The sequence below is a fragment of the Nostoc sp. NMS9 genome (assembly GCF_017114995.1).
Classification (GTDB): domain Bacteria; phylum Cyanobacteriota; class Cyanobacteriia; order Cyanobacteriales; family Nostocaceae; genus Nostoc.
In genome coordinates this window covers 115,343-173,013 of record NZ_JABXKL010000071.1, presented here as the reverse complement: position 1 = coordinate 173,013, position 57,671 = coordinate 115,343, and the positions used below count along the sequence as shown (strand labels likewise).

At 41.6% G+C, this 57,671-nt stretch carries 41 protein-coding genes and 2 pseudogenes (2 of these 43 running past the window's edge); 22 read left to right on the top strand and 21 right to left on the bottom strand.

Features of this window, described 5'->3' with window-relative positions; all coding sequences use genetic code 11:
- On the top strand, positions 1 to 21 hold the final stretch of the coding sequence (locus HWQ40_RS21535) for an AarF/ABC1/UbiB kinase family protein (protein WP_292781557.1). It extends 1,626 nt beyond the left edge of the window; 21 of the gene's 1,647 nt are visible here — the last part of the coding sequence; the start codon falls outside the window, past its left edge; its stop codon occupies positions 19 to 21.
- A 28-nt stretch (positions 22 to 49) separates the two neighbouring features.
- Here the strand turns inward: HWQ40_RS21535 and HWQ40_RS21530 are convergent, their stop codons facing one another.
- The gene (locus tag HWQ40_RS21530; protein ID WP_292781554.1) at positions 50 to 5,710 is read right to left on the bottom strand and encodes a PAS domain S-box protein; all 5,661 of its coding nucleotides are present in this window, start codon (positions 5,708 to 5,710) and stop codon (positions 50 to 52) included.
- A gap of 813 nt (positions 5,711 to 6,523) precedes the next feature.
- Here HWQ40_RS21530 and HWQ40_RS21525 point away from each other — a divergent pair.
- A complete protein-coding gene (locus HWQ40_RS21525) occupies positions 6,524 to 7,027 on the top strand; it encodes an Hsp20/alpha crystallin family protein (protein WP_292781551.1) in 504 nt (167 codons plus the stop codon).
- Positions 7,028 to 7,204: 177 nt separating this feature from the next.
- Here the strand turns inward: HWQ40_RS21525 and HWQ40_RS21520 are convergent, their stop codons facing one another.
- Complete coding sequence (locus HWQ40_RS21520) at positions 7,205 to 7,564, bottom strand: Rieske (2Fe-2S) protein (protein WP_292781548.1); 360 nt, start codon at positions 7,562 to 7,564, stop codon at positions 7,205 to 7,207.
- Between the two features lie 260 nt (positions 7,565 to 7,824).
- On the opposite strand from HWQ40_RS21520, the gene HWQ40_RS21515 reads away from it, so the two are divergent.
- From HWQ40_RS21515 to HWQ40_RS21500, 4 genes are all read left to right on the top strand, one after another.
- Positions 7,825 to 9,693 carry a VWA domain-containing protein gene (locus HWQ40_RS21515; protein WP_292781545.1) on the top strand — a complete coding sequence of 623 codons (1,869 nt, stop codon included), beginning with the start codon at positions 7,825 to 7,827 and terminating at the stop codon, positions 9,691 to 9,693.
- A 213-nt stretch (positions 9,694 to 9,906) separates the two neighbouring features.
- On the top strand, positions 9,907 to 10,950 hold the full coding sequence (gene gap / locus HWQ40_RS21510) for a type I glyceraldehyde-3-phosphate dehydrogenase (RefSeq protein ID WP_292781542.1): 1,044 nt from the start codon (positions 9,907 to 9,909) through the stop codon (positions 10,948 to 10,950).
- 253 nt (positions 10,951 to 11,203) lie between these two features.
- Positions 11,204 to 12,634 (top strand): pyruvate kinase, encoded by a 1,431-nt coding sequence (gene pyk, locus HWQ40_RS21505; protein ID WP_334984417.1) that lies wholly within the window; start codon positions 11,204 to 11,206, stop codon positions 12,632 to 12,634.
- A 149-nt stretch (positions 12,635 to 12,783) separates the two neighbouring features.
- The gene (locus tag HWQ40_RS21500; RefSeq protein ID WP_292781538.1) at positions 12,784 to 13,788 is read left to right on the top strand and encodes a transaldolase; all 1,005 of its coding nucleotides are present in this window, start codon (positions 12,784 to 12,786) and stop codon (positions 13,786 to 13,788) included.
- Between the two features lie 229 nt (positions 13,789 to 14,017).
- Here the strand turns inward: HWQ40_RS21500 and psbN are convergent, their stop codons facing one another.
- Positions 14,018 to 14,149 carry a photosystem II reaction center protein PsbN gene (psbN, locus tag HWQ40_RS21495; RefSeq protein WP_292750901.1) on the bottom strand — a complete coding sequence of 44 codons (132 nt, stop codon included), beginning with the start codon at positions 14,147 to 14,149 and terminating at the stop codon, positions 14,018 to 14,020.
- An 85-nt stretch (positions 14,150 to 14,234) separates the two neighbouring features.
- Here psbN and psbH point away from each other — a divergent pair, with 85 nt between their 5' ends.
- From psbH to pth, 3 genes are all read left to right on the top strand, one after another.
- Complete coding sequence (gene psbH / locus HWQ40_RS21490) at positions 14,235 to 14,438, top strand: photosystem II reaction center protein PsbH (protein ID WP_094348882.1); 204 nt, start codon at positions 14,235 to 14,237, stop codon at positions 14,436 to 14,438.
- A gap of 141 nt (positions 14,439 to 14,579) precedes the next feature.
- Positions 14,580 to 14,852: a TatA/E family twin arginine-targeting protein translocase gene (locus HWQ40_RS21485; RefSeq protein WP_099103129.1), complete on the top strand. Its 273-nt coding sequence runs from the start codon at positions 14,580 to 14,582 to the stop codon at positions 14,850 to 14,852.
- Positions 14,853 to 14,983: 131 nt separating this feature from the next.
- Positions 14,984 to 15,625, top strand: coding sequence for an aminoacyl-tRNA hydrolase (gene pth / locus HWQ40_RS21480; RefSeq protein WP_292781662.1), 642 nt, complete (start codon positions 14,984 to 14,986; stop codon positions 15,623 to 15,625).
- A gap of 270 nt (positions 15,626 to 15,895) precedes the next feature.
- Here the strand turns inward: pth and rpsU are convergent, their stop codons facing one another.
- Positions 15,896 to 16,075 (bottom strand): 30S ribosomal protein S21, encoded by a 180-nt coding sequence (gene rpsU, locus HWQ40_RS21475; protein ID WP_069073049.1) that lies wholly within the window; start codon positions 16,073 to 16,075, stop codon positions 15,896 to 15,898.
- Positions 16,076 to 16,912: 837 nt separating this feature from the next.
- Between rpsU and HWQ40_RS21470 the strand changes: the two genes are divergently transcribed.
- The 4 genes from HWQ40_RS21470 to HWQ40_RS21455 all read left to right on the top strand — a co-directional run bounded on the left by HWQ40_RS21470 (position 16,913) and on the right by HWQ40_RS21455 (position 23,658).
- Positions 16,913 to 17,671 (top strand): PPC domain-containing protein, encoded by a 759-nt coding sequence (locus HWQ40_RS21470; protein WP_292781535.1) that lies wholly within the window; start codon positions 16,913 to 16,915, stop codon positions 17,669 to 17,671.
- Between the two features lie 236 nt (positions 17,672 to 17,907).
- The gene (locus HWQ40_RS21465) at positions 17,908 to 18,732 is read left to right on the top strand and encodes a peptidylprolyl isomerase (protein WP_292781532.1); all 825 of its coding nucleotides are present in this window, start codon (positions 17,908 to 17,910) and stop codon (positions 18,730 to 18,732) included.
- A gap of 26 nt (positions 18,733 to 18,758) precedes the next feature.
- Complete coding sequence (locus HWQ40_RS21460) at positions 18,759 to 21,701, top strand: peptidase domain-containing ABC transporter (RefSeq protein ID WP_292781529.1); 2,943 nt, start codon at positions 18,759 to 18,761, stop codon at positions 21,699 to 21,701.
- Between the two features lie 370 nt (positions 21,702 to 22,071).
- Positions 22,072 to 23,658: an HlyD family efflux transporter periplasmic adaptor subunit gene (locus tag HWQ40_RS21455; protein ID WP_366934019.1), complete on the top strand. Its 1,587-nt coding sequence runs from the start codon at positions 22,072 to 22,074 to the stop codon at positions 23,656 to 23,658.
- A gap of 66 nt (positions 23,659 to 23,724) precedes the next feature.
- Here the strand turns inward: HWQ40_RS21455 and HWQ40_RS21450 are convergent, their stop codons facing one another.
- Together HWQ40_RS21450 and HWQ40_RS21445 are read right to left on the bottom strand one after the other, a co-directional pair.
- Positions 23,725 to 24,321, bottom strand: coding sequence for a Uma2 family endonuclease (locus tag HWQ40_RS21450; protein WP_292781526.1), 597 nt, complete (start codon positions 24,319 to 24,321; stop codon positions 23,725 to 23,727).
- A gap of 244 nt (positions 24,322 to 24,565) precedes the next feature.
- The gene (locus HWQ40_RS21445) at positions 24,566 to 25,378 is read right to left on the bottom strand and encodes a class I SAM-dependent methyltransferase (protein ID WP_292781523.1); all 813 of its coding nucleotides are present in this window, start codon (positions 25,376 to 25,378) and stop codon (positions 24,566 to 24,568) included.
- Between the two features lie 555 nt (positions 25,379 to 25,933).
- Between HWQ40_RS21445 and HWQ40_RS21440 the strand changes: the two genes are divergently transcribed.
- Complete coding sequence (locus tag HWQ40_RS21440; protein WP_292781520.1) at positions 25,934 to 27,376, top strand: AAA-like domain-containing protein; 1,443 nt, start codon at positions 25,934 to 25,936, stop codon at positions 27,374 to 27,376.
- 5 nt (positions 27,377 to 27,381) lie between these two features.
- Complete coding sequence (locus HWQ40_RS21435) at positions 27,382 to 28,956, top strand: AAA-like domain-containing protein (RefSeq protein WP_292781516.1); 1,575 nt, start codon at positions 27,382 to 27,384, stop codon at positions 28,954 to 28,956.
- Positions 28,957 to 29,644: 688 nt separating this feature from the next.
- Here HWQ40_RS21435 and HWQ40_RS21430 read toward each other — a convergent pair.
- Positions 29,645 to 30,478 (bottom strand): calcium-binding protein, encoded by an 834-nt coding sequence (locus tag HWQ40_RS21430; RefSeq protein ID WP_292781513.1) that lies wholly within the window; start codon positions 30,476 to 30,478, stop codon positions 29,645 to 29,647.
- Positions 30,475 to 31,779, bottom strand: a complete 1,305-nt coding sequence (locus HWQ40_RS21425; RefSeq protein WP_292781510.1) for a calcium-binding protein — start codon at positions 31,777 to 31,779, stop codon at positions 30,475 to 30,477. Before HWQ40_RS21425 ends, HWQ40_RS21430 begins: the two co-directional genes overlap by 4 nt.
- A gap of 892 nt (positions 31,780 to 32,671) precedes the next feature.
- On the opposite strand from HWQ40_RS21425, the gene HWQ40_RS21420 reads away from it, so the two are divergent.
- From HWQ40_RS21420 to HWQ40_RS21400, 5 genes are all read left to right on the top strand, one after another.
- Positions 32,672 to 33,004, top strand: coding sequence for a hypothetical protein (locus HWQ40_RS21420; protein ID WP_292781507.1), 333 nt, complete (start codon positions 32,672 to 32,674; stop codon positions 33,002 to 33,004).
- A gap of 130 nt (positions 33,005 to 33,134) precedes the next feature.
- A complete protein-coding gene (locus HWQ40_RS21415) occupies positions 33,135 to 33,341 on the top strand; it encodes a hypothetical protein (protein ID WP_292781504.1) in 207 nt (68 codons plus the stop codon).
- Positions 33,342 to 34,212: 871 nt separating this feature from the next.
- Entirely contained in the window at positions 34,213 to 34,545 is a 333-nt protein-coding gene (locus HWQ40_RS21410; protein ID WP_292781500.1) for a hypothetical protein, read from the top strand.
- Between the two features lie 130 nt (positions 34,546 to 34,675).
- Positions 34,676 to 35,128 (top strand): hypothetical protein, encoded by a 453-nt coding sequence (locus HWQ40_RS21405; RefSeq protein ID WP_292781497.1) that lies wholly within the window; start codon positions 34,676 to 34,678, stop codon positions 35,126 to 35,128.
- A gap of 130 nt (positions 35,129 to 35,258) precedes the next feature.
- Complete coding sequence (locus tag HWQ40_RS21400) at positions 35,259 to 35,465, top strand: hypothetical protein (protein ID WP_292781494.1); 207 nt, start codon at positions 35,259 to 35,261, stop codon at positions 35,463 to 35,465.
- 352 nt (positions 35,466 to 35,817) lie between these two features.
- Here the strand turns inward: HWQ40_RS21400 and HWQ40_RS21395 are convergent, their stop codons facing one another.
- From HWQ40_RS21395 to HWQ40_RS21370, 6 genes are all read right to left on the bottom strand, one after another.
- A complete protein-coding gene (locus tag HWQ40_RS21395) occupies positions 35,818 to 36,486 on the bottom strand; it encodes a sigma-70 family RNA polymerase sigma factor (protein ID WP_292781658.1) in 669 nt (222 codons plus the stop codon).
- Positions 36,487 to 37,285: 799 nt separating this feature from the next.
- Complete coding sequence (locus tag HWQ40_RS21390) at positions 37,286 to 38,098, bottom strand: response regulator (RefSeq protein WP_292781491.1); 813 nt, start codon at positions 38,096 to 38,098, stop codon at positions 37,286 to 37,288.
- A 240-nt stretch (positions 38,099 to 38,338) separates the two neighbouring features.
- Positions 38,339 to 40,819 carry an ATP-binding protein gene (locus HWQ40_RS21385; protein ID WP_292781488.1) on the bottom strand — a complete coding sequence of 827 codons (2,481 nt, stop codon included), beginning with the start codon at positions 40,817 to 40,819 and terminating at the stop codon, positions 38,339 to 38,341.
- Positions 40,820 to 40,913: 94 nt separating this feature from the next.
- Positions 40,914 to 42,359 (bottom strand): ABC transporter substrate-binding protein, encoded by a 1,446-nt coding sequence (locus HWQ40_RS21380; RefSeq protein ID WP_292781486.1) that lies wholly within the window; start codon positions 42,357 to 42,359, stop codon positions 40,914 to 40,916.
- Between the two features lie 12 nt (positions 42,360 to 42,371).
- Positions 42,372 to 42,623 (bottom strand): hypothetical protein, encoded by a 252-nt coding sequence (locus tag HWQ40_RS21375; protein WP_292781483.1) that lies wholly within the window; start codon positions 42,621 to 42,623, stop codon positions 42,372 to 42,374.
- A 392-nt stretch (positions 42,624 to 43,015) separates the two neighbouring features.
- Positions 43,016 to 45,826, bottom strand: coding sequence for a calcium-binding protein (locus HWQ40_RS21370; RefSeq protein WP_292781480.1), 2,811 nt, complete (start codon positions 45,824 to 45,826; stop codon positions 43,016 to 43,018).
- Positions 45,827 to 46,681: 855 nt separating this feature from the next.
- On the opposite strand from HWQ40_RS21370, the gene HWQ40_RS21365 reads away from it, so the two are divergent.
- Positions 46,682 to 46,819 (top strand): hypothetical protein, encoded by a 138-nt coding sequence (locus tag HWQ40_RS21365; protein ID WP_292781477.1) that lies wholly within the window; start codon positions 46,682 to 46,684, stop codon positions 46,817 to 46,819.
- Positions 46,820 to 47,462: 643 nt separating this feature from the next.
- Here the strand turns inward: HWQ40_RS21365 and HWQ40_RS21360 are convergent.
- Positions 47,463 to 48,368: pseudogene (locus HWQ40_RS21360) on the bottom strand (serine/threonine-protein kinase); the annotation flags it as partial.
- A 304-nt stretch (positions 48,369 to 48,672) separates the two neighbouring features.
- Here HWQ40_RS21360 and HWQ40_RS21355 point away from each other — a divergent pair.
- Positions 48,673 to 50,088, top strand: a complete 1,416-nt coding sequence (locus HWQ40_RS21355; protein WP_292781474.1) for a folate/biopterin family MFS transporter — start codon at positions 48,673 to 48,675, stop codon at positions 50,086 to 50,088.
- A 218-nt stretch (positions 50,089 to 50,306) separates the two neighbouring features.
- Here HWQ40_RS21355 and HWQ40_RS21350 read toward each other — a convergent pair whose 3' ends face one another.
- From HWQ40_RS21350 to HWQ40_RS21325, 6 genes and pseudogenes are all read right to left on the bottom strand, one after another.
- Positions 50,307 to 51,464, bottom strand: a complete 1,158-nt coding sequence (locus HWQ40_RS21350; protein ID WP_292781471.1) for a universal stress protein — start codon at positions 51,462 to 51,464, stop codon at positions 50,307 to 50,309.
- 68 nt (positions 51,465 to 51,532) lie between these two features.
- The gene (gene kdpC, locus HWQ40_RS21345) at positions 51,533 to 52,135 is read right to left on the bottom strand and encodes a K(+)-transporting ATPase subunit C (protein ID WP_292781468.1); all 603 of its coding nucleotides are present in this window, start codon (positions 52,133 to 52,135) and stop codon (positions 51,533 to 51,535) included.
- 328 nt (positions 52,136 to 52,463) lie between these two features.
- The gene (kdpB, locus tag HWQ40_RS21340) at positions 52,464 to 54,569 is read right to left on the bottom strand and encodes a potassium-transporting ATPase subunit KdpB (protein ID WP_292781465.1); all 2,106 of its coding nucleotides are present in this window, start codon (positions 54,567 to 54,569) and stop codon (positions 52,464 to 52,466) included.
- A gap of 335 nt (positions 54,570 to 54,904) precedes the next feature.
- Positions 54,905 to 56,590: a potassium-transporting ATPase subunit KdpA gene (gene kdpA / locus HWQ40_RS21335; protein WP_292781463.1), complete on the bottom strand. Its 1,686-nt coding sequence runs from the start codon at positions 56,588 to 56,590 to the stop codon at positions 54,905 to 54,907.
- A 207-nt stretch (positions 56,591 to 56,797) separates the two neighbouring features.
- A pseudogene (locus tag HWQ40_RS21330) lies at positions 56,798 to 56,989 on the bottom strand (tyrosine-type recombinase/integrase); the annotation flags it as partial.
- Between the two features lie 277 nt (positions 56,990 to 57,266).
- Positions 57,267 to 57,671 carry the 3' portion of a calcium-binding protein gene (locus tag HWQ40_RS21325; RefSeq protein ID WP_292781460.1) on the bottom strand. It continues 144 nt past the right edge of the window, so only the last 405 of its 549 coding nucleotides appear in the window; its start codon lies beyond the right edge, outside the window; it ends in the stop codon at positions 57,267 to 57,269.

The following is a 57,671-nucleotide window of genomic DNA, read 5'->3' as shown; positions in this document are numbered from 1 at the left end:
CGATCGGGACGTTTACGGTAAAGCCATTGAATTATTTCTGGCAGTGTTATTAACTGGATAATATTCCTGCAATACTCGTCAATTCCATAATTTTCTCAAACTGAAAATCATGAGCTAAATTCTTGATAAAATTTTGCAGTACAGCATTTTCCGAAGGGATTTGCTCAATCAATTCTAAAATCAGGTCATCACTACATTGAGCTGCGGCAGTGTACACCTGTTTTACCCATTCAGGTGACATTTCAGATAATAGAGTCACTAAATCCGTGAGCGTCAATATTGATTTTGGTCTTTGTTGCTTTAGGTTTGTTAGCTGATAGCTTTCTTCTTGATAAATATATTGAACTCCCAAATATTCGCTTAACTTTTCTAGTAATTCTTCCTCGCGGAAAGGCTTATTAATATAATCATCGCAACCCGCTTTGATTATTGCCTCTCGTTGTTCTTCAAAAGCATTAGCAGTTAAGGCAATAATAATTGTCTTCCAATTGGGAATTTGGGATTTTATATTTTGGATTGAGGTTTCTTCTCTAGTTTTAATAACTTTTGTAGCTTCGTAGCCGTCCATAATTGGCATCCGCATATCCATTAAAATTAGATGTGGTTGCCATGTCTGCCAAAGTGCGATCGCTTCAATACCATTTATTGCTTCCTGAACTGCAAAACCGATAGATGTAAGAATTTTCATTAGCACTAAACGGCTATCTGTGGAGTCATCGACCACTAAAATACGGTATTCGCTTTGAGCAGGCGCTAAACTAATAACTTGGGGTCTAGTTTGTTGGATCTGGATTTCGCTGGCTGCGGCTAGACCAAATTGAATATCAAAAGCAAATTTACTTCCCTGGCCAATAGTGCTGGTGACGCTAATATCTCCTCCCATTAGTTCCACATATTTGCGGCTAATTGCTAAACCTAGTCCTGTTCCCTGTTGCGATTTTCTTCCGGTTTCAGTTTGCCCAAAAGCTTCAAATAGCAAGTCAATTTCTTGTGGGGCAATACCGCGGCCAGTGTCTTGTACCTCGAAGAAGAGATGAGGGGGATGAGGAAAATTTTGCTCCCCCTGCTCCCCTGCTCCCCTGCTCCCCATCCCCACTCGCAGTGTCACCCTTCCAGTATCGGTAAATTTGATTGCATTTCCCAGGAGGTTAAGTAAGACTTGACGCAGTTTACTTTCGTCAACTTGGATGTATTGGGGAAGGTGAGATGTATATTCAAAAACTAATTCCAATCCTTTGGAGGTGGCGCGGAAGCGCAACATCTCTTCGAGGTTTTCCAAGAGGCGAATTAAATCAAAACTGTTGAGATTTAAGGTTATTCTGCCAGCTTCGATTTTAGACATTTCCAAAATGTCGTTGATTAAATTCAGGAGATGTTCGCCAGCACGATTGATGATTGCTAGATTTTGCTGATGTTCAGTTGATAAATCATGATCGTGGCTCATGACTTGGGTAAAACCGAGGATGGCGTTGAGTGGGGTACGCAGTTCGTGACTCATGTTGGCCAGGAATTCGCTTTTGGCACGGTTAGCAGCATCAGCAATGATTACAGCTTCTTGCAATGCTTGTGACTGCCTTTGAGTTTGCGCTAGCAATTGTGCCTGCTGTAAAGCAACGCCCAACTGATTGCCAATTTGAACTACGATGTTGATTTCTCCTGGTTTCCATTGGCGGGGATCGGAATTTTGATAACTCGCCAGCAATCCCCAAAGCTGACTACCATGTAAAATCGGAACAATAATGTAGGCCTTAGCCTGAAAGCGCTCTAAGAGGTTGATATAAGCAGGATGAAACTCAGCGTTGTAAATGTCTGGAACACAGATGAAACTTGCGCCTGGGGTTACTTGCAGATCGGGATATTCCACCTGGTTATCCCCACTATCCAAAATTTTCGCTAGGCAACGCCCATCTTGTAAAACACCTTCTGTGAGATGAGGGTCATTGTTGTGTTCTTCTATGAGAGAAATCCAACCGTTACCCACTGATTCAGAAACAAATTCCCCATTCCAGTCGGGATTGAAACGATAGACAACAACCCGATCGCAGTTGAGTACTTGGCGTAATTCTTCGGTTGTAGCCGCAAATATCGTCTCTAAATCCAGTGTTTGGCGCATTCTTTGAATCACTTGAGCGATCGCTCTTTCTCGCTCTGCACTCTCACGCAAGGCTTCTTCTGCCAATTTTCTCTCGGTAATATCTGTAATTGTACCGATGTAGCCTTTAATTTCTCCATCATCTCTAAATTCTGGCAAAGCATGACAAATTACCCAGATGACTGTATTATCATCATCATGCAAGAAACGATGTTCGTACTTATAGGTTGACTTAGCGGCTGTTGCTTGATTCCATGCCAACAATAGCTGTTCGCGGTCGTCTGGATGTACGGCATTTGCCCAACCTGTTCCCAGAGAATCTTCTAAACTACATCCAGTAATTTCACTCCAGCGTTGATTAAAATATAAAACATTGCCATCTACATCAGTATGAAAGATACAAGCTGGTGAGGCTTCTGCTAGAAGTTGATATCGTTGCTGACCTGACTGCAAAGCTAGTTCTGCCAATTTGCGATCGTTAATGTCTGCCCAATAACCAACGCATTCTATAGGGTAGTCAGCTTCGTCACGAATTAACCTCATCTTTTCGTAGAACCAGTGATAAGTTCCGTCAGCGTGTAACCAGCGGTATTCATAGGAAATGTACTCTTGCTCAACAAGGTGGGAAAATTTTTCCGAGATCAGTTCAATATCTTGTGGATGGACGTGATAAAGCCAAAAACTGGAGTTATCGATAAATTCCCGCGCTTCATAGCCCACCATTTCTTTAACGTTCTCACTGATAAAGGTTGTGCTAAAATCGTCTGATGTTTTGCTGCTATAAATAACTACAGGGCTGGAGGTGAGCAGATATTGTAGGCGTTCGTTTGCTAAACGCAGTTCTTGTTCAACACGTTTGCGTTCGCGTAGCGCTGCTTGCAGTTCGCTAATTTCTACTAAAACCGTGCCGACACCAGAGGGGCGATCGTCTTCATCAACAATCGGAAAATAAGAAGCTAAGAAGTGGCGGATAATATCTGGTTGTTGAATGGATGCACTGCTTAATTCTTGATTGAGAATGGGTTGACCTGTCAATAGAACCTGTTGATAAATTGGTTCCACTAAGGAGGCCATGTGGGGTAAGACTTCATGGATAGTCTTGCCAATATGATCTTGCTGGGGTAGTCCATTAATCTCTGCTAGCAGTTGGTTGATTTGCACAAACCGCAGCTGGTTATCTACGATGTTCATGCCAACGGGAGCACTGCTAAAAAAGGCATTAAGGCGAGCTTCTCTAAGTGCTAGTTCTTGTTCTAGGGTTTTGCGCTCAATCAACCCACCCAACTGAGCAGCAACAGCACTGACTAGCAAGAGCAAACGCCGATCTACCAATACTGAGCTACGTTTAAAAAATACTAAAACAGCTAATACTTGGTTCCCAGCCACTATCGGAACACCAAAACCAGCTTTTAATCCTACCTTTGCTGCTTGTGGCGATCGCAAGAAAACTGGTTGTGTAACTTTAGAAACATCTTCTATCCATTCTGGTTCTTGGTTCTGCCAAACTCTTCCTGGTAATCCCACTCCCAGAGCAAATTTCACCGTTTGGCTTTGCTGGCAGAATTCTTCTAAACTGCTTTCCTCTCCGTACCAACCCAGACTGTGTTCTAAAACAGTGCCATCTTCATTAGGTATCCATGCTTCACCAAAATCCCAGCCAATGGTGTGACAAATTAAGCGCAAGACCACTGCTAAGGCGCTGTTGACATCACTAGCGCGAGTGATAGCTTGGGTTGTCAACAGTAACAAACGGCTTTCATTTTCTGCCTGCTTGCGTTCAGTAATATCTTTCGCGGTTCCCAGTACGTACCATTGCCCATCAATCTCGATCATTTCTGCACTCAACAGGGTTGTCCTAATTTCTCCTGTTGAAGTGCAGACATCAATCTCATAGTTGCGGATGGCTTTTGTTTGTTGCAGAATCTGGGTGAGAAAATTATATTCTTCTGGATTCACCCAAATATGCAATTCTTCATCGGTGCGATCGATTACCTGAGAGCGAGAATAACCAAAAAACCGACAAAAGCTGTCGTTTACTTCGATGTAGCGTTTGCCCTGAACAGTAATTAAGGCAATTGGGTCAGGAGATGACCGAAAAGCTGACGCTAACTTTTCTTCAGAAACCCGTCGCGCTGCTTCTGCGCGTTGGCGTTCTTTTGCCTCCAATACCAAAGATACTAAATTACCCAGAGAGCGAGCGAAATTTTGGTCTTCTAGCGTCCAATGATGAGTAACTCCCACTGCCTCCAGACATAAAACTCCTACGGTCTTTCCCTCCAACCTAACGGGTGTATCAAGTATGGAGGTAATGTTTAATCTTGAGTAAGACGCAGAAAATTCTTTAGTTCTGGGATCGGCATGAGCATCATCTGCAGCGATTGGTTGGTTTTGCTGCAAAGCTGCAAAATAAATTGGATAATCTACTGCTGATAAGAAAAGTCCTTCGCTATGTTGATTGCGACTGCCCTCAAATAGATCAAAACACTGGATTTTCATGCCTGTTTCGTCATACAGCCAGACACTAGCTCGTTCCATGCCAATATTCTTAACCGCTGTTTCTGTGATTTTACTCAAGGCTGCTTTCAAATCACCCTGATAAAGCGTCTGATTTTGTGCCAATTGTGTTAGCACTAGATTATGATTGCGGAGCTTAATCGCGCTTTCTTGGAGTAATTTTTCTACACCTCGACGCTGTGTAATATTACTAGCAGTGCCTGTCATGCCTATAACTAAACCCGATTCGTTGCGTAATGCGATCGCATTCAACATTAGATAAAGTAAGGTACCATCTTTAGCCACACAGGTAGTTTCATGCTGAAAGATAGACTTTCCCTGAATAACACGCTCAAAGGCTACTTTATCTTGAGCAACTTGTGTAGGTGAGATGAAATCAATTAAGGCACGCCCGATCATTTCTTGTGGTTCGTAGCCATAAATTTGCTTGACTGCTGGATTGACAAAGGTAATTAGTCCATCAATGTTCACCGACCAGATCATATCTTGGGATGTCTCCACTAGGAGCCGATACTGACTTTCACTCTTCTTGAGGGCGGCTTCGACTACAAGGCGTTCGCTTTGATAAACTTCTCTACAAAAGGCTTTGCTAATGCTAACGGGAATTTCTTTAAAAATATCTTCTATTTGTCTGTTGCGAATATTTAACTCAACTGTAATCCGTTGACGCTCTTTAATCTCCTGTTGCAGTTGGGAATTTTTTTCTTTTAACTGTTTTTTCAGTCTTTGGAGAGTGAGTTGATTTTGGACGCGTAATAAAACTTCTTTAGTTTGGAATGGTTGAGTAATATAGTCAATATAGCCTAAATTTAAGACGCTTGTTTTTTCAAAAAAATCATCGAACATTCCGAAAAGAATTATCGGAATCTCTTGAGTTGGCTCGTTAGCTTTCAAATATTGACATACTTCATAATCATCACTCTCTATAATGAGAACATTTAGCAAAAGCAAATCCGGGGAAGAAGCGAGTGCCGTATTGATTGCCAATTGCCCAGAAATGACACTTTCTACTTGATAACCTTGGTGTTGAAGGATGTCTGATAAAAAATGTAAATTCTCTAAGTTGTCATCAACTAATAAAATTTTTATTTTTTGAGCATCCATATCAGTTCCTAAGTTAATTTTCAATCAGGAAGAATTTCTTGAATAAAACTGAACATGAAATCAGAAAGCAAAACTCTGCCACCAGATTGTAAATAAAATCATCGACGCTTACAACCATACTTCAGCGCCGGGTGTATAGAAAAGTTGCATATAAAGTAGGATAACTGTTTATATCATGTCCGCTTTATTACTTAATTAAATCCGAAGAATCCCAAACAGCCAAAGCTACGGTGTACACACAAGTCCTAAAAACCTAGCTTGATGAGGCTTGACTTGTTCCTAGTCTCCGCCTGGCAATGCATTCATTGAGTCAGAGACTCAATGTCTGACTGGAGGCAGCAGCCTCTAATCAGCCATTGCCATGCTCTGTATGGGAACGAGATAATTGAGCTTTTTTCTACTTGTGTCTACAACGTAGTCATTCACATTGGGGAGACGCCAAAAGCGTTAGCAGTCTTCCATACAGCAAGCTACGCGCAACGTCTTTGTCAATCTAACTCTTAGCATCGGGCTAGAGCTTCTAGCTACAAGCGAATTTAATTAAATTTACATTACATAATATAGTTTAATTTCTGATTGCCTACTTACTTTGACATTAACTATTCTCAAGCTTTTCATCATTTTTTTATTTGATACGGTAAATCCAACCTATATCTGTACGGTTTACCCAACTCTTTTTAGATTCTTATTTTATTAAATTACTTACTAGAGAGAAGAAGAAACAAAGCAAATAAAGCTCCTCTCTAAAAAATACCTCTAAAACTTTGTTTGATTACCCAAAATTGAATTAGAAAGTTAAGGAGAGATTGAAATATGGCACTCATTCGTTGGGAACCATTCCGTGAAATGGAGATTCTGCGTCGTCAAATGGATCAACTATTCTCTGAGCTTACAGTAGCCGAGCGCGGTAACTCCGAGATTTCTGCATCACCGAGAACAGCGTGGGTTCCTGCGGTTGAATTACATGATAATGGTTCAGAGTTGCTATTAAGAGTTGAGATTCCAGGCGTGGAAGCTAAAGACCTCGATGTTCAAGTTACTCAAGATGCAGTTTCGATAGCTGGTGAGCATCGTTACGAAAAACATTCCCAATCTAACGCTAAAGTTCATTCTGAATTCCGGTATGGCAATTTCACTAGAGTAATACCTCTGCCAACCAAAGTTCAGAATCAACAAGTTAAGGCAGACTTGAAAGATGGGATTTTAATTTTGACTTTACCCAAACTGGAACAAGAGCACAGTAAGGTATTCAAAGTGAATTTAGGCCAATCTCAAAGTGCTACAGCTTCTATAGAAGCTGGGAATGGCAACACATAACCCAACATGACATCACAGCAAAGCGTTGAAACTGTTTGAGAAGACGTTCTATTTTCTCATTCAATGATTCCTATATCTCTGAAATAGGTAAATCTTGATAGAAACCCCAGCTAATGAGTTTAGCTGGGGTTTTTCTTTTTTACTTAGCACTGTTTCAGTAAATTCAGGGAGGGGGTGCTATTCCTCTTGCACGTCAACCCAGATACTGCCTTCTTCAACACGAATTGGAAACACTGGCAGTGTTTTTGGTTGTGAAACCAACGAGAGTACCTTACCTACACCAGGTGGCCAGGAACACCATCCTTGTACTTCACCAGTCCGCAGATCAAAAGCACTGCGATGGAAGGTACAAACTATTGCCCCACTTTCAGTGATTTTTCCACTTTTCAACGGTAATTTTAAGTGAGGACAGTTGTTATCTACAGCATAAAGCTGACTTTCGTGATTCAAAAGCAAAATTTTTCGGTTGCCAACTTTCACCACTTCTCGCGCACCTGGGGAAAGTGCATCGACTGCTAGAACTTTAGTCCAACTCATTAGGTTCTCCTCTCCTAATATATCTGCTTTCAGTTTCCCGCAATTGTGACCAGTGCGATCGCCTTTCAGTAGCGGAGAGTCGAGAATGTCTATGACAGGCTTTGTCTAAACTGGCGAAAATATATAACTATAAAATCTTACATTAAATCCCAATTTTGTACTGAAAAAAATTATTTCTGGGTAAACTAAATAAAGTAGTTACTGTCTATGCCTCACAAGGGTTGTAGCTGATAACAGACAATTCTATGGGGATATAAAAAATGATTAAGACAAGTTACGAATTTGACCAGTCTATCCTCGCCGCAGGATCTTCATTAAAGACTAATATTCTGCTACGTTTTCGTGCTGATATAGCTAAATCTCCTCGACGTAACCTTAACCTTTCGCTTGTAATTGACCGTTCCGGCTCTATGGCAGGCGCTCCCTTGCATCACGCACTCAAAGCGGCTGAGTCTGTGGTAGATCAACTTGAGCCTGATGACATTCTCTCGGTAGTTGTTTACGACGATGAAGTGGACAGTGTTGTGCCACCCCAGGCGGTGACTAACAAAGCTGCACTGAAAAGTTCCATCCGCAAGGTGAGAGCAGGCGGTATTACCAACTTATCGGGGGGATGGCTCAAAGGCTGTGAACACGTGAAGACGCGACTCGATTCCCAAAAAATCAACCGTGTTCTCCTGCTTACCGATGGTCACGCCAATATGGGTATTCAAGACCCCAAGATACTGACGGCGACATCGGGACAAAAAGCTGAAGAAGGCATTATCACAACTACGTTAGGTTTTGCTCAGGGTTTCAATGAAGACCTGCTGATTGGAATGGCAAGGGCAGCGACGGGCAACTTCTACTTCATTCAGAGCATCGACGAAGCAACTGAAGTGTTTAGTATTGAGCTAGACAGTCTGAGAGCAGTAGTGGGACAGAACCTCAAAGTGACACTTGAATTGGCTGATGGTGTCAGCCTTGTTGATACCTTAAGTCTGGCTAAAGTTAGCCAGAATGACGCAGGGCAAGCTGTCATCACCTTGGGAGAGCTTTACGAGGGCGAAGATAAACTCCTCGGTTTGAGTCTGGGGATATCAAGCGCTCAAGTTGGTGAGTTACCTGTGATGAAGTTGCATTACACCGCTGATGTTGTGCAAGATGACCGCATTCAAAGTGTGTCAGGTACTATAGATATCGTCGCCAAAGTTGGGACTGTTGAGGAGGCAGCTTTTGCTGCTACGAGCCATATCATTCTGGAACTGAGTCGCCTTACCATTGCTAAGGCTAAAGAGACTGGCCTTAATCTCGCTGAACATGGCAAGCATCAGGAAGCTGAACAAACTCTGCGGGCACTTGTGAAAGATTTGCGGGATAAAGGATTGAACGAGAATTTTGAAATTGCTGAAGAGATCGATCAGCTTGAATACTTCGCCAGTCGGATCGCTCAAAAAGCTCTAGGGAATGCCGGACGGAAAGAGATGCGAGATCAGACTTACCAGACGATGACGCGCAATCGCAGTGATTTGGTGGGTCGTGGTGTGACTACTGGCGATGAAGTGTACGCTATGCCCATTGTGAATGAAGTCGGTTCAGGTGTTGAATTGCACTGTGTTCGTGAAGGGGGTAAACTGCGGGTCAAAGTCATGTCCGAAGGCTATGATTCAACCAAGAACATCCAGTTTCCCCGCGCCATTCGTGCCGAGGGGGCACGCTATGTTGTTGAAGGACTCGAACTCTCAAGCGATGGCTTTGCCAACGCCAAGGGCGAACGCACTTTCTATCGGGTACGTGGTAAAATCACCCGTTTTGCTCAACCCGGTGAAGCAGATATCTTTGTTGCCCCTAGACAATCGAATCCAACTAACACAGGTAAAGCTTCCAAAGGCCCTGCCAGTGCTGCCGATCTTCCCACAACTGACAGTGTAGGGGACAGTATTTTAGTTCAGTGTGTCAAAGATGGCAGCAAACTGCGCGCTAGGGTGGTTTCCGACGGATATGAACCGGATTGGAACATGCGTTTTCCGCGATCGGTGCGCGAGGAAGGAATGCTTTACGTCGTTGATGAAGTCAAAACAGCACCTGATGGCAAGTCTTATATTGCCTGTGGTGAAATTAAGCGATTTGTCCAACCCACTACTAATTGAATTGGGGACTGGGGAGCTGGGGAGCAAGGGAGTAGGGGAGCAGAGGAGAATAATTAATGTCCCATGCCCAATGCCCCAATCCTTAAAAGATGCCAAGTAAATATGCCTTAGCTGACTGAGACTGTCAGGATCAAAGAGTAAAGAGTAAAAGGCAATCTATTTTGACTTTTAACTTTCTCCTTTTGTTCAACTTCCACAACGGGAGGTTTAATCTTGACTAAATTGAAAGTTGGTATCAATGGCTTCGGTCGAATCGGGCGACTTGTACTTCGCGCTGGCATCGATAATCCCAACATTGAGTTTGTGGGCATTAACGACCTAGTACCACCAGATAATCTCGCTTATCTATTAAAGTACGATTCAACCCACGGTCAATTAAAGCACAAGGTTGAAGCCAAGGAAGACGGCATCCTCATTGACGGACATTTCATTCCTTGTGTGTCAGTTAGGAATCCAGCAGAGTTACCTTGGGGAAAATTAAGTGCAGATTATGTCGTGGAAGCTACCGGACTCTTCACTGACTACGAAGGAGCTGCAAACCACCTGAAGGCAGGTGCAAAGCGAGTGGTAATTTCCGCTCCCACCAAAGATCCAGATAGAGTTACTACCCTGTTAATGGGTGTCAATCATCACCTATTTGACTCTGGCAAGGATATCATTGTTTCCAATGCTAGCTGCACTACAAACTGTCTAGCTCCCATAGCTAAGGTCATTAATGACAGTTTTGGGTTGACTGAAGGCTTAATGACCACAGTCCATGCCATGACTGCCACTCAGCCAACTGTAGACGGCCCCAGCAAGAAAGACTGGCGGGGTGGTCGAGGTGCATCCCAAAATATTATTCCCTCCTCCACAGGCGCAGCTAAAGCTGTAGCACTGGTTTTACCAGAATTGAAGGGCAGGTTAACTGGGATGGCATTACGAGTTCCGACTCCCGATGTCTCTGTAGTTGATTTAACTTTCAAAACAGCCAAAGCCACCAGTTATAAGGAAATCTGTACTGCTATGAAGGAGGCTGCCGCAGGTTCACTAAAGGGTATCTTGGGCTACACAGATGAAGAAGTAGTTTCTACAGATTTTCAAGGTGATACTCATTCCAGCATCTTCGATGCAGGTGCTGGAATTGAGTTGAATTCCAACTTCTTCAAGGTAATTGCCTGGTATGACAACGAGTGGGGCTACTCAAATCGCGTGATTGACCTGATGTTGTCTATGTCACAGAAGGAAAAACTTGCCCCGACAGCGGCTGTGGTTTGATTAGGAATTGGGAATTGGGCATGGGGCATTGGGCATGGGGCATTAGTAATTAAGTTTCTTCCCCAGTCCCTAATCCCCAGTACCCAGTACCCAATTTGGGATTTGGGTCAAATGGTAAATACTCCGAAAATAAAACGGAATCTAGTATTTTTATTTAGCAAACCAGTGATATGAAGCACGTGTGAATTTGGATGTTTTGTGCGATCGCACAAAGCTGACAAATTTGCAGGTTACTCCTCAACCCCCAATCCCTATGCGTCGAACCAAAATCATTTGTACTGTTGGACCTGCTACATCTGCACCTGAAAGGCTGCAAGCCTTAGTAGAAGCTGGAATGAACGTGGCACGGCTGAATTTTTCCCACGGAGCTTATGAATTCCACGCCCAAACGGCTCACTATCTCAGGCAAATTAGTACTGAGCAGCAAAAACCGATCGCCATTATGCAAGACCTGTGTGGCCCGAAGATTCGCTTAGGTATTCTACCACCAGAAGGGTTAAATCTGGAAGCTGGTACTGAAGTTACCTTTGTTTTACAAGATAAGGGTGAGAATATTGACGAACTACCTCTACCATTGCCGACTTTGTTTGCAATGGTGCGACCAGGCGAACCGATTTTGATTAATGATGGTCGCGTTAAGTTGATTGTTACCGATCGCGACGCCGATCGCATTCGGGCACAAGTGAAAATTGGCGGGTTAATTTCCACGCACAAGGGAGTAAACCTACCCCAAACTCCTTTACCTGTCAGTTCGATTACCGAAAAAGACTTGCTGGATTTGCGCTTTGGGATTCAGTTGGGTGTAGACTGGGTAGCGGTGTCCTTTGTGCGATCGCCACAAGACTTAGAACCCGCCAAGCGGATGATTGAAGCCGCTGGCGCTTCGATTCGCTTAATTGCTAAAATCGAAAGATCAGAGGCAGTAGAAAACTTTGACTCCATTCTGAAAGTTGCCGACGCGATTATGATTGCGCGTGGCGATTTAGGGGTGGAAGTGCCAATTCACGAAGTACCCCTAATTCAAAAAGATATTATTCGCCGTTGCAATCGTGCTGGTAAGCCGGTGATTACAGCCACCCAAATGCTAGAGTCGATGATTAGCGCCCCCGATCCTACCCGCGCCGAAGCAACCGATGTTGCTAACTCTATCTTGGATGGAACAGACGCGGTAATGCTTTCTGGTGAAACAGCTGTCGGACAATATCCCATCGCCGCTGTCCAGATGATGCACAACATTGCCGTGCGGACAGAACAAGCTCTAGATGAGGGTAGCAAACATGCTTGGTGTCATGAAGCGGGCAGTCTTAGCGTTACCGAATCTGTGGCAGAATCGGTCTGTCGTATCGCCTATGAAACTGGCTCACGGGCAATTCTTTGTAACACTTCATCAGGAAGTACGGCGAGAATGGTATCTAAATATCGGCCGACTTCTCCCATTATTGCCTTAACCTCCGACATCACCGCTTACCGCCAGCTAGCACTATCTTGGGGTGTGGAAGCTTTGCTGATCCCACCAGTCCACAATGCCGAAGAGATGTTTACCAATGTGGTGAACACAGTTGTAGACATGGGTTTAGCGAATAAGGGCGATAAAGTAGTTATTACCTCTGGGGTTCCAATTGGTAAATCAGGAACAACTAGTTTAATCAAAGTGCATTCCATTGGACAGCCAATTTCGGCATAACCCACCTAGAATAGGGCTGTGGCTGTGAATAGTAAGCAAAGTTGGGCAATGATTAAGAAAAATTGCCAGAAGTAGAATTGAAGGAATAGTCAAGAGTTTAAACAACTGGGGAATTAAGTAAATCCTAAACAAACATCACGGAGTATTTTATGTCCAAAAGTTTACTGGAACAATTGCGGAAAATGACTGTCGTGGTTGCAGATACGGGGGATATCCAGGCAATTGAAAAGTTCAAACCTCAAGATGCCACCACCAATCCTTCTCTGATTACTGCTGCGGCGCAGATGCCAGAATATCAGGAAGTTGTCGATCAAACTTTACTCCAAGCAAAGAAAGATGCTGGAGACAAAGCTACCCAAACACAGATAGTTTCTTTAGCTTTTGACCGTCTGGCAGTTGCTTTTGGATTAAAGATTTTGCAAATCATTCCCAGTCGCGTGTCTACAGAAGTGGATGCTCGCTTGTCCTACGATACTGAAGCTACCCTGACTAAGGCACGGGAATTAATTGCCCAGTATAAAGCTGCCGGGATTGGCCGCGATCGCGTTTTAATTAAAATTGCCAGCACCTGGGAAGGTATTCGCGCTGCGGAAATTCTCGAAAAAGAAGGTATTCATTGTAACCTTACCTTGTTATTTGGTCTTCACCAAGCGATCGCCTGTGCAGAAGCTGGCGTCACCCTAATTTCTCCCTTCGTTGGCCGGATTCTTGACTGGTACAAAAAAGATACCGGACGCGATAGCTACCCAGCAGCTGAAGATCCAGGTGTTTTGTCTGTCACCAAAATCTACAACTACTACAAGAAATTCGGCTATAAAACCGAAGTTATGGGGGCTAGCTTCCGTAATCTTGGTGAAATTACGGAACTCGCAGGTAGTGATTTGCTGACCATTTCACCGTCACTTCTGGCTGAATTGCAAGCAACCGTTGGAGAACTGCCACGCAAACTTGACCCTGCCAAGGTAGCAAGCTTGGAAATCGAAAAGATATCCATTGACAAAGCTAGCTATGATAAAATGCATGCCGCTGACCGCATGGCAACTGACAAACTAGATGAAGGTATTAAAGGTTTCACCAAGGCACTAGAAGACCTTGAGAAACTTTTGGCAGACCGACTCGTTCGCCTGGAAGGAGAGGTAGTGGCAACCCATTAGGGACTTCCAATTAAAAAACATCTAAAGTAGTGTGCGTTACGGCTTGAGCCATAACGCACTTCAATATCATTTCCGGGTAATTAGTTATGATTGCCATAGTCATTTTACCCCACACGCCAGTTGCTCATGGAGGAAATCCCGACAAGCAACAGCAATGCTTGTCTACGTAGGCGTAGCCCGTCGTAGACATCGCACCAAAAATTTACGCTGCGGACATGATATGACTCTTTTAATCTTCGTGGTCATCGAACGGATCGTTCAATTCCTTGCTAGGAGGGCCAAAGGAGGTGTAAATCGAAATTCCAGTAATGGCAACCACCACGGCAGCCACAGAAATGCTAAGAACTATTGCGGGTTCCATAATTGAGAGATAGATGATGAGTGCTATTCTTATAGAATATTACAGAAGATTAAAAAAAGCTTTGGCAAGTAATCTTAGGTGAACTATGGCACAAAGGACTAGGTTGGGAGATATCCTGAAACCACTGAACTCTGAATACGGGAAAGTGGCTCCAGGTTGGGGTACTACCCCTGTGATGGCTGTTTTTATGGCGCTATTTTTCGTGTTTCTGCTGATTATTCTGCAACTTTACAATAAATCACTGTTGGTTCAGGATGTATTTGTCGATTGGCGCAGTTTAGGACGCTAACGCATACACAGCGAGCGAGTTTGGATAACAAGTTAAGTTACACCCGGTTTTTCCGGGTTTTTTTGTGAGTTGCGATTTCCTACTAGACTAACTATATATGTGAGTTTCTGTAGTGGTTTTAGAGTTTACAGGAGACAAAAAATGAATATATTTGGTATCGGTCTGCCAGAAATGGCTGTAATTATGGTAGTAGCGCTGTTAATCTTTGGTCCAAAGAAGCTACCAGAGATTGGTCGGAGTGTGGGCAAAACAATTCGTAGTTTCCAAGAAGCTTCTAAAGAGTTTCAAAACGAGTTTCAAAAAGAAGCAGAACAGTTAGAAGAAGTTGTCAAGACTACTGCTGAATTAGAACCTAAGCAAATCCACCCTGCGAAATCTGAGCAGGATACCGCTAGTTCTTCCCAACCTAGCTAGTAGTCTGTCAAGTTCGTAGTAAGGACTTTAGTCCTTATTTTGTAAGCATTAAAGTGCTTACTACAAACCCTTCATTACTAGCTTAGACATTGTACTAGAAGAGTGATGAATATCAATTGACTGTAGACAAAATGACAGAAGCTGTTACGCAACCAGCTTTGGTAATTCCACAACTAATCGTCGGATTAGGGAATCCAGAAGCTAAGTATGACCAAACACGCCATAATATCGGTTTTGCTGCTTTAGAAACTCTCTCTCGTTCTTGGCGCATTTCCTTAACAGAAAATCGGAAGTTTCAGGGGGAGTATGGCGAGGGTATGGCCTCAAGTGGAGGTAAGATTCGCTTGCTAAAGCCGTTAACTTATATGAATCGCTCAGGACAAGCAATACAAGCGGTGACAAGTTGGTATAAATTGCCGCCTGAGTCAGTGTTGGTGATTTATGACGATATGGATTTGCCCTTAGGAAAAACTCGTTTGCGCTTATCTGGTTCGGCTGGGGGACATAACGGCATGAAAAGTGCGATCGCACATCTTAGTAGCCAAAACTTTCCCCGTTTGCGAATCGGTATTGGTAAACCCAAAGATACAGCTAATAACGATGATTCCAGTGCTATCTCCCATGTACTGGGGCGATTTTCCGCTGCCGAAAATCAGCAGATGTCTCTTGTACTTCAGTTCGTAGTTGAGTGTATTGAACTAAGTCTCAAACAGGGAGTAGAAAAGGCGATGAATGTTTGTAATAGCCGCACCATTAATAATTCTGAGTCTTAGGGCTGGATGAATACTGTCCTATCAGCTTATTCAAGAAAGCTAACCGATGTTTCAAGGCGCTTATTTTGGTTGATGGGCAGCGATTTTAGCTTGCTCCATCTAACCCAGATAAAGCCTCTAACGCGCTCTAAGTATAGGAAAAGTAACTCATTGACACCCTAATTAGGGGTGCGGCAGACTTTGCTTAATGTTTGTATGAATAATGGCGCTGGCGCTATTGCCTGTTTTCGGTCATAACCTCAAGCAACGTCGGTATCACACCAAATAGGTTTATTTAAAACGTCTTGTGCGTCTAGCTGCCACTGCCTTACGTTTGCGTTTTTCTATTGGTGTTTCAAAGTGCCGATGATATTTCACATCAGCTAATATCCCAGCTTTGGAAACCTGGCGTTTAAACCGACGCAAAGCTGAGTCTATTCCTTCGTTCTCTCCTAGAACCACCTGGGTCATTCTTCCCTTTTCCTCATCATTAATAGTTTCCATTCTAATATTACCCTCAACCTTAGTAATACCCCTCTGATACCAATTCTCTATGAAGTTGCACTTAATAAAGCTCTTGTGATGTAATCCCATCCACAAATCGATGCGATCGCTTTGGCCGAAATAGAATCAAGAACCTGTTTGAGCTTGTGTCTTAATTGATCTAAATTTGTGCAATATTCCCAAGACAGTTCATACTTAATATGTTCCCATAAGCCTCTGAGTTATCCGAGGCTTGTTTGTATCAATTACAACAAACTTTGTGGTATTACTATCGCCTGATAATTAGGTAAACATAATTAAATATAAAATAAACTCTTAGTTTGTAGTGAGCGATTTATCCCTCAGAGCAAGGATTCTCAGGACTAAAGTCCTTACTACAAACTTTAATTTATTTATGCCTAGATACTTATAAGCTTTCGCCTACTTCTTCACACATCTCTTATTTCATCAAACTCATTCTCGATTACGCCAATGGTGAGTTATAAGACTTTTTATGACTAAACAATACAAAGCACTTGGAATTTACTTTAACAAACACCTAACTATAGAAGTCTTTTTCATGCTGTGTTTATTGAAAAAACAGTTTAATTTAAATTCATGGTTAAACAACAGGTTCTGAACACGGCAAGCACAAAACCAAACAGCTAAGGCTCTATTGAAAATAATAATTTTTCTTTATTTTCATCAAATTATAAGCCACTACATTCCAGTAAATATCGAGTTAAATCGAAGATTTACATCTGTGCAAACCATAACTTAATCTGAACTTGACCACATCAAAATCAACATCTAAAGGACAAAAAAATGGCACTTCTCAATCTTGGTACACTGGGTAGCACCCCTGTTGTTAAGAATAACTCTGATTTAACTACATCCGATCCCACAGATGTCTTTCAGTTCCAAATCAGCAGTGGCAAAAATATCAACCTGTCTTTGACAGATATCAGCGCTGGTGATAATGCCGATATCCGACTGTTTCGAGATGCGAACAATAACGGCGTACTAGATAGCTTCGACCGAAATGTTGGACTTGTTTCCAATCGCGGAAGCAACCAAGATGAGGCGATTAACTTTAAAACTAGCTCAGGTACTTTTTTTGCCGAAGTATCTCGCTTTGCTCCAGGTAGTTCCGGCGATGTCAGTTACAATTTAGCCTTATCTGCAACTGAACCTTCTGGAACTTTACCGATTTCAGCTAGTTCCAGCAACCTTCTACCTAAGGAATTTGTACTCGGTCACTTGTCAGGGAATATCACTCGTACAGGTAACGTCAATAACCAGAACACTACCGATGTTTACAGCTTCTCTTTGGGATTTCGTGAGGGTGTCGACATTAGATTAGACGGATTAAGCAGCGATGCTGATATCCGGGTGATTCGAGACTCTAACAACAATCGCATCGTCGATGCAGGTGAGGTAATTGCCAGCTCTAATAATGCAGGTATTACTTCAGAACTGATTTCCAACATTACTGTACGTGGTGACTACTTCTTGCAGGTAACTGAATTCACCGGCAACACTAACTACAATGTGACTTTTAATCAGTTCTCCGTCCCTACTTAAGTTTAGGCATTAGCAGTGATGAGTAGTACTTGAAAGTTTTGTACGGCAATGCTTTCAAGAGTATGCAAATGATGCAAGCGGTACAAATCTATACCTGAACTTTACCGCTTGCATTTCTCAATTTATCTCTCCACGGCTCATATCGTGTCCGGTTAAAGACTTATCATTAAGACTGCAAGGGGGCAGGGAGCAGGGAGCAGGGGGAGAAAGAATTTTCAAGTTTTTGCACAAATATTATGAATAAAACATTACAACTAGGCGATGTCTACGATGGGCGTAGCGGCAACGCCATTTTACCGCCAGAAATTATCCCCTTTTTAGCAAGTTATAATTTAATCCCGCAATTGTTATCTCAGAGCATTATTGAATTAGCGATCGCACCAATTACCTGCACACATGCCGAAACAACTCAGGCTCTAGAGCAATTTTATCAGCATTGGGATTTAAACAGCGAAAAAAAAATCCAAGATTGGTGTTTACGTTACGGTTTAACTCAAGAACAATTAGAACTTTTCGCCACCCGCAAGCTCAGAGTCGAAAAATTCAAGCAAATAACTTGGGGACATCAGCTAGAATCTTACTTCCTCAAATACAAAAGACATTTTGATAAAGTCATTTATTCTTTAATTCGGACTGAAAATAGAGGAACTGCTAACGAGCTATTCTTCCGAATTACAGAAGGAGAACAATCATTTTCTGAACTAGCGCGTGAATATTCTCAAGGGCCAGAAGCTGATACAAATGGCATCATCGGCCCAGTAGAACTTGGTACCATCACCCCAAATTTTGCTCAGTTACTTTGCACAAGTCAAGTGGGTATAGTTCAACCACCCGTACCCTTTGGAGACTCATGGATAATTGTACGTGTGGAAACATTTATAACTGCACAGTTGGACGATTTTATGCGCCAACGATTGCTGCAAGAGAATTTTGAAACTTGGTTTCAACAGCAACTAAGTCAACTATCACCAGAAGAAAAAACCTGGATGGGAATCAACACCAAACCAGCACAGGTTCAAGAAGCGTTCGCCCTTGGCGTTGGCGAAGCGATCGCTGCTTAGAAATTATTAAAATCGGGTGCAAGATAATGACAAATACAACCGTTGATATTCAAGAATATATTGCCAATTTATTTCCTTTCAATTATCTGCCACCAAATATTTTAGAAAATTTGCTCAACAAAGTGCAATTTTGTCGTTTTCGCATCGGGCAGGTAATAGTAACCAGGGAAGCTATGCCCAATTGGATTAGCATTATCTACCAAGGACAAGCACGTTTATTAACCTACAATTCCCAAGGACAAAATCCGGCGACACTGAAGTTACTCTCACCAGGAGAGGTTTTAGGTTGGGTAAGTTATATGCGGGGTATTGCATGTGAAACTGCGATCGCTTCTACTGAAGTTATCACTATTAATCTACCTATTGCTGGTTTTCTAACCTTACTCAAGCAGGAAGAGGCTTTTGTCCAAGCGTTGCAAAATGAGATTACTCTTTTAGAAGTGCATGAACTGCTTACCGAAGAACTCAGCCGTCGCGCAGATGGTCGCAGGAATTTAGTTAAGCTTGCCCAGACTGCAACTGAAGTTGCTATCATCCAAACAATTCCTGCACGCAAAGTTTTCCGCCAGCAGTTAGATTCAGAATTTTTGTGGTTAGTCAGCAGTAATTTTGATCCTGAGTTCCCTGTGGGGAGTCGCTTAGAGTTAGATGAACTCAACTCCAAGCTGAAATTTAATGTAAATATGCGTCTGGTAGGATTGCCCAAATCAATATTTGGAGAAAATCTTGCTCCTCCTATACCAAAAACACTCTTACCCGCAGAGATTCCCTACGCCTCAGAAATTACTGTCACAGAAGCACCAGCAGCTAAGGGTAAACAAAAGAAGTATCCTTATATCAAAGGTAGAGGGCCGCTGGATGCTTCCCTAGCTTGCTTCCAGATGTTGAGCCAATACTTTAACATCTCCTGGCGCAGAGATACGTTACAGCGGGTGTTGACAAAGCAGCACGAACAGAAAGGCATTATATCTCTGCAATTTTGCGCCGCCGCTGCTGAGTTGATGGGGTTGACAACACAGATGGTAAAAGTTCCCGCTACCGCAGTCGGACGCTTGCAACTACCAGTAATGATTTCTTGGCAAGATAGTTTTGCAATTATTTACAAAAATAGCAATCAAGAGTTACTCATTGCCGTTCCAGAAATGGGACTACTGCGCTACAAACTCCGAGACTTTGCGGAAAACTGGGGGGCTGAAGGAGAAGTCCTGCTGCTGCAAACCACCAAAAATACTCCCAAGGCGCGGTTTAGTTTGAGTTGGTTTGTCCCCTCACTGCGGCGCTATCGCAAAGTATTAATTGAAGTACTCATTGCTTCCATTGTGATCCAACTGTTTGGGCTGGTAAATCCCCTCGCCACACAGGTGATTATTGATAAAGTACTGGTTGGTAACAGTCCTGATACCCTGGAAGTTTTCGGCATCTTTTTACTAGTAGTAGCAGTCATCGAAGCAATACTCACCAGTATCCGCACTCATTTATTTACAGATACCACTAACCGGATTGACCTCACCCTTGGTTCTGAGGTGATTAATCACCTGTTGCGTCTGCCATTATCTTACTTTGAACGCCGTCCTGTTGGGGAATTGGCAACGCGAATTCACGAACTAGAAAACATCCGCTCTTTCTTAACTGGTACAGCCTTGACTGTGGTTATGGATGCTGTATTTTCTGTAGTTTATATTGTGGTGATGGCGATTTACAGCCCAGTGTTGACCTTGGTAGCTTTGGCAACAGTACCGCTGTTTGGCTTGCTCAACTTGATGGTATCACCTATGATGCGGCGACAATTGCAAGAAAAAGCTGAGTGCAATGCCGAGACGCAATCTTATTTAGTGGAAGTTATGGGGGGAATGCAGACAGTCAAGGCGCAAAATTTGGAAATGCGATCGCGTTGGCAATGGCAAGAACGCTATGCTCGTTATATTAGCGCAGGTTTCAAAACAGTCTCTACCCAAACTACCGCCAGTTCTGTTAGCAACTTTCTCAACAAGTTTTCCAGTATGTTAGTGCTGTGGGTGGGAGCTTTTCTCGTCCTCAATCAGCACCTAACCTTGGGACAACTCATCGCTTTTCGCATCCTGGCTGGTTATGTCACCAGTCCCTTGTTACGCCTAATGCAACTTTGGCAGAACTTCCAAGAAACCGCTTTATCTCTGCAACGCCTTGCTGATATTTTAGACACTCCCCAAGAAGTAGAAATCGGTAACTGTCAAAATATCCTCATGCCCAGTATTCAAGGTAGTGTCCGCTTTGAAAATCTCAGCTTCAGTTTCTCGGAACATGGGCCATTGCAACTATGCAATATTAACTTAGATTTTCCTGCTGGCTCATTTGTGGGAATTGTTGGGCAGAGTGGTTCCGGTAAAAGTACACTGCTAAAATTATTACCCCGGCTTTACGAACCCAAGTCTGGCAAAATCTTGATTGATGGCTATGATATCAGCAAAGTAGAACTTTATTCTTTACGCCGTCAGATTGGTATGGTGTTACAAGATACCCTGCTATTCGATGGCACAGTCCGCGAAAACATTGCCTTGGGATATCCTGATGCTAGCGATGAAGAAATTATTACTGCTGCCAAAGTAGCTTATGCCCACGACTTTATTATGTCTTTGCCCAGTGGTTATAACACCCGTGTGGGCGAACGAGGTTCAGGGCTTTCTGGGGGACAACGCCAACGAGTAGCGATCGCTCGTACTGTCCTGCAAAAACCGCAATTACTGATTCTGGATGAAGCTACCAGCGCCTTAGATTACAATGCCGAAGCCCAAGTTTGCCGTAACTTAGCGTCAGCTTTCCAAGATAAAACAGTATTTTTCATTACTCACCGCCTCAGCACAATTCGCAATGCCGATGTCATTCTCATGATGGATCGAGGTGCTGTGGTAGAACAGGGAACTCATGAAGAATTGATGGCGCTCAAAGGTTATTACTACTGTCTGTATCAGCAACAAGAAACGCAAGTTTAGTGCTGAGTTAGGAGTTAGGAGTTAAGAGTTAGGAGTTAGGAGTTGAAAGTTAGGAGTTAGAAGTCAGGAGTTATAAGTCAGGAGTAAATACTATTGCTTCGACCTTTGAACTTGGAACTTCGACCTTTGAACTCGGAACTTCGACCTCTGAACTCGGAACTTCAACCTTTGAACTCGAAACTTCGCCCTCTGAACTCGGAACTTCAACCTTTGAACTCGGAACTTCGCCCTCTGAACTCAAAACTTCGACCTTTGAACTCAAAACTTTGACCTTTGAACTCAAAACTTCGACCTCTAAACTCAAAACTTCGACCTCTAAACTCAAAACTTCGACCTTTGAACAACGCCAGTTATTTAGTTATTATTCCCAATGCCCAATGCCCAATGCCCCATGCCCCATGCCCAATGCCCAATTCCCAATTCCCAATTCCCAATTCCCAATTCCCCATTTATTATGAATATTCAATATAAATTCGATCAACCAGTACTTTTACAACAGACTCCTACTTGGTCACGAGCGATCGCTTGGACTATTGTTGGAGTTAGTACCTTCACAGTAATCTGGGCCTCAATCTTCCAAATTGATGAATCAATTCATGCTACTGGTAAGTTAGAACCACAGGGTGCAGTCAAAGAAATTCAGGCTCCGGTTCATGGTGTTGTCAATGAGATTCTAGTCAAAGATGGTCAGCGAGTCAAAAAAGGTGAAACACTCGTTAGCCTGGAAAAAACTACTTCTGAGGCGGAGTTAACTTCATTGAAACAAAGTCGGGCTGCTCAATTGCTTGCCAAACAGGCGCTAGAGCAAGAAAATGACTTCTATCGCCGTCAGCTTCAAGAGAACATATCACTACAGGAAGTGGCACAGCAAAATGCTCTGTTGAAAATTAAACCAGAATTAGCCTTATTGACCAAAAGCCGAGCCGCCATTATTGCCGAAAACCAGTTGTACCGGACACAGTTAAACGGTGCGACTGCTGGAAATAGTCTTACAAGAGAGCAACAATTACGCTTGCGGAATCGCCAAATAGAATTAGAATCGCGTTTAGCCACAGCTAATTTAGAAACAGGACAGACGCAACAGCAATTTTTCCAGACTCAGGCGGAGTTAACTAGTGCTAAAGAGTTGCTGACAATTAATAAACAAATTCTCCGCAAGTTTGAACCTCTAGCGCAGCAGGGGGCGATCTCCCAGGTGCAATACTTGAAACAGCAGCAGGATGTCAGCACTAAACAATCTGAAGTGATCCGATTGAATAGAGAACAGCAGCGATTACAATTAGCGATCGCACAGTCAAATCAAAAATTTCGCAATACTGCGGCAGTGTCTCAAGAAGACTTACTAGCGAAAATTACAGATAATGACAAAAACATTGCCGAAATTGACAGCCAATTAACCAAGGTAATTGTAGATAATCAAAAACGCATCTATGAAATTAATGGTCAAATCGGTGAAATTGATAGTAAGTTAACTCAGGCACAACAAACCCTGAAATATCAGAAAATTACAGCACCCGTAGATGGAACCGTCTTTGAACTCAAAGCCAAAACAGCAGGATTTGTAATTAATTCCAGCGAACCGCTCTTAAAACTCGTTCCTAGTGATAACTTGGTTGCTAACGTATACATCACCAACCGCGATATCGGCTTTGTCAAAGAAGGGCAACAAGTAGATGTGAGAATTGATTCCTTTCCTTTCCAAGAGTATGGTGATATCAAAGGCGAACTAATTGAGATTGGCTCTGATGCCTTACCTCCAGACCAAGTTTATAATTTCTGGCGTTTTTCCGCAAAAGTCCGCCTACATGGGCAGAAGTTACTAATTAATCAGCGTCAAATTCCATTGCAATCAGGGATGTCTATTGATGCTAATGTGAAATTACGTCAGCGCACAATTATGAGTATCTTCACTGATTTCTTAGTGCAAAAGACTGAAAGCTTAAAGTCTCTACGCTGAACAAAATCGTTTTTCACAGCAGTTTTCAAGCGTGAAACCCAGCATCCCATAAGTATGTGCGATCGCTTATTTCTGGAGCGCCTGTTGAAAAGTCTTGATCGCCTCTACGTGATTCACCATATTCATGCAACGTAACAACAAATCTAGATCGATTCCTTTCACCTCTTCACTACTAGAAACCTTTTCATAGTGAAGTGTATTGCCTTCTCCCCGCAGATGATAGACTTCTAACACACCATCTTCCCAAAACCACACTTCCTTGATCTTCAACCGCTTGTATGCATCCAGTTTGTTGATGCCGCCACTGGAAAACACCACCTCGATCGCCAGATCGGGTAGCATCCGACCAGGAGCAAGTTTATAAGATTTATCTGCCTCTCGCTTGACGGCGACTGTTTCACTTTCCAGAGTCATTGAGCCAGTTGGAGTAAAGTCGAACCCTGCCATGAGCAGGTAAAGCTCTAACAAAGCACCGATCCTTTCTTTAACGGTTTCGTGTGGTTCTCCAGGCATTCGTCGTATTTCCAGAATTCCATTCAGAAAAGAGAGCCGATATCCTGGACGGTCTAACAATTGCTCAACTGCTTTGAACTCTCTCCAGGTCATTCCCTCAAACAGAAGAGGTGATTCTTTTTTTGGTGTTGCTATCGTTGCTGGGGTCATTTGAGTCTCCAGTTTGTTTCCAGATTAGAAATAATCAGGTTTGGAGGGCGATGGGGCGATCGTTTCATTATTCTACTTGCATTGAGAGATATGATCGCGATCAATAGAAATTCCTGTGTTTCTTGGGTTACAGAACCTTTACATCACAATCTTGTCTTCAAGTTGGATCTGAATCTTTGTCACAAGTTCTACGACGACAGGCAAACTCTTAAAACCCTTCTGCCTTAAAGCGCTTGTTTTATCCTCACATTTCTAGCTTCCGGCCAACCATATACCACAAACCCACGGCATAGCGGATGTAATTGAGTTCTGTAAAACCTGCTTTCGCAAACTCGTACTCGAAGTTGAAATGGATAAAGTCATCCAACCACGGTTCTTGAAAAGAAGCGCTCAGGGCGTATTCACCCCGATAGGTATCAGCGTATAGTACCCAACCACCGGGTTTGGTGATGCGGTACATCTCCTTAAGAATCTTAGGCGTCCATTCTTTAGGCGTCTCGTGAAAGAGTAGTGATGATGTGACAAGATCGAAGGAGTTGTCAGGGTAGCCAGTGTTACGGGCGTCCACCTGCTCGAACGATGCCCGCTCACTAAACCCAGCCTTGTTAAACTTGTGCTGACTAATCACCAGCATGTAAGGTGAAACATCAGTAATGCCAAAAGTGGCCTGTGGAAATCGCTGTGCCAGGGCTAACGCTGCACCAGCCGTACCTGCACCAAGCTCTAGCACCGTCTCAATTTGAGCGTCTTGAGGAATTAGTTCAGCCATTGTCTCGCGCAACTGCTGACAACTAACATTGTGGCTCATGGGAATAATCGTATCCATTGCAGCATCCCACGCTAAACACGACTGAGGGTTGGTGTAAGAATCAGTTGCCCCATGAATGGGAGCGTGGATGTAGTCAGGGTAATATTCATGCTCGGTATGGTAGCCTTTGAGTTCCTCCGCCCAATTAATTGAGGCATATTCCTGCATTACTGAGGGCATCGCTGCGGTAATGCGTTGAATTACCTCGGTTCGATACGCTTGTTTTTTCTCTGCGTTCCATCTCGGCATAAATCATCTCCTACTTACACTCGTTACTGGTTTTCCTAGACTTCAATCTGGGAACGATAAATAAACTGCAAATACAATAGAGCAATACTCCAGACAGTTTTTAATTCAGCCAATCCACAAGAAAGCTATCGATCCATTAGGGTGCTGATTAGAACAAACAAGCATCGGAACGATAGCTATATGTAAATTGTACAGAGTCTGCTAGAAAAAATGGGCGGTTTGGGCAAACCACAGATGAAGGCGTTAACAAAAGAATATTGTCATCTCTAGTAATGTACCAACGCGCCAAGACAGTTTACTCTATGCAAAGCACAAGGAACCAGACGATCCAGGCGTTGCGGTTTATTTCAAAATCAAAGATAAAAACTATGCTTTGTGTTGCGTAGACGCAGAGCAGCTTGTCGTCAGACATCGCCCGCTAAAAGTAAGGGATAATCTCACAGCAGGTGGATTGCACATTAATGAAGCTAACTGTTTAAATTTAAGTAAATAAGGAAAAAAATATGAAAAATTCCGCTAAAGTCTTATTTAAAACAAACTTTATGCTTTTTACAAATGAATATAGAAGAAGCACTAGTAATTTTAGATACGTTTCTTGAACATGGCTTAAGTGATGTTCAGGAAATAATATTTCGTCAAGCTTGGGAAGGACAAACTTATCCAGATATCGCCGAAAGCTGTGGTTACGATGCTAATTATATAAAAGATGTTGGTTCTAAGTTATGGAAGCTACTTTCACAAGCTTTCGGGGAGGAGGTGACAAAAAGTAATTTTCGCTCAGTATTGAGACGGCGAAGCCTCCAGCGGGCTTTACCTACGCAAAATAGCGTTTTGTCAGAAAAACTACAACCTGTGCCAGCAGTCTTGAGACAGTCTCAGCCAACAAGCAGAGCCAAAGATGCGATATCAGGGTCTTCTTTGGCGATCAAAAAGCAAGACGAGAGAATAACCCCAGACCTTAATCTCGACTTCTTAGAAAATCCTGGTGGCTCAGTGCCCCTAAATTCCTTTTTTTACATAGAGCGTCCGCCAATTGAAGAACGCACCTATACCGAAATCAATAAACCTGGAAGCCTAATCAGAATCAAAGCCCCCAGCAAAATGGGAAAAACGTCCCTAATGCACAGAATTCTTACTCATGCCAAACAGACTGGGGTACACACCGTACAAATCGGTTTACAGAGGGCAGATAGTCAAGTTTTCACTAGCTTGGAAAAATTCTTACGCTGGTTTTGCGCTAACGTCAGTCGGCAGTTGAACCTAGAGATTAGACTAGATGATTATTGGGATGAAGATATTGGCAGCAAAGTTAGCTGCACATTGTATTTACAGGAGTATTTGCTGGAGAAAATCGACGCTCCGGTAGTTTTAGCTTTGGATGAAGTGAATCGAATTTTCGAGTATCCAGAAATCTCTAGGGATTTTCTCCCACTACTGCGTTCTTGGTATGAAGATGCTTCCGAATTAGAAATCTGGCAAAAACTCCGACTAATAGTAGTTCATGCCACTGAAGCTTATATCCCGTTAGATATTAATCAATCTCCTTTCAATGTGGGGCTACCGATTAAGTTACCAGAATTTAGTTTAGAGCAGATGCAAGAATTGGCAGTGCGTCATGGACTCGATTGGGCTAAAGGTGAGAAAGGATTGCAAAAGCTGGCTCCTCTACTAGCAATGATTGGTGGTCATCCTTATTTAGCTCGTCTGGCTCTTTATAACCTGGGACATCAAACAGTAACCCTAGAGCAGCTATTAAAAGAAGCTCCCACAATTGCTGGCATCTATAGCAACTATTTACGGCATCATTTAGCCAATCTCCAAGAACATCCAGAACTTGCGATCGCACTCAAACGGGTAGTTACCTCTCCAACAAGTGTGCAATTAGAAGCGATCGCTGCTTATAAATTAGAAAGTATGGGTTTGGTAAAACTTGAAGGAAATCAGGCAATGCCTAGCTGTGATTTGTATCAGCTATATTTCCAAGAGCAATTAACCTAAATGCTATGAATAAGTACGAATATCAAATTGGCGGTAGTCTCAAAGTTGATGCTCCTAGCTATGTAGAACGGCAGGCTGACTTTGAACTTTATAATGCTTTAATTCAAGGTGAATTTTGTTATGTATTTAGTTCCCGACAAATGGGTAAATCTAGCTTGCGGTTACAAACAAGGCATAGATTAGAACAAGCAGGCTACAGTTGTGCTTCTATTGATATGACTCGCATTGGCAACGGCAATATTACTCCTGCTCAATGGTATAAGGGCATAGTAGTTGATTTATTAAGAAGCTTTAATCTCTTTAGCAAAGTTAATATAAAAACCTGGTGGTCGGAGCGTGAAGATTTACCTGCATTACAGCGATTGAGCCAGTTTGTTGAAGACATTTTATTAGTTGAACTAAAAGCTGAAAAAATATTTATTTTTATTGATGAAATTGATAGTGTTTTAGGTTTAAATTTCCCTGTCGTCGATTTTTTTACCCTAATTCGCTCATGCTACAATCAACGAGCCGAAAATCCAGAATATAACCGCCTAACTTGGGCACTCTTCGGAGTCGCAACACCTTCAGATTTGATTGCCGATCGCAACTGTACCCCATTTAATATTGGTAAATCTATTGAATTGCACGGTTTTAATTTATCGGAAGTTCAGCCATTAGCCGCAGGTTTAGAAAGTAAAGTAGCTAATCCGATGGTAGTTCTCAAAGAAATTTTGGTTTGGACAAATGGTCAGCCATTTATGACTCAAAAGCTCTGTCAGATAGTGGTGCAAGAAAGAAATTCTGGAAGCAAAAATGTTCAAGAGCAGAGAAGCCTAGAAGTTGATGAGCGTTATAAATTGGATAACCATTTACCGATTATTAATCAACATCTGATAAATTTTTATTACCAATTTCCCTTGCTAATTTTAGAAAAGCTAGTGCAAACCCATATTATTGAGAAATGGGAAGCAAAAGACGATCCAGAGCATTTGAAAACAATCCGTGATCGCCTGCTGATAAATGAGCAACGTGCTGGAGGTTTGCTGGGATTGTACCAGCAAATTTTACAAGGAATTCAGATAGCTTGTGATGATGGAGAAGAACAAATAGAACTGATGTTGTCGGGTTTAGTAACCAAGCAGCAAGGGCAACTGATAGTAAAGAACCGGATTTATGAAGAGGTTTTTAACCAAATTTGGGTAGAAAAACAACTAGCAAAATTACGACCCTACTCCCAAGCATTCAACGCTTGGGTAGCCTCAGATCGCTGTGATAATTCCCGACTATTACGGGGGACAGCTTTACATGAAGCTCTAGCTTGGTCGCAAGGCAAAAGCTTGAGCGATTTGGATTATCAGTTTTTAGCAACTAGCCAAGAATGCGATCGGCGAGAAGTTGAGACATGGTTAGAAGCAGAACGAACTAAAGAAGTTAAAGCTCGACTAGTTCAAGAGCAAAAAGCAGCTAGATTTCAAAGATTATTTTTTCTAGGCGCGTTCGGTTGGGCATTAATAGTTGTTTTAGGATTGGCGATGGTGACTTTCGAGTATAAAAAGCACTGTTCAGTGACCTCAAAGCAATTACTACATCAACCATGAGTGCTGGAGTTTAGACTAGTCAGGAGTGCGAAACTGCTGAACAAATCAGATATAAAAATTTGTTAATAATCACTAGTTGGTACATATAACTAGTGATTATTAACCAAGCCAGTTTTAACTATATTATCCCGCTAAATTTGATAGGATAATTAAAAATCATCCTCAAATTTAATTGATAGTAATAATTTCAAACAAATCGGCTAATAATAGTTAAATTATGAGCGATAATTCCCCAGCCAACCCAACGATAAAATCCTAACTCTCCCTTATATAAACAACGTTGTATTTATGTAACTTAATTATTATTTAATTCCATTTTCCGCTATTTATCGTTAAATCTCTTCAATATTATTGTTAACTTCTATTACTTTTACTGCGATCGCACTTCTCTCAATCCTTGCCTTCTCTCACTCAAACTACTGCTCTATCTCATTCCTAGACTGATACTCTTTTGTTAAGAAAGATGTGACTAAAGGATAGCTCCGGCGACTACTGGCAAGGCTATCTCGACTACACCTTATTAACTAGTCACACTCCTTGCTAGTTGTTTGGGGGAGGCTAAACCTCCCCTATATCGAGCTTTATTCCTTTCACTTTTACTCTGATTTTTCTTTTCTGGTAAGCATACTCCTGTAATACCAGGGAAGAAATAAGAAGAAATTAGAAATATTGTTATAGCAATTTTAAATTAGATGATGAAAATATCACCTCCATCAATTAAAGGTTTATTAGATAGCGTTGCTATCTGCACCGCACTAGACCCAGTTTGATTACCATCAGCATCAAAGAACAGTGCACCAGTAGAAGTGTTGTAAATAAATCGCTGACTAGCACTAGTCGCCGCAACTGAACTACTACCGATGAGGATTTGCTCTGCAACAATAGAAGCACCCGCAGTCAACCCACCGCCAAAACCCGCAGCAGAAACATGAAGTGTATCATCAACACTTGAGAAGTCCGTAATTCTATCAACACCCTGGTTAGGACTGTTGAGAACAAAGATATCAGCACCAGTACTTCCTGTGAATACGTCATTGCCATCATTGCCCAAACCACCCACGACATTATCGATACCTGTGCCTGGGTCAAAATAATCATTGCCAGCACCACCGTTGAGGGTATCGTTACCTGCTCCTCCATTGAGACTGTCATTGCCATCCCCACCGTTGAGGGTATCGTTGCCATCTTCACCGTAGAGCCGATCGCTGCCAGCATTGCCATCAAGATAATCATTGCCGATATCACCATAAAGGTAATCGTTACCAGCACCACTATTGAGGGTGTCATTACCCGCTTCACCATACAGGTAATCGTTACCAGCACCCGTAGTAATAGTGTCCTGACCTGACCCACCATGAACATTGCTGTCAACAGCCGCACTGAGATTAATTATGTCGTTACCACTACCTGTAGTTAAATTGATGCTTTCAATCTCACTAAATGTTGTGCCATTCGAGACTGTACCTGCATTAGAGTTGGTGTAGTTCACCACGATATCGCCAATAGCTGAGGACAGGTTCAAAGAGAGATCGTCATTGCCCAAACCACCCACGACATTATCGATACCTGTGCCTGGGTCAAAATAATCATTGCCAGCACCACCGTTGAGGATATCCCTGCTTCACCATACAAGTAGTCATTGCCATCCCCACCGTTGAGGGTATCGTTATCTGCTCCTCCATTGAGACTGTCATTGCCAGCTCCAGCATCAAGATTGTCATTGCCTGCCTGCCCGTTCAGACTGTCATTGCCATTGCCACCAATGAGAGTATTGTTAACAGTATTGCCACTGATCCTGTTGTTCAAAGCGTTGCCCGTGCCATTAATCGCATCAGTACCTATTAGCATCAAATACTCTAGGTTTTCTCCTAAAGTCCAATCAACAGAAGACTGGACAGCATCAGTCCCCTCATTGGCATTTTCGATGATACTGTCACCCAAGCTGTCAACAATGTAGGTATCGTTTCCAGTTCCACCGCTCAGGCTGTCATTCCCCGCTCCTCCATTGAGACTGTCATTGCCAGCTCCAGCATTGAGATTGTCATTGCCTGCACCAGGCTGCAAACCTGGAAGGGGATCGTCACCTGTTCCACTATAATTGCCATAAAAGACAACTACATTTCCATCGTTACTGATTCCAGGGGCAAGTCCAACCGAAGTAAAGCCTTTAATATCACTGGCAATAACATCAGTGATATTTAGTTGATAATCTTGCAGTATGATTTTGGTACTGAAGTCTCTAGCGACAATTAGTCCACTATCTGAGATTGCGGGTCTAACGCCACTATTGTTTGCTAAGATGGCTTGATTATATGTTCTCCCTCCAAATAAACCTGAATCACTAGCCAAAGTTGCTAGGGCAATCTTGGGGAATTCTCCTTTAGGAGTTACAGCGAAAACTGCCTGACCTACTGGCGATTTATTATTGAGGCTAGGAAACGAAAGAATATTTTCAAAATCAACATTGTCAGGTGGAAACCTAGCAGTGCCAAGGTTCTTGCTGAAAGAACCAGGATTATTTGCATCCCAGAGACGAATTGCCGAAAATCCATTGCCGCGATCAATTGCTACTACTTGGTTGTTGTTATTAATTTCAACTCCCGCAGCAAAACTGCTATTAGTACTAAAATTACTAGAAAGATTCCGAATTGGATTAGAGCCATCTCCCACCAGCAAATCTTGTATGCTGCCAAATTTACCAATAAAAGCTACTAGACCGGAATCATTAATAGAAATGGTATCTAGAAAACCGGTTATATTGCCACCAGAACTTACACTATCAGTGGTTTTAGCAACTACTTTGCGTAAATATTTATTAGACATATTTAACTCCTTGACAAGATATAAATGTAGTTAATTTCTAGCTAAATCCCAACATAGCAAGACTGTAAAAACAGTTTTTTGTACTTATGTTACTAGTTTTATGTGCCTGGTATTTTAGAGTTCAAACCCAAAGCAATAATTATCCCTGTTGATGTTCCGCCGATCACATCAAGTAGCTCGTGAATCTGCTTATCTGTCTGGCGTTCAGTAGACCTCTTGCATAAGTCGAATAGACTCCCCTTTATCCCCCCTTATAAAGGGGGGAAACTTGAAATATTGCCCCCTCCCCGATGTGTTGGGGAGGGTTCGAGAGGGGTAATTCAAGGATTTTTGCAAGAGGTCTAATATATTAAAGTACTTTTAAAGGAATAATGCCGCGAATGCCACCACCATCAATTGATAAAATCCGAACGTTATTCATTGTATTTTCTACAATTTACGTCTTGAAGCCAACAGACATGATCATGCCTATTGCTGTGTAGGTTTACCATCAGTGATATTACTTAAAGTTTCATCAGATTTATAAATAGTCAATATAGGAATCTGGTTAACGGGACTTAAACAAAAATAAAGCCCAAATGTACCTCAAACTGGCTTTATAGAAAGCAAACAGGTCACGATTGAGAGTTAACCAATCGAAAAATCGATCAGACATAGCCGTTCTAAACACCTCTAAAGCTTCAGTAAAAGTGTTCAGAGGCTTGTTAGCCCACCTTAGCCTTAAGGGAGCATCCCAGCAAAAATAAAGGAAGAAACTCGCGAATAATCTGGGTTTTTTCCCGTCTTTTTGCTTGCATTGGGATGCTCCCATTTTCTGGCGATATTTTTTGTCATGTTACTATTAAGTCTGAACCTTATATGTTTACCCATAGCTAAGACCGCGAAAAAAGTGATGAAAGGATTAATTTTTTATATAATAGTACCAGTAGTAATCTCAGCAATCATAGGATTGCTTTGGGCAATAATTTATCTACTGTATAGCCAAAATATTCAAGTAACTCTCAAGTTATTTTTCTACTCATTTTTGGGAGGATTGCTTGGTGGAATAGTTGGTGGTTTTATTGGTCATTTAGTTGGTTCGAGGGTAGCTGAAGGATTTTCAGCTGATTTCTTTATTAGTTCTGAAGGCTTCAGCTGGCTTCTTTGGATTTCAATTTTCTGGATTATAGGCATTATTGTGGGAGCAGTTTTAGGAGGATTGATTTTCATCAGATTTTATTCATAATCCGTTCTGAATAAATACGTGTTTATAGATCCTATTCGTGCGTATTTTTTGATTTTTTGTCGAATTCTGGTCTTTTATGTTATGTGTTTAACTAGAAACTTTTACGGCTCATAATACTATACATATATAAATGAAAACTCAAAGTATTATAGCAATCGTAACGATTCCAACAGTAATTTTAGGAACGCTTGGAGCGATTTGGGCAATATTTTATTTCAGATATACTCAAAATATTCAAGCAAGTTTTGAATTGTTTTTCTACTTCTTTTGTGCCGGTTTGATTGCTGGAATAGTTGGTCTAATTATTGGTTTTTTATTTCAGACGATTGTAGGTTAGCAAAGTATCAGATTTGGGATGGACATTATTAGAAGATTCTTTGAGAGAAAGTACGCTAGTAGTACTTATTTTTTCATGCCCAAAGAGCAATAGCCCACATTCCGCAGATGTGACTCATATTACTATTAATTTTGAGAAGTCAACCCCAGAAGATTTTTTCTTAGTCTAATTTTTCTGGATTAATTTCACTTTTAGTTGCAATAATTCCAGGTATTCAGTAACTTATTTTTACCGGATTTCAAAATATATTCATTCTTTCAATTAATCAACTGATTCATCCAAAATTTACCAAGTTAATCCTAGCTAAGACCATTATAATCTTCGCTCAAAATTCTTGTTTATTAAAAAATATCTCAAATTTTCACATTTTTTAGTCAAATAATCCAGTTCAAATTATCAGATAGTATCGACTACAACTCTGACCTAAATAATGCAGGATTTTTTGGCATTCCTCTGTTAAATTATTCATCTGTCTTGTCCATTCATTTATGACGAACGAGCAAATGTACAGACTGAAATATTTTAAATATCCATCTTATTGTCGGTTTATTTGTCAATTTTCTCACCTAATTTCTGATACTGCCATCACAAGTGAAGAGTATTTGTCTCAACTTTCTTTAAATCGATCAGACATAGCCGTTCTAAACACCTCTAAAGCTTCAGTAAAAGTGTTCAGAGGCTTGTTAGCCCACCTTAGCCTTAAGGGAGCATCCCAGCAAAAATAAAGGAAGAAACTCGCGAATAATCTGGGTTTTTTCCCGTCTTTTTGCTTGCATTGGGATGCTCCCATTTTCTGGCGATATTTTTTGTCATGTTACTATTAAGTCTGAACCTTATATGTTTACCCATAGCTAAGACCGCGAAAAAAGTGATGAAAGGATTAATTTTTTATATAATAGTACCAGTAGTAATCTCAGCAATCATAGGATTGCTTTGGGCAATAATTTATCTACTGTATAGCCAAAATATTCAAGTAACTCTCAAGTTATTTTTCTACTCATTTTTAGGAGGATTGCTTGGTGGAATAGTTGGTGGTTTTATTGGTTATTTAGTTGGTTCGACGGTATCTAAGGAATTTCCAGGTGATTTCATTTTTAGCTCTGAAACCGCCAGTTTGCTTGTTTGGATTTCAATTTTCTGGATTATAGGCATTATTGTGGGAGCAGTTTTAGGAGGATTGATTTTCATCAGATTTTATTCATAATCCGTTCTGGATAAGTACGTATTTATAGATCCTATTCGTGCGTATTTTTGGATTTTTTGTCGAATTCCGGTCTTTTATGTTATATGTTTAACTAGAGACTTTTACGGCTCATAATACTATACATATATAAATGGAAACTCAAAGTGTTATAGCAATCGTAACGATTCCAACAGTAATTTTAGGAATCCTTGGAGCGATTTGGGCAATATTTTATTTCAGATATATCCAAAATCTTCAAGCAAGTAGTGGGATGAAAATGATAATTTCTTCTACAACAATACAAGTAGGAATCTCAGCAATCATAGGATTGCTCTGGACAATAATTTATCTACTGTATAGCCAAAATATTCAAATAAATCTCAAGTTATTATTATACTCATTTTTGGGAGGATTGCTTGGTGGAATAGTTGGTGGTTTTATTGGTCATTTAGTTGGTTCGAGGGTAGCTGAAGGATTTTCAGCTGATTTCTTTATTAGTTCTGAAGGCTTCAGCTGGCTTCTTTGGATTTCAATTTTCTGGATTATAGGCATTATTGTGGGAGCAGTTTTAGGAGGATTGATTTTCATCAGATTTTATTCATAATCCGTTCTGGATAAATACGTGTTTATAGATACTATTCGTGCGTATTTTTGGATTTTTTGTCGAATTCCAGTTGTTTATGTTATGTGTTTAACTAGAAACTTTTACGGTTCATAATACTATACATATATAAATGAAAACTCAAACTGTCATAGCAATCGTAACGATTCTAACAGTAATTTTAGGAACGCTTGGAGCGATTTTGGCAATATTTTATTTCAGATATACTCAAAATATTCAAGCAAGTTTTGAATTGTTTTTCTACTTCTTTTGTGCCGGTTTGATTGCTGGAATAGTTGGTCTAATTATTGGTTTTTTATTTCAGACGATTGTAGGTTAGTAAAGTATCAGAATGTGCTTTTGTGCTGTATTAAAACACTATATTCCAGTGCAGTATAGCTTTTACTTGTCCTCTCCTGTAAAGTTACCGCATCTGAAGTCCAGATGAGTGGGACAAGGATTGTATCTGCAACCCAAATAAAATTACATCTATGATCGTTGACTAGAATTTTTAATTATTAGAAATTATGCACTATTTACTCAGCACTAATTGTTCAGAGATGTTTCGATGAATAGGTAAAACCTAAATCGGTATTTCTCCTAGACTGCCTCTCTAAGTTATCTGCTGAAATATTGCTTTACTGCTAGGATCTGGAATTTTGTCAGCCACCTTCCTGTAGTGAAAGTCTAGTTTAGAATAAATCCTCTATTTCAGCATATTTCCGCAAGCGTGGTAGACACTGGCGTTGATAGAAACTGCTTAATGTCGCAATTGACAGCCCAAAGTCTTCAGATAATTCTTTCCAGCTAACTTCCGGGGGTAAGCGTTTGAGAATTAATGCCTGACAATTTACGTCTGGACGCCCTTTAATGTGAGTACTACGTAGTTCCATATCCGAGTCTGTCTTCACCCATATCTCCAGGTTTTCCAAAATGGGAGGCGCTTGGGGAGTAGCTGGTATATTATCTATTGGGTCAATAGTTTCACCAATCTCACCCGACTTAGACTGACGAACCCCAAAGGAGACTGTTGTGGCTTTTTCCCGGTTTTGGTTGAGATAAAAGTCTTGTAGTCTGCGTTTTAAGTAAGCATCTAACCAATTAATTACACTACCTTGAGTGGAGTCATAGGCTTGACCTGTCAGACCATCACAAACGTTGCGGCAGAAATACAACCAAGTTTGTTGCAGTGCGTCTTGATAGTAGGGAGTATTTTCCTTCCATAGTTTACCTTGTGTCAAACGAATGATTTGCGTGAGCAACTTCTGACGTTGACGGCTTCCAGGTGAATGTCTACGAGCTTCGGCAACTAAGGATGTTAGCTGTTCATTTAGATCCTCCTTAACTGAGGTGCTAAACAACAGATACCTGACTTTCTGGTTTACTGGTAGTGAATGACTCTGAATATCTAAATCAGTAGTAACATCTTCTACAGTCAAAGAGTTGTTGCTCACATCATCAGTTTTAACAGCAATGCTATCCATATTTCCTTGCTGAGATACCTGAATACAGCCATGAATCGCTTCTTCAGGCGGGATAAAATCTTGGTTTATACTATTTTTTCGCATCTTATTTTCTTTCCTGAAGTTTCTTTTTTCTGTATACTTTGCAGGCTTGATGCAGTCGCCAAGCATCTCTTTGCTTGATTTTTGATGCTGTCATTATCTGTCAGATATCAGAGGTGATAACAGCATGGTTGCAATGGGCAATACTCTTTTGTTCGCCGACTGAATTCAATCCACATAATCAACTCAGTAAGAGGACATAATTAAATGTAAAATGCAAATCAGAAGAACCTGTTACTGTTGGGGTTTTCCCTTCTGCTTCTACTTATTAGACCTTCTTGAGTTTTTGGATTGAAGTTTACTTTGACTTTTGACTTTTGACTTCCCCGAAGGGGCTGACCATACCTTTAATTTAAGTGAATCACTCACTTTTTAACAGCATGAAAAAGTCATAATTTGTCAGGAATTTTTCCGTCAAACTTTTATTAATTTATGTAAAAAATGTCGCTAACGTCAGAAAAAATCTTTTTTCCCACCTGTGTTAGCAGTTTTAGATTAAAAGTCTTGACTAAAGGTATCTTCCAGCAATCTCAGACTACCTATTCATTTACAGAACTTTTGATACAAAACACTTTAGTGGCTTGCTGAAATGGTGTTAATAGGAGGTGATATCGCGGACACTAGCACAATGGTATTCCTGTCCGTTTAACTCTAGATAATTGACAGTTATTTCCACGGCTATGTCCTGACCATCTTGAGTTCGTTGAGTAGACTCAAAAGTGAGAGAGGCTTTTTGTCTAACTTCTTGCCAGTGCGATCGCCAAGTAACCATCGAAAAATTTGGATTTATATCGTAAACAGTCATGGTCAGTAATTGTGCACGGGAGTAGCCAAGATGACGACAGGCGGCTTCATTCACGTAAACAAGCTGGGCATCCGAATTTACAAAAAAGATAGAATCCTTAAATTTATCTAAATAAAACTGACTGAGGCGCAGGGCTGACTCGGCTTTTTGGCGATCGCTAATTTCCTGTTGCAAAAGTATATTTTGCTCGGTCAGTTGTTTTTGCAACCTTCGGATAGTCAAGTTATTTTCTACACGGGCAAAAACCTCTTCTTCACTAAAAGGTTTGGTAATATAATCCACTCCCCCGACAGCAAAAGCTTTAACTTTGTCAAAAACTTCATCCAAGGCGCTAATAAAAATCACCGGAATGTCACGCGTTTTCTCCGAGGCTTTCAAGTGTTGACAAACTTCATAGCCATTCATTTCTGGCATCATGATGTCAAGCAAAATTAAATCAGGCGGTGCAGCTTGTGCTGTTTTCAAAGCTGTTTGTCCGTTAATAACTCTGCGAATTTCATACCCAACCTGAGTTAGCATAGCGGATAAAAGTCGCAGATTGTCGGGTGTATCATCAACAACAAGAATATTTGCTTTTGGTAGCTGAACTTGATGATTATCCATATTTATTAGAACTAATTTATTAGAAAATAATTCAGGAGTCAGAAATCAGAATGGGCTAAACGCCCCGCTACCGCTAACAGAATTTAATTGGAGTCAGACTGGTGAATGAATCGGTTTAAGATCCCCACCAAATCTTTTAGTGCATTCGCTACACGAAGATTTAGTGGTCTTTAATTAGTGGCAGGTCTCAATCCCCACTTTCTTGTTCTGACTTCTGAATTCTGATTCAAAAATCATTTCTTACAGTTGTGTTAAATCAATAACTTTATCAATGCGAAAGTTATTAACCCAATCAGACAGAGTGTTTGTCAAAAGAGCAGATTCTTCAGGAATTTGCTCAAGCAAGCTAAAAATTAGCTTTTCATCAGTACACAGTGCCGCTTGGTGTAGCTGTGCTACCCACTCAGTGGGCATCTGAGCCAGCATCTCTTCTAATGATAAAAGTTTAAGGTCGGAATTTTCGGCAAATTCGTCTTTTTGAAGGGGTTTCTCTTCATATACATAACGTACCCCCAAATATTTAGACATCATATTCAAGATTACTTCTTCTCGGAAGGGCTTACGTACAAAATCGTTACAGCCTGCCGATAAAACTACAAAGCGTTCCTCGTCAAAAGCACTAGCAGTTAGAGCAATAATGACAGTAGCTTGACCCTTTAAAGTAGCTCTAATTTGTTTAGTGGCTTCATACCCATCCATTACAGGCATCCGCATATCCATCCAAATCAGTTGCGGTTCCCAGGTTTCCCAAAGAGTCACCCCTTCTTGACCATTTTCAGCGTGACGAACCTCGAATCCAAGGGATACTAGCATCTTGACTAGGAGTTCGCGATTTTCCCATTTATCTTCAACTACTAAGATTCGGTATTTTGGTTGATTAGGCTCTAAACCAATTACTCGTTGTTTTAGCTGTCGAATTGGAGCTTCAGCTACTTCTGCTAGACTAATTTGGAGATCAAAAGAAAAAATCGTTCCTTGGCCCAAAGTACTGCTAACAGTAATACTTCCCCCCATTAGATGCACAAATTGTTGGCTAATAGTTAAACCCAAACCTGTTCCTTGCTGAGATTTTTGACCTGCTTCTGTTTGAACAAAGGGCTTAAATAACTTTTCAATTTCAGCAGGTGGAATCCCTGGGCCAGTGTCTTCGACTTCAAAATAAAGCCAGAAGGATGAGGGATAGGAGTTTTTTCTTACTTGTGCCCCTTCTTGTTGCTGTAGTTTACTTTCTTCCTTGATCCTAACTCGCAAACTAACACCACCTTCTTGAGTAAATTTGATAGCATTACCAAGAAGATTAATCAAGATTTGACGCAATTTGCTTTCATCTGTATGCACATATCTAGGAACTTCAAGTCTACGTTCAAACATCAACTGTAAACCTTTGGATTCCGCTTTAATTTGAAACATCTCTTCAAGTGAATCAAGTAGAGTGTACAAGTCAAAGCTATTGTTGTTCAGTGTCGTTAAACCCGCCTCAATTTTGGACATTGACAACACATCATTAATCAAGGTAAGCAAATGTTCTCCACTACGACTGATAATTTCTAAATGTTCCAACTGAGAAGCATTGAGAGAAGAATCGCGGGTCATTAGCTGAGTAAAGCCGAGGATGCTGTTAAGAGGAGTGCGAAGTTCGTGACTCATGTTTGCAAGAAATTCGCTTTTAGCACGGTTGGCAGTTTCGGCTTCTTTGGCTTTTACTTCCAATCTATGGCTGTAATTCTCTAACTGTTCGCCAGAGATTTTTAACTGTCGCGTTAGCCAAGACACTCCAATCAATAGAAATCCCATTGATAAGAATCCCACTAGCATCATCGTCCCTGCTAATCGACGAGCCGGCGCAAAGGCTTCTTCCTGGTTCATTTCCACCATTAAGGCAAGGTCTTGGTCATTGAGCCAGTGATATACCCCAATTACTAACACTCCGGCATAGTTTGGATAAAGCCCTTGACCGCTAATTCCACTCATTGCTGCATCAATACCTTGGCTGCTAACTCCTTGAGAAAAGTCTGGTGTTTTATCTTTATCTTTAGAAATAAAAGCGTTTTTAGTTACTAAAGAACCAACTAAATAAGTTTCGCCACTCTTACCTAAGCCTGTACGTTCCCGCACAATCTGATCTATTCTGTCTAAATTTAGATCGGCTAAAAGAACACCTTGACGTACCTTGGCTGCATCACGTATAGGCGTTGCAAAAGTAACTGATGGCTTACCAGTAATAGGTGAGGCATAGAAGATGGGGGCAAAAGAGTCTCCTGGCTGAATCTGTTCAATATAGGTGATGTTAGCTGAAATTTCATATTGACCTTCACGCTGTTTGTTAGTAGATAAAATAATCCGATTGCTCCGGTCAAGAATGGAAATTTCTCCAAGACTTGGCTTGGTTTTCGCCATTTTTGCGAGGTAATCTGAGAGAACTTTGTAAGCTTGACGATAATTTGCATCGGCGGCTTTGGAATTTAAAAGGATTTGAAAATTATTTTGTACGTCTGGAAACTGAGTTACTAGGAGAAAATCTCGTTCTTGGTCTTCAAACCAACGGGTAATTTCTTCCTCTTTCAAGGTGGCAGCAGCACTGAGTCGTTCAAAAGCAGCTTGCTTCAAAGCTTCCCTCGCATTAAGAAAAGCAAATCCTCCTACTACACCTACAGTTACCAAGGATAGGAATAAGAAGGAACTGGCAACTTTAATAGTTAGGTGCTGATTCCATAACTTCATATATTTACAAGTTGTTTCTTATTCTAAAGATATTTATCTTTTTTCTTATTCATGCAGATAAGTTATTCCTTTAGTTAATATAGATAATTATTGATTACCATTGAGCAAAAATTTGTTTGATCTGCTTAATTGCCTCATCAGTTGCTTGCTCTGAAGAAATTTTATCTACAATTATTCGATTAAGAGCTTTTCCCCAGATATTCTCCTCTAACACTACGCTGTATGCCGGGTTTTGGACATAATAAAACAACCGCGTTAAACCTTCCGTCACCGTCTTGACCGCAGTTGAAACGTGTGGGTCAGCTGGGTTTTTCCAAAATGGGTCTTGCCAAAGTGTCTTGATGACAGGTAAATTACAGCCTCCAGCAGCTTTCAAATACTTACCTATCACCTGTGATTGGGTGAGATATGCAAGAAAATCCAAAGCTTTTTTCTGTTGCTGGGAATCGGCGAACAAAACTGCTTGCCGAAGTGTGAGTAGATAACGCATTGGCTTGCTGTTGGGTTTGTTGGGAAATTTTAAGATGCCAAGCTTATGACGATAGGTGTCGGGATCTTGGCGCACAGAGCAAGGAATTGAGAGGGTGTTGTTAGGAGTCATCATCACCACACGGTTGAGCAAGCTGCGATTATTATCTGGATTTAACCAATTAAGTGCATCTGGTGGCACATAACCTTGTTGGTAAAATTTGGTATACCAATCTAATGCCTGGACAATTTTTTGTCTGACCTTTGGATCATCGATCAGGAGTTTACCTTCTGAGTCGAGAATTTGCACATCGTATGCTTCTAAAATATGCTCAAAAAAGATGTAGGTATCTGAAGCTCCAGTAGAAAAAGGAAAACCTAACCCATAAATATGCTGTTTTTGCTGTTTTGCCCGCGCATCGTTTTGTACTTGTTTCCAAAACTCCCAAAAACCATCCCAATCTTTGGGGATATCCCTTTCGCTGCGACCTATTTGCTCTAGCAAGTCTCGCCAGTAGAAAATATGAACCGTTGCCTGATTGATTGGAACTGCATAGTAGCTTCGTTTTTTTGCAGCATTATTATAATAATTAACAGCTTGCAGGGCATATTCAGGATAAAGATTTTTGACTGGCTCAATTACAGCCGTTACATCCGCCAGCTTACCTTCCCAAGCCAAATGCGGATTCAACGCTCTTTCAGCGCCGTAACTCATCATGATATCGGGTGGATTACCCGCGTGAATGGCCCTACGCGCTTTCTGCGGTAACTCATCGCCGATATAGAAGGAAAGCTTGACTTGATTACCAGTTTGTTTTTCCCAGTTGCTCACCAACTGCTGGATTGCTTCATCCTCATCGACAGTAAAACCTTTATCCCACCAAATCTTTAAAACTGTGTTGTCAGTAGGCGAATGCGTGACTGAAGATTGTTTTAATTGAGAGGTGTTAGTACAAGCAATAATTATCAAACTGAGTGTCAATACGATCAACACATATCTGCAATAATGGTGATATTGTGCCCGATTCTGAGAGCCTTTAGCAATTTGACTAGCTTTTGTTTTAAATGTCATCTTTGTAAAAGCTTACTGCCATTGGTCAAAAATTTGCTTAATCCGAGCGATCGCTTCATCAGCTGCTTGCTCTGAAGAAATTTTATCTACAACAATTCGATTGATCGCCTTACCCCAGACATTATCTTTCAAAACCAAGCTATAAGCTGGGTTTTGGACAATATAAAATGGGCGCGTTGAACCTTCAATTAATGTCTTAGCAGCAGTTGAGATGTGTGGATCATCTGGGTTTGTCCAAAAAGGGTCTTTCCAATTTGGTTTCATCACTGGTAGATACGGACAAAAACATTTACAGTCATTGCGAGCGAAGCCTTCGCAGAGCGTCTCCAAGAGTTGCAATCCCAGCCCTTGCGATTGCTTCTCCGCTTCTCTTCGAGACGCTACCGCCAACGCTCCATTCGCAATGACGTTGTGTAATTAATTCTGTCCGACTATTTACAAGCGATCGCTCTTAAAAGAGATGGGTAACTGCTTGCTCTTTGTGGGGAACGGAGCGTGTTAGCAAAGCTGGGCGGTAGCACATCGCCTCGCCATTTGCGCTGATTGGAGTAATTATTCTACTGCGTGGTTTAATAATTCCATTAATGAATCGAATGCGAGGTGCTATATTAAGCACCTCGCATTTTGAAGATTTCATTTGACTGTGGGGTTGAGGATTAAACAACTAGAACGTTATTTTGACTTAATGACACTCCACCAGATAGTTGTGCAAATTGTACCTGAGTAAATCCACCCGCACTACCATCTTGGTCAAAATATAGCGCACCTGTAGTATTGTTATAGATAAATCGCTGATCGATCTTTGTTGCAGATGTTCCAAGGGTAAAAGAGCTAGCTGAGGGTAAACCTGGTGATAACGCGCCACCAAAACCAGCAGCCGATACCTGAATCAGTTCATTAGTCGCATTGAAGTTATAAATATTATCAACGCCTTCATTGAAACTATTGAAAACAAAGGTATCAGTACCAGCTCCTCCATAGAGGTTATCATTACCTTTGCCACCTTTGAAGGTGTTTTTACCAGAGGCACCAGAGGCTGTGAGAGTATCATTACCATCGCCTCCATCTAGTAGATTATTGCCTGATGAATAGTCAACAATCAAGCGATCGTCATTAGCACCACCATTGAGCGTGTTATTCCCAGAGACAGTATAAGCTCCGTATGAGGAATATAAGGAGGCTGAACCAGCAGCTGTCAGAGTATCATTGCCATCGTCCCCATTCAGTAGGTTATTGCCTGATGAGTAGTTAGTAACTAAGTTATCATCACCAGCGCCACCATTGAGGGTGTTTTTACCAGAGATAGCATCGAGAGAGAAATTGCCTCGGTAGTCATCGTAGGAGCCAGAGACGTTAAGAGAATCATTATCATCACCACCAGAGAGCGAATTATTACCATTTGAATAGTCAGCACTCAAGTAATCCTTACCTGTACCGCCGAGAATCGTGTTATTTCCACGTCCCCCAGCGAACGTATCGTTGCCATTGCTCCCTACAATCAAATCATCGTAATTTGTACCTGAGATATTTAATTGTTCGATATTCTTGTAGCTAACTTGATTTAGACCTGCTGTAATCGAACCAGTGTTAGTAGCAGCATTGAATGTCGTTGTGATTCCCTGGCCGATAGAATAGTTATAGAAGGACAACAAATCGTCACCTTTGCCTCCATCTATTGTATCTTTGCCGCGATCGCCTCCGGTGAGTGTATCGTTGCCATTGCCCCCCACAATTAAGTCATTGTAGGCTGTACCTGAGATATTTAATCGTTCAATATTCTTGTAGCTAACCTGATTCGTGCCTGATGTAATCGAACCAGTGTTAGTAACAGCATTGAATGTTGAAGTGATTCCCTCACCCCCGCTAGAATTACTGTAATAATAGGCTTCCAATAAATCATCACCTTTTCCCCCATCGATAGTATCATTGCCACTACTAATCCCGTACAGCGAAACAGTATCGTTGTCATTACTTCCCACAATCAAGTCATTGTAGACTGTACCTGAGATATGTAATCCTTCGATATTCTTGTAGTTAATCAGATCCGTGCCCGCCCTAATCGAGCCAGTGTTAGTAGCAGCATTGAATGTTGTTGTGATTCCCCCACTAGGATAGGTATACGAAACGCTCAACAAATCGTCACCTGTCCCCCCATCTACTGTTTGAGTCGCTAAGGAAGGTGGGGAAGTATATAAAACGAAAGAGAAGGAATCATTACCATTCCCTCCATTGAAAACGTTATTACCAAACGTGCCCTGGGCTTTTTTGTCGTCGTAGTAGCCAGAGGCAAAGAAAGAATCATTGCCATCTTCTCCATTGAGGATGTTATCGCCCGTTGAATAGTTAACACTCAATTCATCGTCACCAGCACCACCATTGAGAGTGTTATTGCCGGAGGTAAAAGAGGCGGAATAGTCATAGTCGCCAGAGGCACTAAGAGAATCATTGCCTTCTCCTCCATTCAGGATGTTATCGCCTGTTGAATAGTTAACACTCAATTCATCGTCACCAGCACCACCGTTGAGGGTGTTATTGCCGTCCGTTTTAGACGCAGAGAGATTATCATTGCCATCTTCTCCATTGAGGATGTTATCGCCTGTTGAAGAGTTAGCACTGAATTGATCGTTACCAACACCACCGTTAAGGATGTTATCGCTTGTTGAATAATCAACATTCAAGTCATCGTTACCTTCACCGCCAAAAATCGTATCATTGCCATAATTTAAATCATTGCCACTACTGCCTCCGAAGAGTAAATCGTTGCCATTGCTCCCGACAATAAAGTCAGCGTAGGTTGTACCTCTAATTTCTAATTGTTCGATATTGTTGTAGTTAATCTGATTTGTGCCAGCCCTAATTGAGCCAGTATTAGTAGCAGCATCGAAACTCGAAGTGATTCCTTTAGTAGCACTGGTGTAATATACAGACAAGTAATCTTCACCAATCTCTCCATTTACGCTTTGAGTCGTTAAGGAAGAAGGGGCAGTTTTTGAGGCGGACAAATAGAAGGTGTCATTACCAGCGCCTCCATTTAGAGTGTTTCTACCCTGGACTTCATTGGCGTAAAAGGAATCATCGCCGTCTTTGCCTGAAACCGTATTGTTGCCAGCAGAATAGCTAATATCAAGGTAGTCATCCCCTGCATCTCCACTAAGGATGTTATTTCCAGAAGAATAGGAAGCATCAAGGGTATCATTTCCCTCATCACCCCGCAGCAGGTTACTACCAGTACCACCACGGAGGGAGTCATTACCCGTACCACCACGGAGGGAGTCGTTATCCGTATCACCAAGGAGAGTATCATTCCCTGCACCACCAATGAGGGTATCATTTCCGGCATCACCGCTTAAAAGGTCGTTGCCATTTTTGCCATCAATGATATCATCACCTACTTTAGCATTAATTGTATCTGCGCCTTGACTACCCAGTAGAGTATCCTTACCGTTGGTTCCAATGATATTCACCATAACTTTTATCTTCCTGAATCGATTTTTTGAGTAACTTCAGCTATTAACTTGTTGTTAATGTTGTTTAAGGACATACAGAAATCGTCGAGAGTTAACGCTTTCGACATACTTTTATGTAACCCTTGAGGGCTAGCAATTTTCTCGAAGATTTACCCTATTGATAAGCTTGTAAGTAGGACTTATCTAACTGACTTGAAAAAGGCAGGAGGCAGGAGGTTCAAAGTTAAATTCTTTAGTTATTCCCTATTTCCTTTTTCATTCGTTATTTGTGTACCCGTTAATAATGCTAGTTATGACTATCTAAGTCTTAAGCATTGTACATATTTATGAGTGTGTATTTAGGAAAACAGATGGTTTCACACTTTTTTTATCATTCTTGATCCGCAGATCAATCCAGGCATCACTGACAAAGTGTCGAAAAATCAAGCTTGAATGCCTAAAACCCACACTTCATATTTTTTATCAAAGCGTAAGCCCTACTGTCGTAAATATAGAGAATAATTCACTTCCGATAGGGAAAGAATTTTTATGCAGTTGTTGTGGGCTATTGCCCGTGGGTGTGTAGCTTAAAAATAGGGAACATCTAAATAACACTTTGATAACCATATCTGAATATTTACTGAGATGTCCACACTTAAAGACATATCTTTGCATACTCTTCATATTCTTTGCCGATCAGTATAAGGTCAGTACTTATCTTTATGTATTCTTCATGTCTTGATAGCCACTAATAATCAAAATGCAGCAGCCAAACAGCAGCTAAACAGCAGCTAAACGGTTGTTTGATTTGTTCGTGTAATGTGTCGTCCCCCCTAGTAGACAAGCAAGCTGTAAGAGTTTTTTAAATCTGAGGTTATGCTGCGAGGTTCTGACGAAGAGTTACAGGAGTTGAAAGCGATCGCACTGGAGCATTGGCACGTTATCAAGAGCTACTTAGGGATAACTATCTCCACCAAACATACCCTCGTAGCGACGCCGAATAGCCCGTCCTAGCCATCGCATGGAAAATACTGAGGACGGTGGATCTGAAACTGGACTATATTAGTAGATTTTGAACAAAAATAGATTTTTCTTAAAAATAACAGTCGCCAGGGAATGAAGGCGTATTAAATAATCGATTTCTTTGATCATGCCAATTTGAAAAAAGAATGCAATTTGAACCTCATATGTTATTTGCAATTTTCGGTCTAGTTCCGCAATTAAGCCTAACCCAGCATCGGATATTACCTGTCCCTCAGTGAAATTTACTACGTCCAGGGGTAATTTTGGCTGTTCAAAATTTTAGAACACCTATCACAGAAGTTGGGCTTGGCTGCATAATATCAACTTTCTGACAATGCGTAAGTTCTAATTCTATCCAATTTTAGAGGTAAGTATGGCTGATAAAACTCTGAAAAACCCTGTTGAATCTTTATCTCAGGATAACGATATTACACAGCAAATTAACGTCGTTTAGATAAATTTAGAAGAATCACCAGATATTACTCAAGAAAAGTTATCATTTAATATTTTTTCGAGTGCGATCGCTATCAGCAACCTAATTTTCCTGGTACCTAAGTTCTTCTTCACAAACACTGCTCAAGAATTAAAAATAAATTGGCTATTCATCCGGCGTGATAACGACGGGCTATTCGGCGTCGCACACATCCCGTTGAGCAATTGGGAAACTTGCAATTTTCCCTGTTGACTTCAGTTTAGCCAAACAATTTTCTAAATCATATTTTAGTCCAAATGTGCTCTGATATCGGTCTTCAGCATTTTTCGCCATCAGTTTCATCACGATGTCTGACAACACTTGCGGAATCTCTTCACTTTTAACTTTTAACTTCCCGAAGGGATGGTGGAAGTTTGGCAATATGACAATGTACCAATTCCATCGTATCTTGCGATTGAAACGGTAATTACCCTGTTAGCAATTCGTAAGAAGTTACACCCATAGAATAAAAATTAGTACGGTAATCAATCCCCCGATTCATTCGTCCAGTTTGCTCTGGAGACAAATAGCCGAGTGTCCCTTCTAATACATTAGGACGCATCAGGATTTGAGTTTACCGTGGCAGCAGAGATGCAATACTAAAGTCAATTAACTTAACTTCTTTAGTTTCTGGATTAATTAAAATATTGGCGGGTTTAATATCTTTGTGAATGATCCGATGATGAATTAGAATATCTAATGCATCACACAGAGCGATCGCTATTTGTAAAAACTCTTGTAAAGACTCGATATCTAGCGTCTGGTAAGAAGCAAAATAATCTTTGAGAGAAATCCCACCAAAATCTTCCATTACCAACGCATAACCATTTTGATACGCCTCCAGACTGTAGGTTTGGACGATCGCAGATGAGTTAAGATTTTTGGCAATTGTGTACTGATTGCGAAACTGCAACAGATCGCTGAAACTGGGATATGAATTTTTTAGCAGTTTAATCACTACAGGTAATGAGTCAGTTCTCGATACCCCCGATAAACTAGAGTTCTGGAACCATTGTAGATTTCTTTAGTTATGTCGTATCCGGGAATACTGACCATGCTGCTGACCATACTGCTAGACCGTGGTGATTTCTGAATTTATTGTTCCCAAATCAGTAACGTCAGTTTATGTGTGTCTTTTGAGACAACTTACAGGGGTAAATCATCGCAGTAGATAGAACTGTTTTTGATGTACCAAATTCAAAGACGAATAGCCGTTCACAAACGAGAACATCTTGCTAGAAGAAAGAAAAGTTGTTAGGAAAGCCTTAAATAGTACTCAAAGAAGAAACAAAAGGAAAAAGGTGAGAAAAAACTCATCTCCTAAGAATCGATATGATAGAAAAGTAAACAAAATTTAAAAAATATTTATCGAATGGTAGATCAATCATCTGGCTTGTCCAAGGTCAAAGACTCAATAACACAAAAACTCTTTTTGGGTAATGAACCGAATGCGGAGTTAATTGCAATTCTCACCGTTTACTTTGTCCAAGGAATTTTAGGGCTATCGCGTCTAGCCGTTAGCTTTTTTCTCAAAGATGAACTACTACTGAGTCCAGTTCAGGTATCGGCGCTATTGGGAATTGTCTTCCTACCTTGGATGATCAAGCCGGTGTTTGGTTTTATCTCTGATGGCTTGCCTATATTTGGCTATCGTCGCCGTCCTTACTTGATTTTATCCGGGATACTGGGAACTGCTTCTTGGATGAGTCTGGCTACAATAGTTCATACTAGCTGGGCAGCTACATTAGCGATCGCTCTTGGTTCTCTCTCCGTCGCCATGAGTGATGTCATAGTTGACTCGCTGGTTGTAGAACGAGCCAGAGGCGAATCGCAAGCAAAAGCCGGTTCACTACAATCTCTGTGCTGGGGTGCTTCTGCGATCGGAGGTTTAATAACAGCCTACTTTAGCGGTCTGCTGCTCCAATATTTTACTACCCGTACCGTCTTTGGGATTACCGCTTTATTTCCTCTGATCGTTTCAGGGGTGGCTTGGTTAATTGCTGAGTCCCCCGTTAGCAAAGATGCTGAAGATAGTAATCAGACCAACTCTTTACCAATCAAACATCAACTGGGGCAGCTACGCCAAGCCATTAGCCAAAAAACAATTTGGCTACCAACGGCATTTATCTTTATCTGGCAAGCTACTCCAAATGCTGACTCAGCCTTTTTCTACTTCTCTACCAACGAACTCCACTTTGAACCAGAATTTTTGGGGCGGGTGCATTTGGTAACAAGTTTCGCTTCTTTAGCAGGTGTTTGGATTTTTCAACGTTTCCTCAAAAACATCCCTTTTCGCGTGATTTTTGCTTGGAGTACTGTCCTTTCGTCAATTTTGGGGATGACGATGCTGTTGTTGGTGACTCACACAAACAGGCTATTGGGTATAGATGACCACTGGTTTAGTTTGGGTGATAGCCTGATTCTGACTGTGATGGGGAAAATTGCCTTTATGCAAGTGATGGTGCTAGCAGCAAGGCTTTGTCCTTCTGGTGTGGAAGCGACATTATTTGCCTTGTTAATGTCAATTTATAATTCAGCCGGAACGGTTTCCCATGCATTCGGGGCATTAATCACGTATTGGCTGGGGATCACCGCAACAAACTTTGAGTCACTTTGGCTCTTAGTGGTAATTACTAACCTCAGCACGCTGTTACCCCTACCATTTATCAAATGGCTACCTGCTGCTGATGAGCAAACTGAAACACCCAAAAATGAGGAACAACTATTTTCGCCTAATTTGATGCCTGAGTTGGTACTGAGAGAACCAAGGTCAGAAATAGTGGAATAGTGTAATACAGCTGTTTTCAAGTAGATGAGGTACAAAGTGCAGGACTCATGCATCAGACACAAAGAGTTTCATATCATGTCCCGTTAAAGACTTATCATTAAGACCGCTCCAGGGGCAGAGGGGCAGAGGGGATGGGTTTTTGGGCTTTCTGCATAGAGAAAGGGAATTATAACTAATTAGCAGGACATGATATCACTTCTTTCCTCCTGCCCCATGCCCTATTTGGATGAAACCATTTTTTCGCTGGCAATAATATGCAAATCGATGTTTTTGAGCAAGCGCACCAATTTTTGCGTCAAAGATCCTTTGAGGAGCATTTGCCAGCGCGATCGCTGACTCTCTCCAATTACAATTTGGGTGATACGATGTTTCTCAGCGACTTGGGCGATCGCATTAGCTATATTACTGTTGGTAACACGAAGAAAAGTACCTTCAAATTCTTTACAAAGTTTCTCACAAGTGTGAATATGCAAGCTTTCCTCTTTGGTGAGGAAGCGTTCTGGATCGGCAACGAACAAGGTATAAAGCGGCGCGTTCATGTAGTTAGCTAGTCTCGCACCCCGGCGTAACAGCTGCACTGAGTTGGGATAAGTAGATACACACACCAAAACCCGCTCGTGAATATTACAAAATTGTCCGTTGGGAGTAGAGGCGATCGCATTTCCTTCCACGTTGTCTGCCACTTCTCGCAAAGCCAACTCTCGCAAAGCAATCAGGTTACGGCGTTGGAAAAAATTATCGAGGGATTGTTGGATTTTTTGCTGTGCGTAAATCTTGCCTTCTAATAACCGTTCTTGCAGCGTTTCCGGTGTGACATCTACTACCACTATTTCATCTGCTTCATCCATAATTCTGTCAGGAACCCGCTCCCGGACTACCACACCTGTAATTCTGGCTACTAGATCGTTGAGACTTTCCAAATGTTGCACATTCATTGTGGAGTAGACATCAATCCCGGCTGCCAAAACTACTTCTACATCTTCGTAGCGCTTTTCGCGTAGAGAACCAGGGACATTGGTATGGGCAAGTTCATCGATTAAAACTAATTGGGGCGATCGCTTTAAAATAGCATCTGTATCCATATCCGTCAGTGTCAATTCACCGCGAGGATATTGCTTACGGGGTACAATTTCCAGTCCCTCTGCCTTCTCAGCCGTCTCCTTGCGTCCGTGGGTTTCCAAAAGCCCAACGACAACATCAATTCCTTCCTGTTTGAATGCGTGTCCCTCTTCCAGCATTCGGTAGGTTTTGCCTACTCCAGGAGCCATACCAATAAAGATTTTATGCTTACCCCGCCGTCGTGCCGGATAAAGCGAGTAACTTGCAGAATTTAAAGGCGCATTCCCAGCCGAACCAATATTAGTATTATCTGACATTTATAGCACTCCTATTGCATGGGAAAACCATCATTGCCAATGCCCCATGCCCCATGCCCCATGCCCATTTACTGATTTTGCTGACGATTAATATCTTGCAAATCAAGAGCATAATTCAATCGGAGAACATTGACTCCCGGTTCGCCAAAAATCCATAAAAATCTGCCATCAGTATACTTGTTAATTAAACGTAGGATCTCCTCTTCTTTTACTCCCCGCGCACCAGCAACCCGCGTCAATTGCTGCCGTGCTGCTTTAAAGGAAATATGCGGATCTAAACCAGAGCCAGAGGTATAAATTATATCAGCTATCGGTTGAAGATTTTCCTCTCGCAATTTATCTGCCTCTTCTAAAATCCGCTTCTGTAGTTCTGGATTGCTTGCAGCGAGATTACTAGCTCCAGATATGCCAGTTGGCTTGGCTTTTTTCCCTTGGCTATATCTAACAGTACTAGGACGAGAATGGAAATATCGCTCAGATGTAAACACCTGACCGATTAAAGCAGAACCAATTTGTTCATTATTTAGATTCCGCATGATGCTGCCATTAGCTTGATAGGGCAAAAAAACTTGGCCCACTACAAGAATTACCAGCGGATAGATGATTGCAGTCAACAACCAAAGCATTAGAGTTATAAAAATTGCTCTGATGGTTTCTCGAATAATAGCCATAAAAAGTTTTCCAATTGCGCCTAGAATTTAATTTTTAATTTTTAATTTTTTTGCCCACCTAGCAGGACGTTACAAGATGCTGTTAGCAACAGCATAAACAACTGGGACAGTTACCACATTCAAGCACAGCAGGATAAAAATAGCGAGTGGTGGATGTTGTTTATGCCATTGCGACTAAACAAAGGATATCGCCAAAGCAGTGCTGAATGAAAACGATGTTTATTCATATTCTTCTTGTCCCCCTTGTTAACAGGTAAAAGTAAAAATGTTTATTATTTTACTTTGGTCAAGATGCGCTCGTTTCCCAGCGTCTCTACTTTTGCTATCCTTAAGCCAAGCCCACAAGTGTAATCAGTACATCGATCAATTTAATTGCAATAAACGGCGCAATCACCCCACCTAAGCCGTAAATTAAGATATTGCGTTGGAGTAACTGATTAGCTGTCAGCGGTCTAAACCGCACTCCCTTTAATGCTAAGGGAATCAAAGCGGGAATAATCAAAGCATTATAAATCAGCGCTGAGAGTACAGCAGATTTAGGGCTAGTCAAATTCATAATATTCATGCTTTGCAAGTTAGCAGCGACAAATATCACTGGGATAATTGCAAAGTATTTAGCAATATCATTAGCGATGGAAAATGTCGTCAATGCCCCGCGAGTAATCAACAATTGTTTACCAATACCAATGATATCGAGCAGCTTTGTGGGATCAGAGTCCAAATCGACCATGTTGGCGGCTTCTTTTGCAGCTTGCGTTCCTGTATTCATCGCCACACCGACGTTAGCTTGGGCTAATGCTGGAGCATCGTTAGTTCCATCTCCCGTCATGGCGACCAGTTTACCTGCTGCTTGTTCCTGTTTAATGATACTGATTTTGTCTTCTGGTGTAGCTTCGGCAATGAAGTCATCAACTCCAGCTTCTTTGGCAATGACAGAAGCAGTAATTCGGTTGTCTCCAGTTAGCATGATGGTACGCACTCCCATCCTTCGCAGTTGCTCAAAGCGATCGCGGATACCAGGTTTAACTATATCTTTGAGATAAATAATCCCATAGATTTCGTTATCTAAGCTAACTGCTAGGGGTGTACCTCCCAAACGAGAAACTCGTTCGTAGGCAGCATCCAATTCTGGTACATCGTGTCCGTTGCGGGAACGGACAAATCCTTTAATAGCTTCTACTGCTCCCTTTCTGGCCTCATACCCACCAGGTAAGTTCGTGCCACTCATCCGGGTTTTGGCGGAAAAACTGACTCCTTCTGCCTGACTGGAGTCAAAATCAAACCGCGCGCCCAATTTTTCTGCCAATCGGACAATGGATTTACCTTCTGGTGTATTGTCAAAGACACTAGCTGCCCAGGCAATATTAGCAATTTCTGACATTGAATGACCGTTGAGGGGAATAAACTCTTCCGCCAGACGGTTGCCGAGGGTAATTGTACCTGTTTTATCGAGAAGTAAAGTGTTGATATCACCACAGGCTTCGACTGCTCGTCCTGATGTGGCAATGACGTTAAATTGGGCAACTCGATCCATACCAGCAATACCGATAGTACTTAGTAAGCCGCCAATGGTGGTAGGAATTAACGCCACTAATAAGGCAATCAAAATTGGGACGCTGACTGGACTGTTGACATAGTAAGCAAGTGCAGGCAAGGTTACTACAACTAACAAAAACACTAAGCTGAGAACTGCTAACAATACCGTGAGGGCAATTTCATTGGGTGTTTTGCTGCGTTCTGCCCCTTCTACCAAGGTAATCATTCGGTCAATAAAGCCTTTGCCTGGGTCAGTAGTGATACGGATAATTAGTTCATCTGAGATAATCCGCGTCCCACCAGTGACGGAACTGGCAACATCGGAGCCTGATTCTTTTAATACTGGTGCAGATTCTCCAGTAATTGCTGATTCATCCACTGAGGCCACACCCATGATGACTTCACCATCGGCGGGGATGATATCGCCAGCAACGACGTAGATGGTATCGCCCTGTTTGAGGCTGGTGGATGAAACTTCACTAATTGTGCCATCGGCAGCAAGTTTTTTAGCGATCGCCTCTAACTTTGTTAACCGCAAGGCATCGGCTTGGGCTTTACCCCGCCCTTCTGCCACTGCTTCAGCAAAATTGGCAAACCAAACTGTAAAGAATAAAATCCCCGACAACAAGGCGTTGAAAACTTGTGGGTTCTTTTGAAGGGCTGGGCCAAATAGGTTGGGATCGATCGTTAGCAATAGGATGATGATTGTCCCTACCCAAACTACAAAGATTACTGGATTTTTGATTGCATACTTAGGGTTGAGCTTGACAAAAGCATCTCTAATTGCTCTTAAGTACAGCCACTTATTATTTGCCCTGGTTTTTTTACGTTTTTGGCGGCGATCGCCAGAACGAGAACTTGGGCGTCTAGCTTTGAAGTTAGTTGCCACTTGATTCATAAATAAAGTTAGCAGTGAGAAGTTAGGAGTTAGGAGTTATAGGAACTTCTAATAAAAAAATATCCAACCTGTAGGATGCGTTAGTAACGCATCCTACGAAACCGGATAATTTATAAAATAACGGCAGGAGCCAGGAAGAAAGAAGTACGAATGAAAACTTTAATTCTAAGTAATTACCCAGTTAAAAATAAGATACTGGTACGAGACGCTTAGTGCAAGATATAAACCTTTCTTGCTTGAATCTCATACTTTTAAGTCTGGGTTACTCCTTCCTCCTGCCTCCTGAATTACTTTTTGATATTTTCTTAATTTCAAACTTATAACTCATAACTTTTCTAACTGCCAGATGCTAGTTTCAAACCCTCTGCTATGGGGCCTAAAGCCAGAACGGGAAAGAAAGTTAATACTCCCAAAACCAGCGTCACTCCAGCCGTGATCCCAGTAAATACCAGAGAATCGGTTCTTAAAGTAGCAGGGGTTTCTTGTACTGGTTGTTTGCGAGACATCCCGTCAGCTAGCAGCAGGATGGCAATCATGGGAATGTAGCGTCCTCCGATTAGGCTAACTAAAGTACTCAAGTTCCACCACAAAGTGTTATCTCTCAAGCCCTCTAAGCCCGAACCATTATTTGCTGCTGCTGAGGCATATTCATAAACTACTTGAGAAATACCGTGATAGCCAGAGTTGCTAATTCCAGATAGGGAGATGGGATAAGCCAAAGCGATCGCACTGGGAATCAAAACTAGAATTGGGTGAATCAACAGCACTACACTAGCGAGAACAATTTCCCGCTTTTCAATTTTGCGTCCTAAAAACTCTGGGGTACGTCCTGCCATGAGTCCAGTTAGGAAGACTGTGAGAATTAAGTAAATAAATAAGTAAGCTGTTCCAGTTCCCTGACCACCCCAGATAACCTGGATAAATAAGTTGAAGAGAGTCGAAAATATTCCTTGCGGCATCAAAGAATCGTGCATCCCATTCACAGCACCAGACATAGTAGCAGTAGTCATCACTGCCCAAAATGCTGTCTGTGCCCAACCAAATCGAACTTCTTTCCCCTCTAAATTGGGTTGTTCTAATCCAAAGGCGGTATTAACCAGGGGATTACCTTGCAGTTCTCCCACGGCTGTAACTCCCACCAGAATGACAAAAATCACAAACACCATCCAAAAAAGTAGCCAAGCTTGTTTGATGTTATTGGCAAATATACCGTAGGTGTAAATCAAAGCTGCTGGGATAGAAATCATCGCGAGCATTTCTATCAAGTTAGAAGCGCCATTAGGATTTTCAAAGGGGTGAGCTGAGTTGACGCCAAAAAAGCCGCCGCCGTTCTCGCCCAAAAGTTTGATCATTTCAAAGGATGCTACCGGGCCTCTGGCCAGATATTGCGTCCCACCTTCTAAGGTTTGCACATCCATAGTCTGAGCTAAGGTTTGTGGTACACCTGCTACTAGCAAAGCGATCGCTCCAATAATCGAAATCGGCAGCAATATTCGCGTAATTCCACGGACGAGATCGACGTAAAAGTTTCCCAGTCTTCTACCCGTCAACCCACGAATAAAGGCAATTCCCACGGCTAAACCGGTGGCTGCGGAGGTAAACATCAAAAAGCCTAAAGCCGCTACCTGGCTAAAATAGCTTAAGGTTGTCTCACCTGCGTAGTGTTGTTGGTCAGTATTCGTTACAAATGAAATCGTTGTATGCAACAATACATCCCAGTTTGGCGCACCGAAGCCGTTTGGATTCCAGGGTAAGAGTCTCTGAAAATAGATCAGAAAATACACTGAAATACCCATAATCAAGTTACAACAGAGTATGGCTCGAATATACTGCCAACCCGTCATGTCATCTTTTCTCCGAACACCCGCAAGTACGAACATACTTCGCTCTATGGGGTTCATTACAAAATCAAGCAGTGTTCTTTCTCCCAAAAAGACACGCGCTATGTATTTTCCGAATAAGGGAGTGATTGCTATGACAATACACAGCGTTAAGCCAATTTGCAAAAAACCTTGTCCCATATATTTTGCGCTAAATTAAATTTAAGTCCTAGCAAGCTAATTTTTAGAAATAACAGATTTTGAGGAATTTACTATTTTCAGTTATCACTATTTTCCAGATACTTGTTCAAGTTTTTGTTAAGAATATTTAATTTTTACTTTTAATTCATCTGTTTAAACTAATTAGGATTATTTGTTTATACAATACATTTTCCAAGTTTGCAGAACTTACGCACTCAGATCCTCCATTGCATTGCTCCCTGACAACATCGACAACGCCGCTACCGCCCCCAATACCTGATGGTCACGCACTTCTAAGTATCTCTCTAACTGCTCTAAATTCCGATGCCCTGAGATTTCCTGAATTACCCGCAGTGAGATACCAGCGTTACTCATCTGGGTTAAGGCAGTACGCCGAAAGCCTGTGATCTACGGACTAGAACGATTTGACCCCGATTAGTCAGAATTGCTTGAGTGAGATTAGCGATCGCTCCTATATATCTCGAATCACTGCATTAGGGGCGATCGTGGCATTTTAGGAAAATTGTACGTTAACGCAAAGGCAATGGTCGCAAAATTGATTTAGAAATTGATTTGATTTCGCTTCTAGCAGGTGGGTTAGAAATTAATTAAAAATTCTCTTTCGTGTTGACAAGTATACAGTTGATTATATCTGTGCAAGAATGGCGATCGCCGATCAAAATGACTTCCATTGAGCAATCGAATACGAGGTGCTGAACAGGTCATCAGTGGCGTTGAAGTCATAAAGACTATCAATGCCTTCCTTGTAACTATTGAAAGTAAAGGTATCATTACCACCCCCTCCATAAAGGCTGTCATTACGATCCCCTCCATAGAGGCTGTCATTGCCATCGCTCCCAGAGAGTAGGTTATTGCCTGTTGAACCACTAGCAGTCAAGGTATCGTTACCTGTACCACCGTTGAGGGTATTATTGCCACCAGATGTCTTGTCGCTGTATGAGTCGGCATAATAACTATAGGAGAAATAGCCAGAAACGGAGAGATAATCATCGCCATCGCCCCCAGAAAGTAGGTTATTGCCTGTTGAACCATTAGCATCCAAGGTATCGTTACCTGTACC

Coding starts and splice junctions, on each gene's coding strand:
- HWQ40_RS21530 (WP_292781554.1), bottom strand. CDS start 5,710: ATGGATGCTCAAAAAATAAAAATTTTATTAGTTGATGACAACTTAGAG.
- HWQ40_RS21525 (WP_292781551.1), top strand. CDS start 6,524: ATGGCACTCATTCGTTGGGAACCATTCCGTGAAATGGAGATTCTGCGT.
- HWQ40_RS21520 (WP_292781548.1), bottom strand. CDS start 7,564: ATGAGTTGGACTAAAGTTCTAGCAGTCGATGCACTTTCCCCAGGTGCG.
- HWQ40_RS21515 (WP_292781545.1), top strand. CDS start 7,825: ATGATTAAGACAAGTTACGAATTTGACCAGTCTATCCTCGCCGCAGGA.
- pyk (WP_334984417.1), top strand. CDS start 11,204: ATGCGTCGAACCAAAATCATTTGTACTGTTGGACCTGCTACATCTGCA.
- HWQ40_RS21500 (WP_292781538.1), top strand. CDS start 12,784: ATGTCCAAAAGTTTACTGGAACAATTGCGGAAAATGACTGTCGTGGTT.
- psbN (WP_292750901.1), bottom strand. CDS start 14,149: ATGGAACCCGCAATAGTTCTTAGCATTTCTGTGGCTGCCGTGGTGGTT.
- psbH (WP_094348882.1), top strand. CDS start 14,235: ATGGCACAAAGGACTAGGTTGGGAGATATCCTGAAACCACTGAACTCT.
- HWQ40_RS21485 (WP_099103129.1), top strand. CDS start 14,580: ATGAATATATTTGGTATCGGTCTGCCAGAAATGGCTGTAATTATGGTA.
- pth (WP_292781662.1), top strand. CDS start 14,984: ATGACAGAAGCTGTTACGCAACCAGCTTTGGTAATTCCACAACTAATC.
- rpsU (WP_069073049.1), bottom strand. CDS start 16,075: ATGACCCAGGTGGTTCTAGGAGAGAACGAAGGAATAGACTCAGCTTTG.
- HWQ40_RS21470 (WP_292781535.1), top strand. CDS start 16,913: ATGGCACTTCTCAATCTTGGTACACTGGGTAGCACCCCTGTTGTTAAG.
- HWQ40_RS21465 (WP_292781532.1), top strand. CDS start 17,908: ATGAATAAAACATTACAACTAGGCGATGTCTACGATGGGCGTAGCGGC.
- HWQ40_RS21460 (WP_292781529.1), top strand. CDS start 18,759: ATGACAAATACAACCGTTGATATTCAAGAATATATTGCCAATTTATTT.
- HWQ40_RS21455 (WP_366934019.1), top strand. CDS start 22,072: ATGCCCAATGCCCAATGCCCCATGCCCCATGCCCAATGCCCAATTCCC.
- HWQ40_RS21450 (WP_292781526.1), bottom strand. CDS start 24,321: ATGACCCCAGCAACGATAGCAACACCAAAAAAAGAATCACCTCTTCTG.
- HWQ40_RS21445 (WP_292781523.1), bottom strand. CDS start 25,378: ATGCCGAGATGGAACGCAGAGAAAAAACAAGCGTATCGAACCGAGGTA.
- HWQ40_RS21440 (WP_292781520.1), top strand. CDS start 25,934: ATGAATATAGAAGAAGCACTAGTAATTTTAGATACGTTTCTTGAACAT.
- HWQ40_RS21435 (WP_292781516.1), top strand. CDS start 27,382: ATGAATAAGTACGAATATCAAATTGGCGGTAGTCTCAAAGTTGATGCT.
- HWQ40_RS21425 (WP_292781510.1), bottom strand. CDS start 31,779: ATGTCTAATAAATATTTACGCAAAGTAGTTGCTAAAACCACTGATAGT.
- HWQ40_RS21420 (WP_292781507.1), top strand. CDS start 32,672: ATGAAAGGATTAATTTTTTATATAATAGTACCAGTAGTAATCTCAGCA.
- HWQ40_RS21415 (WP_292781504.1), top strand. CDS start 33,135: ATGAAAACTCAAAGTATTATAGCAATCGTAACGATTCCAACAGTAATT.
- HWQ40_RS21410 (WP_292781500.1), top strand. CDS start 34,213: ATGAAAGGATTAATTTTTTATATAATAGTACCAGTAGTAATCTCAGCA.
- HWQ40_RS21405 (WP_292781497.1), top strand. CDS start 34,676: ATGGAAACTCAAAGTGTTATAGCAATCGTAACGATTCCAACAGTAATT.
- HWQ40_RS21400 (WP_292781494.1), top strand. CDS start 35,259: ATGAAAACTCAAACTGTCATAGCAATCGTAACGATTCTAACAGTAATT.
- HWQ40_RS21390 (WP_292781491.1), bottom strand. CDS start 38,098: ATGGATAATCATCAAGTTCAGCTACCAAAAGCAAATATTCTTGTTGTT.
- HWQ40_RS21385 (WP_292781488.1), bottom strand. CDS start 40,819: ATGAAGTTATGGAATCAGCACCTAACTATTAAAGTTGCCAGTTCCTTC.
- HWQ40_RS21380 (WP_292781486.1), bottom strand. CDS start 42,359: ATGACATTTAAAACAAAAGCTAGTCAAATTGCTAAAGGCTCTCAGAAT.
- HWQ40_RS21375 (WP_292781483.1), bottom strand. CDS start 42,623: ATGAAACCAAATTGGAAAGACCCTTTTTGGACAAACCCAGATGATCCA.
- HWQ40_RS21370 (WP_292781480.1), bottom strand. CDS start 45,826: ATGGTGAATATCATTGGAACCAACGGTAAGGATACTCTACTGGGTAGT.
- HWQ40_RS21365 (WP_292781477.1), top strand. CDS start 46,682: ATGCTGCGAGGTTCTGACGAAGAGTTACAGGAGTTGAAAGCGATCGCA.
- HWQ40_RS21355 (WP_292781474.1), top strand. CDS start 48,673: ATGGTAGATCAATCATCTGGCTTGTCCAAGGTCAAAGACTCAATAACA.
- HWQ40_RS21350 (WP_292781471.1), bottom strand. CDS start 51,464: ATGTCAGATAATACTAATATTGGTTCGGCTGGGAATGCGCCTTTAAAT.
- kdpC (WP_292781468.1), bottom strand. CDS start 52,135: ATGGCTATTATTCGAGAAACCATCAGAGCAATTTTTATAACTCTAATG.
- kdpB (WP_292781465.1), bottom strand. CDS start 54,569: ATGAATCAAGTGGCAACTAACTTCAAAGCTAGACGCCCAAGTTCTCGT.
- kdpA (WP_292781463.1), bottom strand. CDS start 56,590: ATGGGACAAGGTTTTTTGCAAATTGGCTTAACGCTGTGTATTGTCATA.